Source organism: Gordonia jacobaea, assembly GCF_001186365.1.
In the GTDB taxonomy this organism is placed as follows: Bacteria; Actinomycetota; Actinomycetes; order Mycobacteriales; family Mycobacteriaceae; genus Gordonia; species Gordonia jacobaea.
Map to the genome: position 1 here is coordinate 57672 of NZ_LDTZ01000015.1, position 57671 is coordinate 115342.

Consider the following 57671-nt stretch of genomic DNA (forward strand, 5'->3'; position numbering starts at 1 on the left):
GACTCCATCCCGGCGCGCAGCAGCGTGCTTCCGACGCCGCGCCCATGCACGGTGGCACCGACAAATGCCAGGTACCAGTGCGGTTCGCGCGGCCGATACCCGGCGAACATCTCCTCGAGCAGCTGGCCGCGACGGTAGCGCCCGCCCAGAGCCGAGAGGAAGCGCGGAACCGCCAACAGTTGGCGGCCGCTCGAGGGCCGAAACCCCGGCGGGTCCCACACCGCGGCGCCGACTGCGCGGTCGCCGTCGAAGCACACGTCGCGACGTCCGCGCGAGCCGTGACCCGCGGTCAACAACGCGCGATACAGGGCCGCGTACCTGGTGGTGTCGGGTTGCAACCACCGCATCACCGGATCGTCGGCGAACGCCTCTCCGAGTATCTCGCTGACGAGCTTGTTGTCCGATGAGCCCTCGATGGCGTAGGCGGTCACCGCGTCAGGCTACGCCGAGATACGCCTCACGCACCGCATCGTCGACGAGTAGCTCTTTGCCCGGCCCTTCTTTCAGAATCGTGCCGGTCTCCAGGATGTAGCCCCGGTCAGATCGGCTCAATGCCTGCTGAGCGTTCTGCTCGACGAGCAAGATCGTGGTTCCCTCAGCGTTGATCTGCGCGATGATCGAGAAGATCTGCTGAATCACCATGGGCGCCAAACCCATTGACGGTTCGTCGAGTAGCAGCAGATTGGGGCGCGCCATCAGTCCACGACCGATCGCGAGCATCTGCTGCTCGCCACCGGACATGGTGCCGCCGTATTGCTTACGTCGTTCCGCCAACCTCGGGAACAGGTCGAAGACCTGGTCGAGAGCCTGACTGTAGGCAGCCTTGGAGTCGAATTTCCTTCCATAGCAACCCATGTCGAGATTCTCGAGCACGGTCATTCCAGGGAAGATGTGCCTGCCCTCGGGAACCTGGATGATTCCCCGTGCCACTCGCTCGTGCGGGGCCAGTTTGGTGATCGACTCACCGTGAAACTTGATGTCTCCCTGACTCAGTTTGAGCAGACCGGATATCCCGCGCATCGTGGTGGATTTTCCTGCGCCGTTGGCTCCGAGGAGAGTGACCAGCTCGCCCTCGTCGACACGAAGCGAGATGCCGTGCAGCGCTTGGATTCGGCCGTAGTGAATGACGACGTCGGTCATCTCCAGCACCGGCGCCTTGGAGGTCGTCGAAGCCGAATCCTTGCTGAGGTCAGGCGATTTGGTCATCTGGAACTCCCAGGTATGCAGCGACGACGGCGGGATTCTCGCGAACCTCACGCGGTGATCCGTCGGCGATTTTGCGGCCGAATTCGAGGACGACGATGCGATCGGTCACTCCCATGACCAAGCGCATGTCGTGCTCGATGAGCAGCACGGTATAGCCGTCCTCACGGATCTTCTGAATCAACTCCATCAGCGCCGACTTCTCGCTCGGATTGAAGCCCGCCGCAGGCTCGTCGAGGCACAGCAGCTTGGGTTCGGTCGCCAATGCGCGAGCGATCTCGAGCCGACGTTGGTCTCCGTACGGGAGATTCGACGCCTTCTCGGCCGCGCGCGCACCGATTCCGACGAACTCGAGCAGCGCCATCCCGCGGTCGACGGCGTCGTGTTCCTCGCGGTACAGCCGGGGTGTGCGCATGATCGCGCTGAAGACAGACGATTTGTGTCGGGCGTCGGTGCCGACGGCGACGTTCTCCAGAGCGGTCATCTCACCCCAGAGCCGCACGTTCTGGAAGGTACGCGCGATCCCCTTCCGAGTGATCTTGTGCTGCGACATCTTCCCCAACGGCGCGCCGTCGAATGTCACCGTTCCACGAGTCGGGCGATAGACCCCGGTGATCGCGTTGAAGCACGTCGTCTTGCCTGCGCCGTTGGGTCCGATCAGGCCGAGGATCTCGCCGCGCTTGATGTCGAACGTGACGTCGTCAAGTGCTGCCAGTCCACCGAACTCGACTGTCAATCCGTTGACCTTCAACAGCGGCTCACCCTCCGCTGTTGCGATGTCTCGTTGCGGCGCAACGGCTTCGGCGACAGCTTCGGGATCGGCGAGTTGCGGGTCGACCGCGGCGGGATCGACGACGGCCGTCGACTCGGGGTCGGCGAGCACCTCCTCGATCTGTTCGGCGTTGTCAGGACCGGAATTCGCTTTGCTGACATCGACACGCGGCGTCGTGTCGTCGGTGTGATCGCCTTCGGGTTCGTCAGGTGTCCTGTGCGTCATGCGTGCGCCTCCTCACTTCCCGACGGTAGCGGGTTGGGGTTACGACGGACTGCGGCATAGACCTTGCGACCGAAAGTCAACAATCGAGCTCGCGCCGGGAAGAGACCTTGTGGCCGGAAGATCATCAGCACCACGAGGGCGATGCCGAAGAACAGGTATTTGAACTCGCTGAGCGACTGCCCGCCCACCTCGATGCCCTGCACCCGAGCGGGCAGGTAGACGATGATGAACGCACCGGCGATCACGCCGAGCTTGTTGCCCTGTCCGCCGAGCACGACGGCACACAGGAAGAGCATCGAGTTGATGACGGTGAAGGCTTTGGGATCGACGTACTGCACCTGTCCCGCGTAAACCGCGCCCGACAGCCCGCCGATACCCGCGCCGATCACGAACGCCCACAGCTTGTACTTGAACGTGGGCACGCCCATGATCTCGGCGGCGTCCTCGTCTTCGCGAATCGCGACCCACGAGCGTCCGACGCGGCTGCGTTCCAGATTGCCGACGATGATCAGCACGAGGATGACCGCGACGATTCCCAGCCAGTACCACCAGACACCGTAGTTCGTGGTCGGGCTGTTGTTGCCGACGGAGAACACGCCGTCGGGATGCTCGTCGGACCGCCCGAGCTCGGGGAACAGAACACCCTGCAGACCCGACGCACCGTTGGTGATGTCTGACAGGTTGTCTGCAAGCAAGCGGACGATCTCACCGAATCCCAAGGTGACAATCGCCAGGTAGTCACCTCGCACGCGCAAGGTCGGGGTACCGAGGACCAGTCCTGTGAGACCGGTGATGATGATCGCGAGGGGGACGCACGCGAGCCACGCCCATGGCCCCGAGAAGAATCCGTGATCCTCGCTGTCCCACAACGGACTTGCCGGACTCGTCAGCAACGCGACGACGTAGGCGCCCACCGCGTAGAAGCCGACGTATCCGAGGTCGAGGAGACCCGTCTGGCCGACCACGACGTTGAGTCCGATGGCGATCAATGCCGTCATGGCGAACGTCGCCATGACCACACCGAAGTTGGTCGCCGTCGTCGTGATCAGTGGCGGTTTGATGACCGGAAGAAGCGCGAGAAGGATGATGAGCGGTACGCCGAGCAGCCACTGCTGCACGCGAGGCAGGCTGTCCCACCAAGTACGTATCCGGTCGCCGAGGCCGCGCGGCGGAGGCGTGGTCAATTGTGTCGACGCCGCATTCTCTGACGCCACATTGTCTGATGTCGTCATACTCGCGCCTTCCCCAGCTTTTCACCGAGTATTCCGGTTGGACGGAACATCAACACCAGGATCAGGAGAACGAAGGCCACCACGTCCTTCCACTGATTTCCGAAGAGCACCGAACCGTAGTTCTCCATCACACCGAGCAACAAGCCTCCCAAGAGGGCGCCCCGCACGTTGCCGATTCCACCGAGCACCGCGGCGCAGAACGCCTTGATGCCGAGGATGAAGCCGCCGTTGTAGACGATGTTGGTCGGAACTCGCAGCGTGTAGAGCAGCGCCGCAGCGCCCGCCAACAGGCCACCGATGAGGAAGGTCACCAGGATGATGCGGTCACGGGAGACGCCCATCAGCAGCGCGGCATCGGGATCCTGTGCGACCGAACGGATTCCACGTCCCAGCCGGGTCTTGTTGATCAGGAAATCGACGCCGAGTGCCAGCACCAGGGCCGAGCCGATGATCACCATCGTCATGTTGAACACCGGTGCGCCGAAGATCGTGAACTGCTCGACCGGCTGAACCAGTCGGATCGTCGGCTGTGCCGTTGAGCCGCCCAGCGGCGGGTCGACCGGGAACTTCGGTAGCACGTAATGCACGAATTCCTGCAGTACGAACGACATTCCGATCGCGGTGATGAGGAACGCCAGCGGCTTCGCGCCGCGTCGACGCAGAGGCCGATAAGCAACGAACTCCAGTCCGACCGCCGCGCCGCCCGCCACGATCATGCCGCACATCCCCGCGAGGACGAGGTAGACGATCGTCATGACCGTCCCCTCGGAGTACGTGTTACCCGACGGCGTGAAGCCCAACAACAGCAGTCCGATGTAGGTACCGAACATGCCGAGCATGAAGACCTCGGAATGCGCAAAGTTGATCAGTCGGAGCACGCCGTAGACGAGTGTGTATCCAACTGCGACAAGCGCGTACACCGATCCGTAGGTCAGCCCCTCGATGGTCAGACCCCAGAACCCGTCGAACAGCGAGTGGTAGTCGAACCCGATCGTGGATGCCACTGCGGTCGACGTCTGTGCCACCAGAAGTGTGGCGGTCATACGATCCCCTCAATCGTCGAAAAGTCGCAGACACGAACCGCGCCCGGCCGCCGTGATCGACGGCCGGGCGCGGTGGTGTCGTACTTACTTGACCTCGTATACCCAGATCAGTGATGTGGTGAGTTCACCCTTCGGTGTCCACGAGTACTTACGGGCCAGTCCGGTGCCGTTGTACTTGCTGATGTACTCGAGCAGCTTGGGACGGGTGTTGTTGCCCTCCTCGATGCCCTTCATCATGATCGTCGCGATGTCGTATGCCTCAACGGAGTACACGCCGGGCGGCTGGTTGAACGCTGCCTTGTAGTCCGAAGCGAACTTGTCGGGAGCGGGGCCACACGGGCATGAGAGCAGTGCGCCCTTGGCAGCATCGCCGGCCTGCGCGGTGAACTGCGGATCGTTCGCGCCGTCACCCGAGACGAAGAGGATATTCGGATCAGCGGACTTGAGCTGCTGCGCGAGCGGCGCCGCCTCTGCGTAGTAGCCCGCGTAGAAGACCGCATCCGGCTGTGCCGCAGTGACTTTCGAGATGATCGCGGAGAAGTCGCGCTCCCCCTTCTTGACGTCGCCCGAGCAGCCGGCGTCAGCAGCAGAGCCGAGCGCACTGGTGACGGCCTTTTCCAGACCGGCACCATAATCGGTGTCGTCCTTGATGACGCAGACCTTCTTCTTGCCCTTGGTCCCGGTCAGGTACTTCGCGACGGCGGGGCCCTGAATATCGTCGTTGGCAAGGCCGCGGTAGAAGGTCTTCCAGCCGTTGTCGGTGAGCGTCGGGTTGGTGGCCGAAGCGGTCACCGAGACGAGTCCGGCCTGGTTGAAGATGCCGCCGGTTGCCTTGGTCTCACCGGAGAACGCCGGACCGATCAATCCGATGATCGAGTCGTCATTGGTGATGGTCGGCGCAACCTGTGTTGCCTTCTGTGGGTCACCTTCGGTGTCGAAACGCTTGAGGGTGATCTTGCAGTCGGGGTTGGCCTTGTTGTGCTGGTCCACGGCGAGCTGCGCACCGTCGACGATGTTGATACCAAGAGCCGCGTCGGCGCCGGTCAATGCTCCCGCCATCGCGATGGTCGCCGGGTCGCACTTCTGTCCGCTCGGCGAGGACGGATCGAGAGCTTCCGCATCCGATGCCTTCGGCTGTTCCTTGCCCGCCGTATCGATCTGGGCGAGAGCCGAAATGGTGAGCCCCGACCCCGCTGATGCCGACCCACTCGATGACGAATCCGAGTCGGTCGACTTACTGCTACATGCCGAAACGGCGAGCACAGCGGCCAGCGTCGCCCCTAGCGCTGCGGTCGTCACGCGACGATGCATCTTTACTACCTCTCGTCCAGCCACCCGACCCCCTGTGGCCGGGAGGTCTACTGAGGAGACCTTGAGAAAACATAGACCGAGATACGAGTTTGCGTGGGGCAATGAAAGAGAAATCCGCTAGTCACCGTCGACGCGTTTTCACAGATTTAACGCGGCCGACTCAGGGGTCAGTCTGTGGGTCCCAACGTTTCGACGACGACCTGCGCGACGGCCTTCATCGTGGTACGACGATCCATCGCTGCGCGCTGAATCCACTTGAACGCCTCCGGTTCTGACAACGACTGCTTCTCCATGAGCAATCCCTTGGCGCGCTCGACCAGCTTGCGAGTTTCGAGTCGGTCCTGCATTGTCGCAACTTCTTTTTCAAGCATCTTCAGTTCGTGATAGCGACTGACCGCAACCTCGATGGCGGGAACGAGATCGGCTTTGGAGAATGGCTTCACCAAGTACGCCATAGCACCGGCATCTCGGGCTCTCTCGATGAAGTCGCGCTGGCTGAACGCCGTCAACATCACCACTGGCGCCAACCGCTTTTGTGCGATCTCGGTGGCGGCGTCGATCCCGTCGCGGACCGGCATCTTGATGTCCATGATGACGAGATCGGGCGAAAGCTTCTCGGTGAGATCGACAGCCGCCTGCCCGTTGGGTGCCTCGCCCACCACGTCGTAGCCCTCCTCGCGGAGCATCTCGATGAGATCCATCCGGATCAGCGAGTCGTCCTCGGCGACGAGCACCTTGTGTGCAGTCTGCTTGTCCTCGGCCTGGGCCGGAACATTCTCCACCACAGTCACCAATCCCTCCTCCACATCGAGTTGACCAGAGCGGTCGTAACCGGCCGAATCCACTCGCTTGCGACCAGCATCAATGCTCCGAAGCGTACCGGCTCACGCCGCTTCCGGCCGATCATCTACAGTTGTCTGTTGCAGCCGCTCGCGGCGGCAGATGCCCTCGTAGCCCAATTGGCAGAGGCAACGGATTCAAAACCCGTCCAGTGTGAGTTCGAGTCTCACCGAGGGCACCACGAAACCCCTGTTCAGCAGGGGTTTATTCGTTTCTATCGCTGGTCTCATTGCTGCTCAGCAGCATCCGGCACCTTGGTCGCTGTCTGGTCCAGATCCTCCAGCACCTGATTGAGGCGCGACGCTGCCACGATCGCCTCGCCGCGCGGAGTATCCGGCTCCACGTTCAGCTTGGCGAGTAGTGAGATGACGGGGATACGGGCGGGGTCTACTGCCGACTCCGCTTCGCCACTGAGCGCTGCTCGAGTCATCTTGGCCCGCTCCCGGATTCGGTCCAGTGCCTCGCGGATATCGGTGGCGTCGGTACCTGTGAAGACCTGTGGTGGCTCGGACCCGGAGACAACGATGGCCGCGATCAACAGCGAGTGTGCGCAATGATGAATCGCCACGATCGGTTGTCGGACTGCCGCAGTGGATGACCGTGGCTCCAGAAGTGCGACAGCTCGTGTTGACGAACAGGCGGATTCGACGTCGACCTTGGCTTGCTCGAGGCGTCGAGCGGCCTCGGTGATCTGATGACGCTCGCCCGCAGTGGTGAGTCCGGTGGCAACGCAGGCGAGGGCGTCGTCCAGGGCGTCGAAGTACTTGGCGATGGAATCGATGAGCATGGGTCGCGAATTGGTCGAGAGAATCAAGTAGGCGCAGACCACCCCGATCAGCGATCCCGCCACGGTCTCCTCGACGCGCACGACGAGCAGCCGCATGTCGAAGACGCCGAGCAGATCGAACAACGCAGCGATCATCACGGTGATGAACGCCACCAGGTAGGTGTACTGAATCGGGCCGAAGTAGCTTGCGAGGAAGACGCAGAGCACGCCGAGGATCAGTTCGGGGATCACGTGATGGTTCGCGACCACCACCACGAGCGCCCCGATCACGACTCCCAGCAGGGTGCCGACGATCCGGTCCATCGCGCGGGTCAGCACGGCCGCTCGCGTGCTGGCCTTGATGAAGACGATGAACGCGGTCAGAACGGCCCAGTACCAGCGGGAAGCGGAAATGGCCTCGCCTACGACGGAAGCCAGGGCAGTCGCGAACATCACCTGAACAGCCAGCCGCGACGTGGGCTCCCAGTTGCGCCAGTGCTGCAGTTTCCAGGGCGGTGCCGAGATGCCTAGGGTTGCCGGCCCGAGACGTGGACGGTGGTGCTCGCGATGACCGTCGGTGGCGTCGTCAGGGGGCATCGCCTCGGAGTCGCGCGCCGACGCGGTCAGTTCATTGAGCGCATGCCACGTGCGTACACAGCGCGAGATCTCCAGCGTGGCCAGTCCGCCCTCCTCGCTGAGGTCCACGAGGGACTCGGTTCGTTTCGCCCGACGTGCCGCGGCGCGGCTCGCTTCGACGTCGACGTCCTTGGCCAGAACGGTGTGCAGATCGGTGATCGCGTTGACGAGCAATGTGTTTCGTGGCAGTGCGCCGTCGTTTGTCTGCGACGCGTCGCCGAACCTGTCGGCAACGAGCTGACTGCACACCTGCTCCACCGAGATCTGCGCATCCACGACAAGGTCGGCGAGAGTTTGTGATTCGCAATGTAGGTAGCGATGCGTGTCGAACCGTGACTGCCAGTCATCGATCGCGAGGGAGATTCCACCGAGCCGGGCGAGGTCGCGCTCGATATGCGGGCGGCCGGACAGGCTGGTGACGCGCTGCGCGGCGAGCAGGGCGGTGTCGGCCGCGATGCGAAACTCCCTGAGCAGCAACGTGATCTGACGCTGCGGCCGCTCACGAAGCAACGCCGCACGCAGAAGCACTCCGACGCCCATGGTGACGGCGATCACCAGCCACAGCACGGGCAGCTGGGTGTGGTCCAGGCGTAACAGCAGAGTGAGGAAGTACGGAAAGAAAGCTGCGAATCCCAGCGCTCCACCCCGCGGCCCGAATCGTCGAACCCACACCGACAGGCCTGCCACCGCGACGAACACCGCGACCGCCGCGAGGCGGTACGGCTCGAGCAGCGCGGCGAGCGTCGCAAAGAGCAAAGCGAGGATGAGTTGAAGACCGGCGGTGACGAGTCGCGCCTGGGGAGTGGCGTCCTTGGTGGAGTTCGTGCACACCAAAGCGGTGATGATGGGGATCACGAGCATCGACTGGTCCGCGTGTCCCGTGGCTACCAGAACCCATGTCGCCCCGGTAGACAGCGCAACCGCGGAGGTGACCAGAGTCGCGTCGTGCAGCCGTTGCCTTCCCGGATCGGCCGCGTCGGCCAGTCGCAGCAGATGCCGTGGGCTCCAGATCTGTACCGGTTGCGGTAGCCGGTGAAGGAACGTCGACACGCCACTCAGTGTCGCGCACGCGCCCGAAATAGGCCTCGATCCGCCCAATAACGGGCGCTAACTTGCGAGCCATCATCCCGGCGAACGAGATCAGCTTTGAGATGGCATGTGCGAACATACGACCTCGCATGGCGACTGCGTGTCCGCGGCAGCGAGGCATCTGCCTGCCATGGCCCGGTACCTAGCTGGGGAAACTCAAGTACGCGACGACGCCCCGCGGCAAAAGCGACTTTCCCGGCGTTCGTGCCGTAGCCTCGCAATGTGACCCACAACACGGCGATTCTGTAGATGTCCGATTCTTCCGCGGGTTCCCGCGGGATCAGTCGGCGTCAGTTGTTGGGGGCGTCTGGTCTCGCCACAGTGGTTCTCGCGTTGTCGCGCACACCGGCGGCACGCGCCGCACCATCCCCGCCCGACGGCTATTTGGACATGCCGCCCATCGCGAGACAGATACTCGGGGGGCTGCGCATGGCGTCGCGCGACGCGCTCCGTGGCGTATCGGTCATGGTGATGCCGGGTGACGACCGGTACTCGAAGCAGCAGGGTGTCACCGGGCGCGGCCCCGGTGCGATGTCTGACGGTGCGGCCGACGAATTCGTCGGCCTGGTGGACCGTTTCCTACCGCAGGGCGACCAGCTTCTCCGGCCACTGGCAGTGGCACTGTCGGTGACGCTCACCGACCTGGCCGTGACGCCGCTGCAGCTTCCCGACGACAAGGTGGCCTCGGCAGTCGACCGCGCGCTCGGCGTCAGCGACAACGACCGCACCTTCCCGCTGTCCCTGATCGCCGGGTTGGTCATGGATGTCGCAGCGCTACTCGTTGGCGCACCGCTTGCGGGTCCGTTTGCCTCACCCTTCGCCAACGCCAACTTTCAGACGAAAGCCCGTGCATTCGAGTTGGTCGAACAACCTGCTGCCGATCTACTCGCCGTCTTCGACAATGCGCTGCCGCAACCGCTGCGCGGGTCCGGCGCGGGCCTGTTGCGCTTCGTCGGGGGCATCCTGCTCGACGGTTCGGCGTTCACCGTGTGGAGCGAGCATCGGCTCTACGACTACACCGCACGGCGTCTGTCTCGGCGTCCTGTCAGTTGGAACATCACCGGATACCGGCCCAACGGGCTGGTAGACGGCCACGACGATTTCATCGGCTATTACAAGGGATTCGAGGAGTTCTGAGTGCGTGACGTCATTGTGATCGGCGCTGGTGGGGGTGGCCCGGTGGTCGCCGCCGAACTCGCCGGACAGGGCCTCGACGTGTTGCTGCTCGAAGGTGGTCCGCGCCACGCGAACCCCGCCAAACAGTGGTCGCATCTCGAGTTCGACGCCAACGACCCCACAGCCGGTTTCCTCCGCTTCGGACCGGGCGACCGGTCCACACCGTACTGGCACCGCGAATGGGCACAGAACAGCTTCGTCTGGGAATTGGGTGGGGTGGGCGGCACCACTCAACACTTCTTCGGCAACAGTCCGCGACCGTATCCCGGCGTGTTCGCCGGCTACCGCGGTGCCGACGCCGCCCTGTACGACACCGCGCATCGCTTCCCCTTCACCTACCGTGAACTCGTTCCGTATCTCGAGTGGGTGGAAGCGAGCCTGCCGGTCAAGCCTGCCCCGATGGGGACCAAAGAGGCGGTCTTCTTCCGCGGCTGCGAAGGCTTGGGGTTGCCGCTGCAACGATCACGGGACACGACCCGCGCAGCCTTTCGACCGCAGCCGAACTGTATTTTGCATCCAGGCGGAAATGCCGGCCGCACAACAGATTCCAACCTTCTCGCCTACCCGCAGGCGACGGGTTGCACCTTCTGCGGCCACTGTTTTCAGGGTTGCTACCAACCAGCGCGCGCACCACGGAACCTCTTCGCCCGCCGATCGACCGACAACAGTTACGTTCCGCTCGGCCTTGCCGCTGATGCGGTTCGTCGCGGCGGCAAGGCCATGGAACTGCGCGCGGAGTCGTTCGTCGAGCAGATTCACACAGAGGAGCGCCGCGGACGCGTCCGCGCCACCGGAGTGACGTGGCGAGACAACGTCACCGGGGCGCGACACCGCGAAGACGCCGAGGTCGTGGTGATGGCCGGTGGTGCTACCGAGAGCCCGCGGCTCTGGTTCAACAGTGGATTGCCGAACCCGAACGGCTGGGTCGGTCGCGGACACACCGACCACTGGTTCGACTGGGTGGTAGGTCTTTTCGATGAGGACACCGGCAACACGCGGGGTGCCAATTCTTGTGCACGGGTCGAGTTCCCCGGATATGGATGCTTGGAGAACTCCGGAGTCACCCCGGCGATCCAGGCGTTCACGATGACGTTGTCCAACAGCGGTATTCGCGGCCAGTACACCAACGGCCGCGGGATGCGGGGCGCATGGGACGGCCCCACCGGACGACTGGCCGGGGACGAACTCCGCGACTTCATGGCCCACGGGATCGACCGGATGCTGAACGTCTTGTGCATCACCGACGACCACGTCGAGCCCGAATGTCGAATAGTGCCTTCACTTTTCCCGGCCGACTCCCACGGCGCTGTCGCGAAAGTCGACATCGACATTCGCAAGCGGTCGGCCCCAACCCGACGCAACCGCGAGTACATCACGACGAAGGCGGCGCAACTCCTCCGGAAAGCCGGCGCGCGAAAGGTATATCGGCTGGACTGGGCTCCCCTGCTCCTCCACGTGCACTCATCGATGCGCATGGGCGAGTCGGCCCGCAATTCCGTGACGCGCCCCAGCGGTGAGGCACGATTCGTCGACCGAATATTCATCGCGGACAACTCGGTTCTCGCCAACTCACTCGGCGGACCCAACCCCACCCTGACCACCCAGGCGCTCGCCACCCGCACCGCGGAGAAGATCATGGCTACCTACTTCGGAGGCGACCCCTGGGTGGCCACCGGCGAACCGGTCGCGACCACCGATGATCGAATCACCAAGCGGATGATCGAACTCGGGCTCTGACCCCTGCAGCTCCGTCTCGATCGGAGCGGGCGTCGCGGCACCGTCGACCAATTCCGCGAAGGCAAGCCAAAGCAAACAGCGTGCACTATTGTCCACCTTGTCGTGATTGTCCGGAATCCGGAATTCATTCGAAGGAAGTAGCCAGCTGTGCGCTCATGGAAAGAACTGGCCGTCATCGGCGGCACCCTGCTCTTGTCCTCCGGACTGATCGTCGGATGCGGTTCCGACGATTCCGGGTCGGGCGACGCCTCCGCCTCGGCCTCCGACACCGCGCTGGTCCTCTATTCGGGCCGTTCCGAGGAGTTGGTCGGTCCTCTGATCGAACGCGTCGGTGGAACAGTCCCCGTCAAGGCGACCTACGACAGGAAGGCCGCGCAGATCCTCGAGGAGGGCGACCGCAGCCCGGCCGACCTCTTCTTCGCACAGGATGCCGGCGAGCTCGGCGCACTGGCCGAGGCCGGCTTGCTCGCCCCGCTCCCCGAGGACATCAAGAATGCGGTACTCGAGCCGTACCGTTCCGAAACAGGTGGATGGGTTCCGACCAGCGCGCGTTCCCGTGTGCTGATCTACAACCCCAACAACATCGGCGAATCGGAACTCCCTGAGGGTATCGACGGTCTGCTCGCGCAACGGTTTCGCGGTCAGGTCGGTTACGCGCCCACCAACGCATCCTTCAAATCCTTTGTGACCGCGCTGCGCCTGGTTCGGGGGGAAGACGGTGCGCGTGACTGGCTGACCAAGTTTCTCGCAAACGACCCGAAGAAATTCGACGGCAACGGAGCCATCGTCGAGGCGGTCAATTCCGGCAGCCTTGCTACCGGCCTGACCAACCACTACTACTGGGTCCAAGAGATCAACGAGAAGGGCGCGGCTGCAGTCCCTTCCAAGTTGCACTTCTTCAGCAACGGCGACCCCGGAGCACTCGTCAACGTCGCCGGCATCGGCGTGCTGAAGTCGTCGAAGAAGCAGGAACAAGCCTTCGAGTTCGCCCGACAGCTACTGACACCAGAGACTCAGGAGTTCTTCGCCACCGAGGTCGGCGAGTACCCGGTGATCGAGGGTGTCCAACTCAACGTCGCGGGAATCCCGCCCCTGTCCGAACTGCAGCCGCCAAAGATCAACCTCGACGACCTCTCCGACGTCCAAGGCACCGAGAAGCTGTTGACCGAGGTCGGCGCCATCTGATTCAGGTCACTAATTCACTGACTCGCCCGGACCGATCGTTGCGGTCCGGGCGAATCGTGTTGGCTGCGTTCAGCTGTGCTGTAGCGGCGCTGACGCTCTCGCCTGCGGTGTATCTGGTGGTCCGAGCGTCCGAAGCCGGTCGCGACACCATCGACTCCTATCTGCTGCGGCCTCGAACGGCTGAATTGCTTTGGAACACGGTGAGTCTGGCGACAGCGGTTACCGCGTTGTCCGTGATCGTCGGCGTGGGATTGGCCTGGTGCCTCACCAGCGGCGTGGCAAGATCCCGCCCGCTGATGGTCGCACTACTCACCGCTCCCCTGGCAATCCCATCGTATGTATCCGGATTCGTCTGGGTGCGAACACTTCCCGACTTCTACGGCTTCCCTGCCGCCGTCCTCGTCTTGACCCTCGCGTGCTATCCGCTGGTGATGCTTCCTACCGTGGCTGCTCTCTCCGGAATAGGCAGATCCGCCGAGGACGCCGCGCGCACCCTCGGGTGCGGCGCCGCACGCGCCTTCCTCCGCGTGACACTGCCCCGTATCCGCCTCCCCGTAGCCGCAGGCGCACTACTCGTCGCGCTCTACGCGATCAGCGACTTCGGCGGCCCGGCGATCGTGCGCTTCGAGCCCTTCACCGTCGGGATCTATAACGCCTACAACGGTAGTTTCAATCGCACGGTGGCGGCGGTCTATGGCTGCGTGCTGGCGATCATGGCGCTCGCACTCGCGGCCGGAGAACGATTCATCCGCCGCGACGCGGAACCGAGTGCCAACGCGGAACGTACGAGGGGAATCCGCGACCACGCCGGGGCGTGGGCATTCGCGATCGGCATGATCGGCGTCGGCCTCGCGTTCCCGATTGCCGGACTGATCGGTCAGATTCTTCGCTCGCAACGAGCCGACACCGCTCTCGACGACGTCCTGCCTGCCATCGGGGCAACCCTGTCGCTGGCCGTCCAAGCCACCTTGGTGATCACGCTGTTGGCGATTCCGGTCGCCTTCTACACGGCGCGTCCACGCACCCGTCTGTCCGGATTCGTAGACACCGCAACCAATCTCGGTTACGCCCTGCCAGGGGTGACGGTAGCGCTCTCGATGGTGTTCATCGGCTTGCGGGTTGTCCCCGACTGGTATCAGACAACCGCTCTGTTGCTCATCGCCTATGCGGTGCTGTTTCTGCCGGTCAGCATCGGCCCGTTGCGCAGTGCCATCGACGCCATGCCCGACGCGGTATCCGAGGTCTCCCGGACGCTGGGCGCGGGAAGTATGGCAACACTACTGCGCGTGGTGCTGCCGATGATCGCGCCCGGAATGCTCGCCGGTGCGGCACTCACGTGCGTGTCGGTCGCCAAGGAGCTTCCCGCAACGCTCATGCTCGCCCCCGTGGGGACCAGGACTCTGGCCGTGGACATGTGGAGTCTGAACAATGACCTCGCCTACGGCCGTGCTGCCGTTCTGGGTCTGATACTGATCGCGGTGACCTCGATACCCACAGTCGTCTTGTCAACCTTGTTCAGTCGCAGAGGACCTTCGACGTGAAGCACGCAGACGTGAACCACTCACCTGACGATCGGCCTAGTGTGCGCGTGGACTCGATCCGTGTCGCCTACGGTGACCACGTTGCGCTTGACGAGGTGAGTTTTGTTGTGCCGCACGGAAGCATCACTGCAGTCGTCGGGCCGTCGGGATGCGGTAAGAGCACATTGCTTCGCGCGATCTGCGGTTTGGAGCCGATCCGATCAGGCCGCATCGAGATCGACGGCCAGGAGGTGTCGAGCGCATCCCGACACGCGCCTCCTGAACGACGCCGGATGGGACTCGTTCCCCAGGAAGGGGCGCTCTTCGAGCATCTCAGCGTCGCGGGCAACATCGGTTTCGGACTTGGCCCGTGGTGGCGCCGCGTCCCCGGCAGGCGCGATCGGATCAACGAGTTGCTGAGCGTCACCGGCCTCACCGATCTCGCAGACCGAAGCCCCACCACGCTGTCGGGAGGTCAGCGCCAGCGCGTCGCTCTGGCCCGAGCCCTGGCACCCCGGCCGGTGGTCATCGGCCTCGACGAACCATTCTCGGCACTCGATGCCGACCTGCGAGCCAGACTCCAATCCCACGTTCGCCGCGCTCTTCTGTCGGAGAATGCGACCGGACTGCTCGTCACCCACGACCGCGAGGAAGCCCTCGCCATGGCCGACCACATCGTCGTACTCATCGACGGCCGCGTTCGACAGGACGCGGCCCCGCAGACGGTCTACGTCGAACCCGCCGATCTCGACGTGGCGCGTCTCTTCGGCGACCTCGCCGACCTAGCCGCCACTGCAAGCGGCTCGGTCGCCGCAACGCGGGTCGGGCCGATGGAGCTACGGCGCGAACACCATGGCGACGGTCGAGTCCTCATCCGACCGGATGACCTCCATGTCGTCGACGACGACGACGCGCCTGCCGCTGTAGTTGATGACGTACGGTTCCGCGGACGCGACATCGTGATCTCGGCAACGACACCCCACGGCGACCCGATTCTGGTCAGCGGTTCTGCGACGATCGAGTTTCCGATGCGAGGCCAGAGAATCCGGTATCGGCAACAGGCACCCTTACACTTTCTGCCCTCGCGGTGAATGTCTGTGCGACAGCAGGTTTCACTATGGGGCAAGAGATCGACACGGTTCGTGGATCAGGCGGTCTGCTTGGCCGACAATCTTGCTGCCCACTGCCCGGGAGCATGACCGAACTTCCGGCGGAAGGCGCGCGTGAAGGTTGAGACGTCCGAGAAGCCGCTGTGGCGTGCTGCCGCCTGCACTGACGAGCCGTGCGTGATCATCTCGGCGGCGAGAGCAAGGCGACGATCGCGTATCTCAGCGGCAGGTGTGTGCCCACCCTCGGACAGAATCTGCTGCAGCGAACGCAGAGACACATGACATTCTCGCGCCAACGTCGACGCATCGAAGTCCGGGTCAGTGAACCGCTCCTGGATTTGCTCGAGGATCCGAGCGCGGACCTGGGTACGCGATGATGCGCCGAGCCGCTCCGACGCGGCGCGGATCTGGCGTTGGTAGGCGGTCTCGGGCTCCCGCGATCGGGCTGCCAATTGTTCGGTGGCGTCAGCGAAGGACAACAGAGTGTGGCCGGTATCGGTCAGGGGACGAGTCGACCACGACACCGGTAGCGCCCGATCATCACGGGTGATGAACCATTCGGGGTCGGCGACGGCCCGATCGGAACTCGGCTGATCGAGAATCGGGCAGGAATCCGCCGGGTAGCGCGAACCATCCGGGTGCCAGGAATGCAGTGTGTCGTGACTCGGCGCACCGATGACATCGGCACTCGAGGCATAGCCGAGGAGTCCGAGGGCAGCCTGATTGGCCAGGACGACCCGTCCGCCACTGTCGATAACCCAAAGTGGCGTGGGGGTGACCTCGATGACCGCCGACAACAGACCGGGATCGGCACTCGTCAGATCTCGTGTTGCGCTCATGTCCCGACTCCCTGAGTGGATGGTGGTTGTCGCGAAACTACGAAGCGGTCATTTCCATTTCGTTGGACGCCGGTAACCCGGATGTAAATCGCACGGTTTGCGCGAATCGCCCGAATCGCTGCGTGGATCGTCATTGTCGGTATGCGACCACCGAGGCAGCCTGAGTTCACAACCAATCGATCCACCAACTGCAGGAGAAGACATGGCGCACAACGCAATTTCCGCCCCGGCGATCGAAGTCGACGACGCTCGTCGGTCGGCCGGACTGTCATGGCAGAAGCTCGCGGACCACATCGATCGACCGCTGGTGTGGACGGTAGCCGCACTGCTCGGGAGCCACCCTGTCCCCCGCGAACAGGCCGAGGCAGTCCGCGATCTGCTGTCTCTGAGTGAGGAGACGACGACGGCGCTGCAACGTCAGCCCTACCGGGTTGCCGACTCCGATCTCGCGTCCGACCCGACGATCTACCGCTTCCTCGAACTCATCAACGTCTATGGCCCAGCATTCAAAGCGCTGATCCACGAGGAGTTCGGTGACGGAATCATGAGCGCGATCAACTGCAACATCTCGTTCGACCGACGTTCGGACCCGGGCGGCGACCGCGTCGTCGTGACGATCGACGGCAAGTTCCTGCCCTACCAGTGGTGACGGCCCGACGAGAAGGAGACCGCAGACATGTCTTATGTGAAACCAGCAGAACTCGCCACCCGGATGGTCGACGCCGGTGAGTCAAAGGTGTACCTTTCCACGCGTGACACCCTGATCCGGGCCTATATGGCGGGAGCAATTCTCGCGCTCGCTGCGGCCTTCGCGGTCACTGTGAGCACGCAAACCGGCCAACCGCTGCTAGGGGCCCTGCTCTTCCCTGTCGGATTCTGCATGCTTTATCTACTCGGATTCGACCTATTGACGGCGGTGTTCACTCTCGTTCCGCTCGCCTGGTTGGACAAGCGACCCGGGGTGACGTTCGGCAGGATGATGCGAAACTGGGGACTCGTCTTCATCGGCAACTTTGCCGGGGCACTCACGACCGCACTATTCGTGGCCATCTACCTGACCTACGCCTTCTCTGCCGACGCGGGAGCTATCGGTGAGGCTCTGCAGAAAATCGGCGAGAATCGGACAGTTGGTTACTCTGCCTATGGCGCCGCGGGCATGCTGGCGCTGTTCATCCGGGGCGTGATGTGCAACTGGATGGTATCCACCGCCGCAGTCGGTGCCATGCTCTCGGATAGCCTGCCCGGCAAGGTGATTGCCATGTGGATGCCGATCTTGGTCTTCTTCTACCTCGGTTTCGAGCACTCCGTGGTCAACATGTTCCTGTTCCCCATCGGGCTGATGCTTGGCGGAGACTTCACCGTCGTCGACTATCTGCTGTGGAACGAAATCCCAACAGTCCTCGGCAACCTCGTCGGAGGACTGGCCCTCGTAGGCATCGTCATCTACGTCACCCACGGACGGACCCGACCATCGCGATCCCGGGCGACCAAGAAGAGCAGCACCACGACGGAGGACATTGCCGTCGTTGAGCGCACCGACACAAAGCAGGCCGCGCAGTAACCGGACCGTCTGTAACACGGCGCGGGGCGTCGTCGTCTCACACGTAGACGACGACGCCCCGCCACTGCCTTGACCTGCGTCGATCCCGGATCTGAGCCTCTCCGGCAAACACGACATGTCGCCCAAGCCGCGCGTCTGATAGTCTCGCCGTGTCCATTCCGATATCAAAGCGTTACCAACTTAGAGCGGACGTATAGCAGTGCCTCACCACCGATTGACCGACCGTGACTCGATCCCGAACGCGACGCGTGCGGTCTTTGACTCGCCACCTCGCGCCAGCCGTGGTCAGCACCGCGCAGCTTCCAACAACGCGCACACCCTCAAGCTGAAGACCGCGACCGTCGCCGCGATCACCGGAGTGATCGGCCTCGGTTCCGTTGGCGCAGCGCAGGCCGCCGCAAAGCCGGCTCCGAAGCCCGCAGCACCGACCGTGGCGTTGCCGGAGAACATCAAGCTGCCAGAGAACATCAAGCTTCCGGAAAACATCAAGCTGCCCGAGAACATCAAGCTGCCACCGCAGCTAGAGGAACTCACCCGCAACGCGTTGCCCCCGAATGCGTCGGTACCGGGCAAGAAGCGTGCCGTTGCACCTACCACCGGCACCGTGACCTCCGGGTACGGCGCCCGCTGGGGATCGCATCACAACGGCGTCGACATTGCCAACCGCGTCGGCACTCCGATCCACGCCGTCACCGACGGCACCGTCCTCGAATCGGGCCCGGCGTCGGGCTTCGGGATGTGGGTTCGTGTTCGCCAGGACGACGGCACAACCGGTGTCTACGGACACGTCAACGAGAGCTTCGTCAGGGCGGGCCAGAAGGTTCACGTCGGCCAGACGATCGCCACCGTCGGCAATCGTGGACAGTCCACTGGCCCCCACCTGCATTACGAGGTCTGGGACAAGAACCAGCAGAAGATCAACCCGCAGGCGTGGTTGGCATCGCGCGGGGTCAACCCCTGACCTCCAACCCCTGACCTCTCGGGGCAGTATTCTCGACGATGTGCGCTGATCGGCGCACATCGTCGCAGGCCCCTGGAGATCGCCATGGGATTCATCTTCTTCACACTGCTCGTCGTTGCCGGCGTCATCGGCCTCATCTACAAGCTCAAGCACGACAAGCCGCAGGATCACGACGGCATGATCAGCTACGACAGCACGGGCTCGAACCCTTCGGATTCGAGCAACGACTGATCGCTCTCCGGTCACACACTGCACCTGCGATGAGACTCGAGCCGCCGTCACTTTCCCACCGCGGCCGGCTCATCCTTGCCCAATTCTGCGCCGGGAACCGTCGGAAGTCGTTGAGCGACAACTAGTCCGAGCAACGCCAAGAATACGGCCAGCAGGATCGCCATCTTGATCGCCTCCAACTGGGCGTTGACGTAGTCGTCGACAAGTGTCGACACCTCACCGGCGGGGATATCGTGCTCCTGAGCAACCGCCTCGAGCTGGTCTCGTCCGAGGATTTCGACGCCGTTCGCCGTCGCGTCATTGATCTGACTCTTCGTCTGCGCCGAGATCGTCGAGTCTGCCTGAGCTGCCGTATTGAAGCCCGAACTGAGCGCGGCAACAAGTAGCGCACCGAGCAGCGCAACGCCCACGGATGTCCCGATGTTCTGGGCCGTGCCCTGCAAGCCGCCCGCTTCACCACGGTCACGATTGCCCACCGACGACATGATCACGTTGCCGAGTTGTGCTGCTATGAAACCGAATCCGGCGCCGAAGATGGCCATGCCGATGGCGAACACAACACTGTTGAGCTCGGGATCGATGGTGGTCACCAGAAGTACGCAACCGACGATCACAAGCACCAGACCGATTCTGACCATCCGCCGGGGCGACTGCGTCGCAGCCAGTTTCGGGCTGGCGAACGCCGCGATCAGCATGGCCACCGACATGGGCGCGAGCTTCACTCCTGTCTCGAAAGCGTTCATCTGCAGTGCGTACTGCAGGTAGATCGGGATGATGAAGAACATCCCGCCGATAATGGTCTGCTGCGCGAGCAGCATGATCAATCCGTTGCGCAGCTGCAGTTTTCGAAGCAACGCGGGGTGAAGCAGCGGTGTGCCGCCACGGTCGATGACACGACGCTCCCAGGAGACAAGACCGATGAGCACAAAGACGCCGAGCGCAATCATGAACGGCACCACCGAGAAACCGAACGGTGTCACTCTCACGTCGCCGATCGTCAGTGCGCCTCGCGGCCTGATGAAGCCCCAGGTGCCTGCCTGCAGCAGCGCGATCACGATGAGCCCGAGTCCCGCTACCGACAACGCGGTTCCGACCCAGTCCATCCCCCCGGGCTCAGCCTTCTCGTCGTCGGCGATGGCACGCACCGCAAGCACGACGAGGATGCACACGACGGTCTCCGCGGCGAACACCACCCGCCAGGTGAGTGCTTCAGTCACCCATCCGCCGATCAACGGACCGGCCGCCGCGCCGGCTGCGGCAATACCGCCGAGGGCGCTGTAGGCGGTTGCGCGGTCGCGACCCGAATAGTTCGACGCCGTCAACGAAATGATCGCAGGCATCACCATGACGGCTCCGGCGCCCTCAACGAAGGACCATCCGAACAAGAGCATGCCGATGTTCTGGCTGAATGCCGTGATGAGCGAACCGATTCCGTACACGATGAGCCCGATGGCGAAAACCTTCCGCCTGCCGAACATATCGCCGAGGCGACCGCCGAAGAGCATGAACGATCCCATGACCAGTGTGTAGAGGGTGATCGCGAGTTGGACCTGGGTCAACGTCGTGCCGAGGTCGGCAACGACCTGCGACACCGACACGTTCATGACCGTGGTGTCGAGCACCATGATGAACTGTGCAGCGCTGAGGATGAGGAGGACCCTCCACCGTCGCATGGCAGCACGATACGCGGAACGCCCTGGCCGCACGCGGTTTCTGCCCGACAGCGGAGGCAATCTCTACTGATTGGTCGACAGCCACGATCTCAGACCGCGCCGAGTGCGGACACCGACTTCCTCGCTGAGAATGGCCACCTCGCACACCGTTACATTGGGCCTGTACAACCTCAGCAAGGCTAACCATTTGGGCCATTTGGGAGACGCCCACCAATGGCGGTAAAACAGTCGCGAGCAACGTCACGTCCGAGTTGAGCCCACACGAGGGAGCCACGATGAACCGTCGCCGACTGACTGTGAACTGCTCGATGCTGTTCACCGACCTACCGTTGCTGCGCAGACCCCAGGCGGCGCGCGATGCGGGTTTCGACGCCGTCGAATTCTGGTGGCCGTTCGACGACGCTGTCCCTGCCGATCGAGCCGTCGACGAGTTCGTGACGGCGATCGACGACGCCGGGGTACGCCTCACCCACCTCAACCTCGCAGCGGGTGATCTCGCGGCGGGCGAGCGCGGACTGCTGTCGCATCCGCAGCGGGCGCGCGAGTTCGTCGACAGCATCGACGTCGCGGTCGGAATGGGTGCACGACTGCGTACTGTGGGTTTCAACGCGCTCTACGGCAACCGAGTATCCGGACTCGATGCCGCCGAACAAGACTCACTGGCAGTCGACAACCTTGCCGTCGCGGCTCGTGCCGCTGCGACGATCGGCGCGCAGATCCTCCTCGAACCACTCAGTGCGATCCCGGACTATCCGCTCCGCCTCGCCGATGATGCGCTCGCAGTGGCCGACGCCGTTCGACGCGAGCACCGGATTGACAACGTCGCGCTCCTCGCTGATCTCTACCACCTGTCGACGAACGGCGACGACCTCGACCACGTGCTCTCGCACCACACCGGGCGGATCGGTCATGTGCAGATCGCCGACGCCCCTGGCCGTGGCGAACCAGGCACGGGCACAATGGACTTCGCGCGATACCTGGGTGCGCTCGACGAAGCCGGATACCAGGGATGGATCAGTCTCGAGTATCGCCCGACGCTGCCCGACCCGTTCTCGTGGATCGCGGAGTTCGCAGACGGCGCACACTGAGACACGGCACTCGGATCACCGCACCACGGAGGAGCACCTCATCATGACAACCCTCGCGTTCATCGGACTCGGCGTGATGGGCAGTCCGATGTCCGTCAACGCGGTTCGCGCAGGACACCGCGTCGTCGGCTACAACCGCACACCGTCCAAAGCCGCGGCACTCGTCGAGGCCGGTGGAACCGCAGTGCACTCCGTCCCCAAGGCGGTCGCCGATGCCGACATCGTCGCCACGGTGCTCCCCGACTCCCCCGATGTCGAGCAGACGATGAATGGACCAGATGGAGTGTTCGCGCACGCCAAGCCGGGCACCGTCATCGTCGACTTCTCGACCGTCAGACCCGACGTCGCGGTCCGGTTGGCCGACCAGGCGGCTGAGCGCGGCCATTTGTTTCTCGACGCTCCGGTGTCGGGCGGCGAGGAGGGCGCAGTCAATGCGACCCTGTCGATCATGGTCGGCGGCTCAGACCAGGCGGTCGAGGCAGCGGCGCCCCTCCTGCATGCTGTCGGTTCGACCGTCGTACACGTGGGACCAAGCGGCAGTGGACAATTGGTCAAAGCGGCCAATCAATTGATCGTGGCCGCCAATATCGCCGCACTCGCCGAGGCACTCGTCTACCTCGAGGCCAGCGGGGTGCAGACCACCGCAGCGGTCGAAGTCCTCGGCGGAGGACTCGCGGGATCGACAGTGCTCGACCACAAGGCACGTCGGATGATCGATCGAGACTTCGCACCGGGAGCGCGAATCGACCTGCACCACAAGGACCTCGGGATCGTCACCGCCTCGGCACGCGAGGCAGGATTGGCTCTCCCGATCGGCTCCCTCGTCGCGACACTCATGGCGTCGGCGCGGGCCAACGGCGACGGCGGCCTCGATCACGCGGCACTGTTTCGGACGGTCGAGCGGCTGTCCGGCAGGCTCGACTCGATGTGATGTCCCAGCCCGGCCTACTGCAGGGTTCCGCGTGCGAGTCCGAGCTCGTTCTCCATCGCGCGCCGAACCAGACGCCCTCTGTCGGGAGCACCCGCGTAGTGCACCAGCGCGTGCGAGTTGACGCCGTCGATCATCCCGAGGAACTGCCACGCGACGTCGGCCGCGTCGTCGGTGACGAACTCGCCCGCGTCGACACCCTCGCTGATGAGCTCGGACACCAGTGACTGCCAACGGCCCATGACGTCCCGAACTGCGGCAGCGAGAGGGTGATTCACCCTGCCAAGACTGAAGGCGTCGGCCCATACGATCGTGACATCGTCGCGGCCCGGCTCCGTCAGCGTCGCGATCAAGGTCCGCAGCTTCGACGTTGAGTTCGGTTCGGTGGCAATGAGTTCGGTGATGTCGTCGACCTCCGCGCTGGTGATCGCCGAGAACGTGGACGCGACGAGCTCGTCCATACTCGGCTCGTAGTGTGCGACGAGCGCGGGCGCCACACCTGCCCGTGCGCCGACAGACCTCAGGGTCAGCCCTGGAAGCCCATCGGCACGAGCGACCTGACATGCGGCGGTGCGGATCTCATCCGCCCGTTCCTCGGGCGACTTGCGGGGTGCGCGCGTCCGGCTCTTCGAGACCATCACCCAGCGATCATCGTGCCTGGCCACCACCTAGTCAACCGCTATTGATCACAGAATCAATAATTCGTTCGTTCCACTTGACGGCCCGACCCGCACCCCTTACCGTTCTAGTTATTGATTGCTCGATCAATAACGAAAGGCTCCGAATATGTCCTGGACAATGCCCGCCGAGACCGCCCCCCACGAGCGTGTGTGGATGGCGTTTCCACGGACCAACACCACCCTCGCCGAAAGCGCGGCCGACGCCGAGACCGCGTACGCCGCGTGGAGCGAGGTTGCCAATACGGTCGCGCAGTTCGAGCAGGTCGTCATGGTCGTCGACCCGACAGAGACGACACGTGCGCGTGCCATGCTCTCGGAGGAGATCGAGATCGTCGAAGCGCCGCTCGACGACGCGTGGATGCGCGACATCGGGCCGACCTTCGTCATCGACGACGCAGGCCAACTCGGCGCTGTCACATGGACGTTCAACGGTTGGGGCGCACAGGAGTGGGCCGAGTGGACCAACGATCGTCAGATCGGGCGCGTGGTCGCAGGCCGGGCAGGTGTCCCAGTTGTCAGCTCGATGCTCGTCCAGGAGGGCGGCGCCATCCACGTCGACGGCGAGGGCACCGTTCTCGTCACCGAGACGGTCCAACTCGACCCCTATCGAAACCCCTACGCCACGCGCGAGACGATCGAAGCCGAGCTCGAACGCACGATCGGCGCAAGGAAGGTCATCTGGCTCCCCCGCGGCCTGACCCGCGACTACGAGCGGTTCGGCACGCGCGGTCATGTCGACATGGTCGCGACCATTCCCTCCCCCGGGACGCTGCTGCTGCACCACCAGCCGAATCCCGACCATCCCGACCACGCAGTCACCAAAGGCTTGCGCGAGTTCTTCGAAGGCACCACCGACGCAGCCGGACGATCGTGGAACATCGTCGATCTGCCCGCTCCCAACACGATTCGGGACTCCGAGGGCTTCGTCGACTACAGCTACATCAACCACCTCGTCGTCAATGGTGGTGTCGTCGCCTGTGGTTACGGTGAACCGGAGGCCGACGCGCGCGCGGCCGAGATCCTGGCGTCGGTCTACCCCGGCCGGCGCGTGGTGACCATCGACGCACGCGAGATCCTGGCACGCGGCGGTGGAATCCACTGCATCACACAGCAACAACCAGCCGTCGGCGCCACGTCATGACGTCCCCGACACAAACCCCACCACTGGTGGAGGCATCGATAGCCGAACTGAGTGCCGCGCTGGAATCAGGCGCGGTCACCAGCGTCGAACTCGTCTGTGGGTACCTGAACCGCATTGGCCGATACGATAGACACAGGTTGACGCTCAACGCGATTCCCGTTCTCAACCCGACGATGTTCGACGAAGCGCGCGCATCGGACGAACGTCGTGCCCGTGGCGAGGCGTACGGTCCGTTCGACGGCATCCCGTACACCGCGAAGGACAGCTACCGGGTGCAGGGCCTCACCGTGGCGTCGGGTTCGCCTGCGTTCGCGCATCTCGTCGCGGGCTCAGACGCGTTCGCCGTCGAACGTCTGCGGGCTGCCGGCGCAATCTGCCTCGGCCTCACCAACATGCCTCCGATGGCCAATGGCGGTATGCAGCGGGGCGTGTACGGACGGGCCGAGAGTCCTTACAACAGCGACTATCTCGCGGCCGCGTACCTGTCCGGCTCGTCGAACGGTTCTGGCGTGTCGACAGCTGCGAGCCTTGCGGCGTTCGGCCTCGGCGAAGAGACATGGTCGAGTGGCCGCTCCCCCGCGTCGAACAACGCGCTCGTCGCGTACACGCCGTCGCGCGGCGTGATCTCGGTGCGTGGCAACTGGCCGTTGACGCCGACAATGGATGTCGTTGTGCCACAAACTCGTACGGTCGACGACATGCTCGCCCTGCTCGATGTGCTCGTCACGGATGACAACGACACACGAGGAGACTTCTGGCGCACGCAGCCATGGGTGGAATTGCCCGCGGCATCGTCGGTGCGGCCAGAGTCGTACCTGGACCTCCGCGATGACAATGCCCTGCGGGGCAAGCGTTTCGGCATACCCCGCATCATCCTGGGCGACGACCCCGACGCGGGCTGGCCGATCACACCACGACCCTCGGTCATCGAGCTGTGGAACCGCGCACGAGCAGACCTGGAGGCAGCGGGCGCCGAGATAATCGACGTCGACTTCCCCGCCCTGACCAACTACGAACTCGACCGACCCGACGCCCGCGACGGCTATGCCCGCGGAATCCTCCCGGAAGGATTCTTCGACGCGGAGATGTGGGACCTCACCGTCTGGTCGTGGAACGATTTCTTGGAGGCCAACGGCGACCCCGCACTGAACCGCCTCGCCGACGTCGACGGGCCGTTGATCTTCCCACTGCCCGACGGCGCGATTCCCGATGAACTGCACGGGTATTACGCGCGGTACAACCTGGACATCAGCGAGTACCCCGAGCGCGCCGCACGCGGAATCCCAACGCTCGATGAGATTCCCGATCTGGCCGAGGGCATCCGCGGGCTCGAGGAGATGCGCCGCGTCGACCTCGAGGAGTGGCTCGACGAACTCGGCCTCGACGCACTGGTGTTTCCCTCTGCGCTCGACGTCGGACCCGCGGACGCCGACACCAATCCGGAATCACACGAACGTGCCATGGCAAACGGGGTGTGGGTGTCGACCGGCAACACCATGATCCGTCACTACGGCATTCCGACTGTCAACGTCACGATGGGCACGATGAGTGACATCGGAATGCCCGTGAACCTGACATTCGCCGGACGCGCCTACGACGACAACGCCCTACTCGCCTACGGCTGGGCCTACGAGCACGCGTCTCGACGCCGCACCGCCCCTACCTCGACGCCGGAGCTCCCTTCACTGATGCGCCCCCTGATGCGCCCGGGCGCCGAGGCCGGCGGCGACGTCCCAGCGCTAGAACTGACAGCATCCGCTCGACGCGATGCGCAGTTTGCGGTCATCGAGATCTCGGGGTCATCCGACGCCGACCTGCTACAGGTGTTCGTCGACGGAGATGCTGTTCCGATCGACCGCGAGGGATCGAGCTTCACAGCATCGGTCGAGATTCCCGCAGCCGAGCTCAAGCGACAACACTCCGCGTGGCGCATCCCGTACGGCGCACTCGTGACAGCAATCGCGACGTCATCGAACGGCGCAGCCAACGCCGAATATGTGATCGTGGACGGCATCTGACCACGCTCCCTCTACTGGGACCTGCCCCGAGCGACCACGTCTGCCCCGCCACCGATGCGTGGTGGCGGGGTGTAGACGGGTTGCGGCACAACCAGATTCGACGGTTCGCCCGGGATGGCGCGGTGGTCAGGCGGCGTCGGCCAGCGGTGGGCCGAGGCTGTCTGGCGGGTCGACGCCGTGGGGTGCGATGAGGCCGCCTGGTGGAGCTGGGCCCGTTGGCGCGTCCGGGTCTGTGGGTGGCTCGGGGTCGGGTGGATCAGCGAGGTTCCATCGGATGTCGACCCGCGAGCTGAGACGAACGGTGTCGCCGGAGGGCATTGCGCCCACCAACGCGAGCTCGACCCGCCCGCGGGGCGGGTCCGGCATCGATGTCGGCGACACCATCCAGGCGCCGACTGCGTCCGCGACGATCTCGGCGTCCGCTGTACCGGAGGCTCGCGCGACGATCCCGGTATCGGCTGTGTCCGAGGCGATCCCGGTCCCGGTACCGGCCGCGCGTGCAGCCGCTGCTGCTTCGTTGTTGGTGTGTTCGGCGGCAAGGTAGTCGCGGAAATCAGCTTTAACGTCCGCGATGCGGTTGATGCGTTCCGGATTCTCCGGCATACCGGGCTTGGCGTTGAGCCGCCACGCAACCCGCCCGGTGTCGGGGCCGTCGGTGATCATGCGGGTGGTGAACTGGCCAGGTTTCGGGCCGACTCTCCGGTTGTGCACATCGCATGCCGGGACGAGTTGGTCGATATCGGTCAAGCCGCCGTCGGCCCAGTCTTTCGCGGCGTGATGCATCTGCACCCTGCTCGCGGGCTGATTACAGCCCGGGGCCGAACACATCTTCCCGCCGGGTGAGGCGAACGAGGCCAACCGTTGCCCCAGCGACGCGATCCGCTTCGACCGACCGAAATACAGGGGCACGCTGGTGTGCTCACCGAACACCGCCAAATACTGGCTCGCCCCGGCCGAGGCGGCCATCTCGATCACATCACCGATCGGGAGCAGTGTTCCGGACGTGGTTTGCGCGATCCCCGCCTGCGCTTCCAACTCGTGCAGGCTGGTGGTGACGATGACCTGGATCGGTAACCCCCGGTGGGTGTTGCCCAACATCCCTGATTCAAGTACTTGCTGCAGGAGTGCGGAGAAGGCGTCGTGGTTGCGTTGCGCTGGTGAGCGTTCATCACGCAGCGCGGCCGCCGCGACCTGTTCAGCATTCGCGGTCGTGATCGGCCCGACCGGCGACTCCGGGTCGTCCGGATTGTTCATGCCCGGTTTGGCCCACGCGTCCAACACCGTGTCCAGCCGTGCGCGGGCGATCGGATCGAGGTCGGCGGTCAATCGCGACATCAACTGCGCGTTCTGCCGGTTCACCCACAGGCGACGTCGACGTTTGCGATCTTTCGAGGTGGTCAGCGTGCCATCCGGATCCAGGTGCGCCAACAATCGTGACCCGAGGTTGGTGATTTCGGCGGGCGTGAATTGGACCGCATACCCGGCCATCTGTGCTTCGGCGGCAGCTTTGGTCTCGGCCGACACTTCACCGGGGATCTCCTCCAGCACCTCCAACACCGCACGGACATGTGCGCCCGCGACACGACCCTCGACGACATAGCCGGCCAGGGTGGGACACGACGGCGGTAGTCGGTTACCGCAGATCGTGGTGAACGAGCCGGTCGCCGCGATCACCCGATGCCGGGCCGCGGGGTCACCGATGTGCAGGCCGTGGCCCATGAAGTTCCGGATGTCGCGGAAACCCAGGGCGCGGGGTAGGTCGCGGTCGGAGGCTTCCACAATCAAACGATCCGTCACCGCACCCGCAGTGCGCAGTGCTAGGCGTTCCGCTTCGACGGTGGCTTCGACCAGCGCCGCATCCGACACCAACGACACATCGACGGCAGCCAACTCGTCCAGCACCGCGGCAAGGCGTGACAGCTTCTCCGCCACGACAGCATCCGCCGAACCCACCGCAGCAGTAGCCAAAGCCGAAGGCGCACCACCGGCCCCAACGTCATTGCTGTTGCTGTTCACGTGCCGCCACCCCCGCCCCACGTCATGTCGAATATGTGTTCTACATTACCCGACAATACCGACAGCGTCGAGGAAAACTCGAAAGAGCTTTCGATCGCAGATTCAGGCGCTCAACAGATCGCGGGTGATCTGAAGCTGGCCCAGGTGCTGGGCCAAGTCGTGTACGACATGCAGCACCACCCACTGAGGCGTGACGGTGTTGAGGTCGACCTTCGCGCGTGTTCCGCGTGCATCGCGGCCCGCAATTCCGTCGCGCACCATGCGCGTCGACCACACATCCATATCGGCGCGGACCTGCGCGATGCGTATGACGAGATCGTCGCGCGTTCCCGTCGCGTCGAACTCCCGCGACCGATCACGGGGCAGATCCATTCCGCACCCGAATGTTCCCAGCCACCAGCGGGCCATCTCGATGCAGTGGTGGACGATCGCATATGGCGCGTTGGAACCTGCGACCGGCAAGCTTCTGTTGAGGTCTGCATCGGCCACGCCGTCGAGCGCAGTCAGAACGCCGTCCCAGCATCGATCAGCGGTGTCACGAGCGGCCTCAAACCAGAGATCCATCGCTATAGCGTGTCACGTTCGGATCGTCGTGATCTTGCAGGAACCGCCATCTCGGCGCAGTAACGAAGTTCGGGCCTCGTCGACGAATCCTCGTCAAGAGCGTCACATATCGACATAGTGGAGTGTGGAGTCGCCAACCGAGCGACTCCCAACGAGGAAAGGGTTTACCCATGGCACTCGACGACGACGACATCACCACCTCCAGCCCAGGGGGTGAAGGTCCTGCCGATGGCGGCTCAAATCCCGGCGGACACGACGGCGGCGCAGACGGCACCGCCTCACCCGGCGAAGGACCAGCCGACGGCGGCTCCAACCCCGGCGGACACGACGGCGGCGCAGACGGCACCGCCTCACCCGGCGAAGGACCAGCCGACGGCGGCTCCAACCCCGATGGACACGACGGCGGCGCAGACGGCACCGCCTGAGTGACGACAATGCTGAGCCGCTGCATCGCCATCGACCCCGACGCGTTCGCGCGTGATCACTGGGGTCGGCGTCCTCTGCTCAGCAGATCGGACGCGCTCCCCCGCGACTTCGACGATCTTCTCTCGCCGCGCCGCGTCGACGAGTTGATCGCCGAGCGCGGGGTGCGTGCACCGTTCATCCGGATGGCCAAGGAAGGCGGTCTGGTAGGCAAAGAGAACTACCTCGGGCCGGCCGGTTTCGGTGCGGAGATGCCCGATCAGGTCGATTCGGCAAAAGTGCTGGCGCAGTTCGCCTCTGGTGCCACGATCGTTCTGCAGGGGTTGCACCGACTGTGGCCGCCCATCATCGACTTTGTGCGTGGGATGGTCGACGACCTCGGACACCCGGTACAGGCCAACGCCTACATCACCCCACCCGCAAATCGCGGTTTCGATCCCCACTACGACGTACACGACGTCTTCGTACTCCAGATCTCCGGCCGCAAGCACTGGCGGGTTCACGCCCCGGTACACACCGATCCCCTCGCCGACCAACCCTGGACCGACCACCGTGATGCAATCAAGGCGCGCAGTCACGAAGAGCCGGTGATCGACACCGTCCTCGAACCCGGCGACGCCCTGTACCTTCCGCGCGGATGGCTCCACTCGGCAGAAGCTCTCGGCCACACGTCGATTCATCTCACGGTCGGGGTATCGGCTGTCACTGCCTTCGATCTGGTCCGGGCGGTCGTCGACCAACTCGGCACAGTCGAATCGCTACGCGCCGCGCTGCCGATGGGTACCGACTTCACCGACCCCGACGAGTCAGCGGCGCTGGCAGCCAAGACAATTGCTGCCGTCATCGACGTATTGCAGGCCAACACAACAGATCTGGCCGAAAGCACCGCCGCGCGGTTGTCGACGATCCACGCCGAGCGAACCCGACCCGTGGCAGTTCGACCGCTCGCCACACTCGACGCAGTCAACTCACTCACCGAACACACGACGGTGAGGCGACGCCACGGCCTCGTCGTCGAAGTCCGTCGTGCGTTGCAACGTACCGAGATTCGCCTTCCCGATCGGACCATCAGCTTCCCCGACTACTGCACAGAGGCACTCGAGGCCGCAGTATCCGGAGCCACCGTCACCGCGGGTGAACTACCGGGACTCGACGCCGCCGACAGCCTCGTGCTGATTCGCAGACTGCTTCGTGAGGGCGTCGTCGTTCTCGAGAGTGGATCGGTTCCAACCGGATGACCCGTCGTCCTCCGTGTAGCGTGCAATCCGCGGAGCGCGGTGATCCGATCTACGGCACAGCCTCGGCGGGAACATTGTGGGTCCTGCTCGAACTCGGTGGTGCGTGGGGACATTCGGCGTTCTTGCAATCGCCGTCCATCATCGACCCCGACCTCGGTCTGAGCATCGTGCGTCGGGTCGAGAAGCAGCGCATGCGGATTGTCGCGATTCGACGACCGGGACGCCGACCGCAAACACCACGGTGGCGTTGGTTCATCGTGGACTCCACGCCGGGAGCGGAAAGCGTGCACGCTGGCGAAGTCGACGGTCCTGCAGGCTATCTCGACCTCGCGCTCGACGGGTCCGACGGCGCTCCATCGACCGAACCTCTCGTCGCAGTGTGCGCGCACGGTAAGCATGACCAGTGCTGTGCAGTTCGGGGTCGGGCCGCGACAGCATCGATCGCGTCGGCGTATCCGGAGTGGACGTGGGAGTGTTCACACCTCGGTGGTGACCGTTTCGCCGCGACAGGGCTGATCCTTCCGCACGGTCTCTGTTACGGAAGACTCGACACCGCCGTCGACCCAGCGTCCATCGTTGAGCTCTACACCCAAGGGCGCCTTGTGGATTCGCTACTGCGTGGACGTACGTCACTCCCCCACGCCGTGCAGGCCGCACAGCACTTCGCCCGCGTCGAGACCGGAGATGACCGCATCGACTCGTTCGCGCCGATCGACGTCACACACGTCGATGGGCGGATCCACGTCCGTCTGACGGGCCACGTCGGCCCCGTCGACGTGGTGCTCGGTGAGGAGTTCTCCGAGCCGCTGTTCTCGATGTGTGAAGCGAATGTCGCTGGACGCGTACGGCAGTTCACGCTGGACTCCATCGCCTTCGGACAGGTCGCCGCGACCTGACCGTGACCCTGTATCGATCGGTGGTCGGCGACGTATCGAGCACGCGTCACCCACGTCGACGAGCGCCGTCGGCGTCGGTGAGCGCGCATGCTCGACTCATGGGAATCAACAAGAACGACACCGTCGAATGGAATACGTCCCAGGGACCGACGCATGGGCACGCGAAGGAAAAGCGCACATCGCCATTCACCTTCGACGGTCAGAAGTTCAATGCTAGCGACGACGACCCGTACTGGATTGTCGAATCGTCGAAGACAGGATCGCAGGCGGCGCACAAGGAGTCGTCGCTCACCAAGAAGTGAGTGATCCGTACCCACATTCTCGACAGGTCACATATTTTCGAAGGCCCGACCGAGTTCGGCACCGACGTCGATGATGCGAGCAGCTTTGACCTCGGGCTTGTCGATCTCTTCCGCCACGTGCTGGGCGACGAAGCGCTTGATTTCGGTGTCGACCTGACCGACGGCACGGATGAATTCGCCACGCAGGTTGTGCGACGCGACGCCGACTATCACGTCTTTCGGCCGTGGCGGAGTGACGTCGATCCGCAACTCCAACGGCTCGGCGGCACGAACGGTCAGCGGTAGCGTGATCAGCCCGTCGACGTCGTACTTGATGCGGTCGACTCGCAGATCCACGACGAGACCGATGGTCAGCATGATCTCAACGGTGAACGTGATCAGTTCCCCGACGTTGCGCGCGATGCGCGGCTCGCCGATCTCGACGTGCGCGGTCACGCGAGCGAGCCCACCGGGGCCGGACGGGATGGGACCGACGTCGAACGATCCACCCGTGATAGAGGAGAACGCTGACCCCACCCGCTCCTCGGTCACGGCGACCTCGAAGAACCGGCGGCCGAACTCTTCATACGTCAGCTGCGTCATCCCCTTCATCGTGCCATTTCATCGATCGTCATAGAACACGTTCGCCTCGATCCGGCGCGGCGAGTCGTACCCTCGGGACATGTCTTTTCAGGGCTTCCCCGAGGCCGCCCTCGATTTCTACGACGACCTCGAGGTCGACAACAGCAAGGCTTTCTGGGAACAACACAAGCAGACATATCAGAGCGCTGTGGCCGCACCGATGCGTGAGCTGACCGACGCACTTGCCGATGAGTTCGGTGAAGCGAAGCTGTTCCGCCCGTACCGCGACGTCCGGTTCTCGAAAGACAAGTCGCCCTACAAGACCCATCAGGGCGCCTACGTTGCAGTGGCACCGGCGACCGGCTACTACGTCCAGATCAGTGCACCGGGTGTCATGGTGGGTGCCGGCTTCTACGACGCTTCGCCCGAGCGATTGTCCGCGATGCGCACAGCCATCGACGACGATCGACGTGGCCGCGAACTCGAACAGATCGTGCGTCGACTCGAGGACGCAGGATTCGACATCGGCGGAGAACGTCTGAAGACGGCTCCTCGCGGATGGGATGCCGGCCACCCACGAATCGAGCTACTGCGGCACAAGACGTTGACGGTCTCGCGCGATTACGGATTCGACGCCGTGATCCATGGTCCCGACCTGGTCGAGCGCGTGCGCGCTGACTGGCGCACCGCCCGACCACTCGTGGACTGGCTCATCCAACACGCTCTCGCGTGACGCCTCGCTTGACGTCCAGAAACGCCTGCGGGACATGCTGCGCTAGTCGACTGCGCCGTCGACGTAGACCCACGAGCCGTCGAGTCTGGTGAACGTCGACAGCTCGTGCATCTGCCCTCGACGCCCCTCGGCGCGATAGAACGCCGTGAACTCGACCGTGCCCGTGGTGTCGAACGGGCCGCCGCCGCTCACCGATTCGACGTCGAGACGCAGCCACCGCATGCTGTCATCGAGACCGAGGTCGGCCGGTCGGGTATCGGGATGCCAACTGCGCAGCAGGTGATTTCGGTCGCCGACGGCGAACGCGGTGAAGCGCGACCGCATCAACGCTTCGGCGGTTGGGGCACGGCGCTCTCCACGCAGGATCGACCCACAGCATTCGGCCAACGTCAGGCCGGTCCCGCACGGGCAGCGCGCGTCGTCGTCGAGTGTCGTGCTCATGGCGGCCCAGCATATGCCGCCGCGACCGATGGTCCCAGCCGACTGCCAGCGTCCGCCCATCACGGTGGCAGCGTCGGCGACTGTGATGGTGGCATGACAACGATTACTCATACCCCAGCAGTCACCCGTACCCGTCGCGCCGACACGGTTGTACTGATCATGGACGGTAGCGTTCGAGCTCACTGCGTCGCACGACAGATCCTGGATCGCGGGAAGAACCTCGCCATCGCGGGAACCCGTGGTCACGACCTCGTTCCCTATGTCGACGCTGCCGTGCGAGACCGTGTGGTGACGGTCATCGCCGATCCCTCCGATCCGACGCAGATCGACGCGGTCATCGAACGCGCGAGTGACACCCTCGGACCCGTGATCATGGTCGTCGATCCCGGCGGGTTGCTCTCCGACGTTCACGCCGCCGACCGTCACGCCGCCTGACACGCCGCACTGCCGGCGTCTGCGGCGAGGGCGGTCTGCGGTGGAGAGGTCTGCGGTAGAGCTGCGTCAAGATCTGACGAGTCGGCGTCAAATTCGCGTCAGAGGCGCTCGCATAACGACTTTCCGGCTATACAACGTCCCTCGTGGCATTACCCGGAACACGTACGCGAGTGTTGGCGCGCGACGAGGCATCGTCGTCGAACTCGACCTCCGCTGACCCGTCGAGAACTTCACGAAGCCGCGACAAACGTCGCCTGACCGCGACGACGGGTCTGGCAGCGCTCTCGCTCGATGCGATGGCGTCGGTCGCCTATGGGCCGGAGGCGATCGTCCTGGTGCTCGCCGCGGCGGGCGGCAACGCGTTGGGACTGACCCTTCCCGTCAGTGCCGCGATCGTCGTACTCCTCGCGGTGTTGGTGCTCTCCTACCGGCAGCTGATCGCTGCATTCCCCGACGGCGGCGGTGCTTACGCCGTCGCCAAAGCCCATCTCGGCCGCCGCGCATCACTTGTCGCCGCGGCTTCGCTCGTCATCGACTACGTCCTCAATGTCGCTGTGTCCGTGACCGCCGGAACCGCCGCACTCACCTCCGCCTTTCCCGCAGCGGGGCGGTATACCGTCTGGATCGCGCTCTCGGTGCTGGCCTTGATCACAGCCGTCAACCTGCGCGGAATCGTCAGCAGCGCCAGAGCTTTCGTCACTCCAACCGTTGTGTTCGTGGTGAGCATCGCGTCGGTGATCGTCGTCGGCCTCGTCAACGGCGGAAGCCACAGTGTCCCGCAGGTCGACTCACAAACGGTCGGGACCATCGGAATCTTGCTGGTACTCAAAGCATTCTCCAGCGGCTGCGCCGCGTTGACGGGCGTCGAGGCCATTGCCAATGCGACGCCACAGTTCAGGGAGAATCGAATCCGCCGCGCGCAGCGTGCTGAGGTGGCGCTCGGCGTGCTCCTCGGCGCGATGATGCTCGGCATCGCCGCACTCGTGGAGCGTCTGCACATCCAACCGCAGGCAGGCGTCACGGTGCTGTCGCAACTCACGGAAGGCGTATTCGGGCGTGGTGCAATGTATTACGTGGTGCAGGTAGCCACGATCGTGCTGCTCGCCCTTGCTGCCAATACGTCGTTCGGCGGGTTGCCGCAACTGATGAAAGTTGTTGCGAGCGACGATCATTTGCCGCATCGACTCACTCGCCGAACACGCAACGGTGTGTACCGCAACGGAGTTCTCATTCTTGCGGGCGCATCCGCTCTGCTGATTGTCGTCTCGGGCGGAGACGTCAATGCCCTCGTCCCGTTGTTCGCCATCTGCGTGTTCATCGGCTTCACCCTCGCGCAGGTCGGCCTGGTGCGTCACTGGTCGGTCACGCGGTCACACGGTTGGCGACGCCGCGCCGCGCTCAACGGCTTCGGCGCGGTACTCACCGCTGTGGCGGCGGTGGTCCTCACCGTGATGAAGGCCGGCGAGGGGTCCCTGTGGGTCGTCCTCGTGTTGGCGATACTCGTCGCGGCGATGGAGTTGCTGGCCCGAAGTTACCGACGCACAAGGGAACTCGACATTCGGACGGCCGCCGATACGTCGCACCCAGGAGAACACCCGCGACACTCCTTCGCCGGACAGGGCCTCGCCGTCGTACCCGTCTCGTCACCGTTGTGTTGTGCCACCAACGACGCCCTGCATGCGGCCCGCGCGTTCGGCCGCGAGGTCGTCGCACTGCATGTCGTCATCGACGGTGACTCAGTACGAGAAGGCGACACGGCACGAGAAGGCGACACGGCACAAGAAGGCGATACCGGCGCGGCCATCGCTCGCGAGCATGACGATTTCGCGTCGGAGTGGCGGCGGTACCACCCGCTCGACCGCCTGGTCGAAGTCCGCGCACCCGACGAGGACTCCGTCGTCGATGTCCTCGCCGACCATATCGCCACCCTGGCAAGCAACGACGACGTGCTCGTGATCATCCCCGACTCCGCGTCGGACACACGCGCAAAGCTACTGTCCTCGGGACGGGCCGACGACCTCGAGCGAGCACTCAAGCGCACAACACACGCTTTGGTCACGAGGACGCGGACCAACGTCGACGCCCGCCGCTCGACGTCCATCGCGAATGTGCGCAGGTAGCAGCGGGGGCAAGGCACTGGGTAAGCCTCGGGGCACCTATTCTCCGGTGGACTAACCTGATCGAATGCCTTCGTTGTCGACGACCCGCCGGATCACCGCGGGGATACTCATAGCGCTGGCCGGAATCTGCTACTCGTCGTGGGTCCTCGAGTTCTTCTGGTCGAGCCCGCTCGATCCGCTGAACAGCTTCCTCAGCGAACTCGACGCTGCCCACCGACCCCACCGAGCGGTGTACGAGGTCGGCGACATCCTCACCTCGATCTTCGCGGTGTGCTCGGCGCTGATTCTCTTTCTTCCGCGCCCGATCGTGAGTGGGGTGTACGCACGGATCGCTGTGATCTCGTTCGGCGTGTTCGGTGCAGCGACGTTGGCCGATGCGCTCGCACCCATCGACTGCATCCCCGGCGTCGACAAGGATTGCCCGTACGAACCGAGTGGGCTTCTCCCCCAGTTGCATCACATACATGCGTTGACCAGCACGGTCGCCGTGTTCGCCATCTTCATCACGATGATCGCGGGTGTGGTGGCCGCCTATCGACAACGCCCGCCGCTATGGCCGCTGCTCCGGACAGCCGGGCTCGGGGTACTCGTCATCGTCGCGGTGACCACCGCGTGGATGCTGATCGCCGACAACCTGCACGGCGACTACTACCTCGGGCTGGCGCAGCGCATCCAGGTCGGAGGCATGTCGGTGTGGTTGATCCTGTGGGGCATAGCGGTGTGCACGCAGCGCACACGCGCTCCGGCTCGCGCTGCGACCAGCACACCTGGTCAGGTCAGTTCGACCTCGTAAACGACGAAGTCGTTCGACGCGATGGTGTCGTACAGAGAACGGGCCGTCGTGTTGTCGCGTGCGGTCTGCCAGTAGACCTTCGGTAGTCCTTGGTTGCGAGTCCACTCGAGTACGTGATCGATCAGTGCCCGCCCTGCGCCACTCCGGCGAACATCCGGAGCGACGAAGAGGTCTTCGAGATAGGTGTAGGAAGCATCGCTCCACGTCGACGCATGCGTCAGCCAGTGCACGATGCCGATCGCTCGTCCGGTCTCGTCGCGCGCGATCGCACCGAACATCGGGTAGTCGGGGTCGAGGATCCGTGCGAAGGTCAGATCATTCTGTTCGTCGCTCAGTTCGTGCTCGTAGAACGTCAGGTACCCCGCCCACAGCGGAGCCCAGTCCTGCCGATCGGCCTCCGTCAATGGCGCGATTGTGGTGGTCATCAGTCGTCTCTCTCGTGAGTGTTCATCGGTGTCGCAAGTCAGCGATCAGGAAGGCAGCGGCCCGGGCTCTCGCATCGGCGGCGCGCCATTCTCATGTGGCACGTCAGCCGTCATGCAGTCGGGCGGAACACCACTCCACGCTTCAGCGCCGAACCCGAAACCGGTTGTGCAAAGGTATCTCCCACGTGCACCACGTAGCCGCTCTGGCTGGCGTCGACGTCATCGACGGAGAACCTCAGCACACACTGCCGACCCTCGTCCGTACTGTGGCGTTCGAGCGGCGTCGTCGCAAGTTTCGTGCCCGTTTCGCTGTAGATGGTCACGACCGACTTGTCGGAAATGGTGCCGCCGTTGGCTTCGGTCTCCCACGACCCGCAGCTCACCGGAACCCCTCCGATCGCAGTGAAATGCGGCGTGTAGTTGATCCCGAGCACGACGGCGAGCCCGGCGAGGGCCGCGAACACAACCATCGCGATCGACGTGCCGACAATGACCGGCACGCGAGTCTTGTGCTGCCACTCGCGTCGCGGCAACGCGGCACCCGAGTCCAGCCAGAACTCGGTGGTCCCTTGCTGCGAGTCACTCGGATACTGCGGCTGCTGGAAGGTCTGCGGGTAGCCCTGGTTCTGCGAGTACTGCTGCTCTTTGGGGTACTCCTGCGACTGTGTGTGTTGCGGCGAATGGGGGTGTTGCTGGCCCGACCACGATCCCGGATGCACTACGTGTCACTCCTTCGGAGGAAAGTATTTGATCAGGGCTTCTTGCACGACGGAGGTCGCAAGGGTTCCGTCTCGCTTCCAGAAGCGGCCCGAGCCCATCCCGCGCGAGCCGGTGGCGACCGGCGATCGCGTGGCGTAGAGCATCCACTCGTCGAAGCGGAAGTCACGGTGAAACCACATCGAGTGATTGACGGTCGCCGCGAACAGTCGGTCGATGCCCCAGGACAGGCCGTGCGTCGTGATGATCGAGTCGAGCACCGTGGTGTCGGACGCGTAGCACATCGCTGCGACGTGGAGCAGCGGATCGTCGGGCATGACGCCGTCGGCCTTCATCCATACTCTGTTGTCGCGCAACGTCTCTCCGGCTTCGCGCATCTTCCATGAGGGATCATTGGCGAAGCGGATGTCGATGGGATGCAACGCGTTGACGAAGGTGGCGATGCGGTCCTCGAAGCCCTTGAAGTGCTCGCCGAGCGGGGGCAATTCTTCCGGGTAGGGAACCTGAGGGATCTCGACCGCGTGCTCGAGACCCGCGGCGTTGTCCTGGAATGCGACGAGCATGGTGAAGATGACCTCGTCGTCTTGGATCGCGGTCACCTGCCGATTGGCGAATGACTTGCCGTCGCGGTAGCGGTCGATGTGGTACTCGAGGGGCTTCTTGACGTCGCCGCCGCGGATGAAGTGTGCGTGCAACGCGTGGACGGGAGGGTTCCCGCGCGTCAGGGTGCGTCCCGCCGCGACGACGCCCTGCCCGAGCATCTGGCCGCCGAAGGTGCGCGCGGTCTTCTGCTCGGGGTGCTGCCCGATGAACAGGTCGTCCTCGCGTCGTTCGACGTCGAGCAGGTCGAGGAGTTTGCCGAGATCCTCGGACACGTCGGTTGTCATGCAGATCACCCTATGCGGTCAGCCGCAGAGGAGGTGCGGCTGGTGGCTGCGTCGGCTCGTGGCGACGGGCGCAGCCACGAGCCGCGCAGAAACCTCAGTGGTCCTGCTCGCCGATGCGGTGCACGTGAATCATGTTGGTCGAGCCGACGGTGCCGGGGGGCGCGCCGGCGACGATCACGACAACGTCGCCATCGCGAAGCCTGCCGATGCGCAGGAGTTGCAAGTCGACCTGATCGATCATGTTGTCGGTGGTGTCGACGCGGTCGACGATGAACGTCTCGGTGCCCCAGCTCAGGGCGAGCTGGCTGCGCACGGCCTGGGTGGGCGTGAATGCCAGCAGCGGGAGTCGTGAGTGCAGGCGCGCGAGGCGTCGAACCGTGTCACCGGACTGGGTGAACGCGACGAGGGCTTTGACTTCGAGTCGTTCTCCGATGTCGCGTGCGGCGTAGGAGATGATGCCGCGCTTGGTGCGCGGGACGTGCGACAGCGGCGGGACGTCGCGCGAGCTTCCCTCGACGGCCTTGCAGATCCGGTTCATGGTGCGCACCGCTTCGATGGGCCATTTGCCGACCGATGTCTCGCCGGAGAGCATCACCGCATCGGCGCCGTCGAGCACGGCGTTGGCGACGTCGGATGCCTCCGCGCGGGTTGGGCGCGAGTTCTCGATCATGGAGTCGAGCATCTGGGTTGCCACAATCACCGGCTTGGCGTTCTCGCGAGCCATCTGGATGGCACGCTTCTGCACGAGCGGCACTTCCTCCAGCGGCAGTTCGACGCCGAGGTCGCCGCGGGCGACCATGATGGCGTCGAACGCGAGCACGATGGCCTCGAGGTTGTCGATGGCCTCGGGCTTCTCCAGCTTGGCGATGACGGGCACGCGGCGTCCGACACGGTCCATGACCTCGTGGACGAGTTCGATGTCGGCAGGGCTGCGCACGAAGGACAGAGCCACGAGGTCGACGCCGAGGCCGAGGGCGAACTCGAGGTCGGCGATGTCTTTCTCGCTCATCGCGGGCACCGAGACGTTCATGCCCGGCAGTGAGAGGCCCTTGTTGTTGGAGACCGGGCCACCCTCGGTGACGGTGCAGACCACGTCGTTGCCTTCGACGTCGGTGACCACGAGGCCCACCTTGCCGTCGTCGACGAGCAGCCGGTCGCCGGGGACGGCGTCGTCGGCGAGTCGCTTGTAGGTGGTCGACACGCGGTCGTGCGTTCCGACGATGTCGTCGGTGGTGATGCGCACGGTGTCGCCGGTGTTCCACATGACTTCGCCGTTGAGCGCGCCGTCGTCTTCGAATTTGCCCAGTCGGATCTTGGGACCCTGGAGATCGGCGAGGATGCCGACGGCCTTCTCGGCGTTGTCGCCGGCCTTTCGCACTCTTTCGTAGACCACTTTGTGGTCGTCGTGCGTGCCGTGGCTGAAATTGAGTCGCGCGACGTCCATTCCGGCGTCGACGAGTTCCTTCAGCCTCTCTTCGCTATTGGTAGCTGGACCCAGGGTGCAGACGATCTTGGTTCGGCGTTCCACTGTGCTCACCTTAGTCCGCTCGTTTCGGCATAGCCATCGTTACACCTGAGTTGTCACCGGACGTCAACGCAGCGTTGCTCGTCGCGGGTCAGCGTACGGACAGCGGGAGTTGGGCTGGTTTTACCGGTGACGGCAAATCCGAGGCACCCATGAGGAATTCGTCGACGGCGCGTGCAGTCGAACGTCCCTCGGCGATCGCCCACACCACCAACGACGCTCCGCGGTGGGCGTCGCCGCACACGAACACGCCGGGCGCGTCGGTCTGCCAGTCGCTTCCGCACGAGATGTTGCCGCGGCGGTTGGGCTCGATCCCCAGATCGGTGAGAAGTGCCGTGTCGCGTACGCCTTCGAATCCGATGGCGAAAAGTGCCAACTCGCAAGGGATCTCGAACTCGTCGCTGACCGGGGTGATCACCCGTCGACCGTCGGGCTCACGTACGACCTTCACTTCGGCGAGCACCATCGCCGTCACGTTGCCGTCGGCGTCGCCGACGAATCGTTGCACCGCAACCTGGTACTTGCGTTCGCCGCCCTCCGCGTGCGCACTCGACGTCCGCATGACAAGCGGCCAGGTCGGCCACGGCGAACGGTTGTCGTCACGGTCGCTGGGTAGTTCGGCGTTGTAGTCGAGCTGGACCACCGACGCCGCGCCCTGGCGATGCGCGGTTCCGAGGCAGTCGGCTCCGGTGTCGCCGCCGCCGATGATGACGACGTGTTTCCCCGCGGCGCTGATCGGCGACGGCCCGTCGCCCTCGCACTCCTTGTTGGCGGGCACGAGGTGTTCCATCGCGAGGTGCACGCCGTTGAGCTCACGTCCCGGGACCGGATTGTCACGCGCCTTCATCGCGCCGATCGCGAGCACGACGGCGTCGTGCCTGCTGCGCAGTTCGTCGACCGTGAGATCGATTCCGACATCGCAGTTGACGACGAATTGTGTTCCCTCAGCGCGCATCTGAGCGATTCGCCGCTCGATGTCGGACTTCTGAAGCTTGTACTCGGGAATGCCGTAGCGCAGGAGTCCGCCGACGCGGTCGTCCTTCTCGTAGACCGTGACGTCGTGGCCGGCGCGGGTCAATTGTTGCGCTGCCGCCAATCCGCCGGGACCGGAGCCGACGACGGCAACCGACTTGCCCGACTTCGCATCCGGCGCCTCGGGGCCGATGATGCCCTCTGCCCACGACTCGTAGGCGATCGTCTTCTCGATGCGTTTGATCGTCACGCTGCCGCCGGTCGTCGGCTCGGAGATCGACAACACGCACGCCGCCTCGCACGGTGCGGGACAGACCATTCCGGTGAACTCGGGGAAGTTGTTGGTCGCGTGCAGGCGCGCGCTTGCGGCATCCCACCGACCACGACGCACGAGGTCGTTCCACTCAGGGATCAGATTCCCCAACGGACATCCCGCAGTTCCGGAGTGGCAGAACGGGATTCCGCAATCCATACACCGACGGGCCTGCTCGGATACCTCGTTGAGCGAGGCGACGGGGTCGAATCCGTGCGCGTACACGTCTTCCCAGTCCTGCACGCGCTCGGCGACCGGACGATACTTCGATTCTTTCTTCCCGACTTCCAGGAATCCGCGTGGGTCAGCCACGTGCCGCCTCCATGATCGCTGAATCAACATCTCGCCCTTCGGCTTCGGCCATCCTGGCCGCGTCGAGGACGCGCTTGTAATCGGTGGGCATCACCTTGGTGAAGGCCAGGCATCGCCTCGGCCAGTCGGCGAGCATCGACGCACCGATCGCCGATCCGGTGAGCTCGGTGTGCTTCGTGATGTGCTCATGCAGCCAGCGCAGGTCGTCGGGGTCGGGTCGCAGTAGCTCCACCATCGCACCGTTGACCTTGGTCTCGTCGAGGTCGTAGACGAACGCGATACCGCCGGACATTCCCGCGGCCATGTTGCGCCCGGTGGGTCCGAGGATCACCACGCGACCGCCCGTCATGTACTCGCAGGCGTGATCGCCGACGCCCTCGACCACCGCGGTCGCACCCGAGTTACGCACGGAGAAGCGCTCGCCGACCTTGCCGCGCAGGTAAACCTCGCCCGACGTCGCGCCGTAGAGGATGGTGTTACCCGCGATGACCTGGTCTTCTGCGATGAACCAGGCATCCTCGTGTGGAGCCACCACGATCTTGCCGCCACACAATCCCTTGCCGACGTAGTCGTTGGTGTCACCGGTGAGCTTGATGGTCACACCTGGCGGAAGGAACGCGCCGAGCGACTGCCCTGCCGAGCCGGTGAGCTCGACGGTGATGGTGTCCTCGGCAAGCCCTTCGGCGCCGTATCGTCGGGTCACCTCCGAACCGAGCAGCGTGCCGACGGTGCGGTTGACGTTGCGCACCGGGAGCTCGAGTGTCACCGGATGCGCGTCTTCGAGTGCACCTTCGGCGAGTTGGATGAGCGTCTGGTCGAGCGCTTTGTCGAGGCCGTGGTCCTGACCGCGCACACGGCGGGTCGGGCCCTTGTCCTCGATCCGACGGAAGATCGGGCTGAGATCGAGTCCCTTGCTCTTCCAATGGGCGACGGCGGTGTCGGTGTGGAGCCGCTGCGACTGTCCGATCGCGTCGTCGAGCGTCCGATATCCCAACTGCGCCAGGTACTTTCGCACGTCCTCCGCGATGAATCGGAAGAAGTTCACGATGTGCTCGGCCTGGCCGGTGAACCGTGAACGCAACACCGGGTTCTGCGTCGCGACGCCGACCGGGCAGGTGTCGAGGTGACAGACACGCATCATGATGCACCCGGACACGATGAGCGGTGCGGTCGAGAAGCCGTACTCCTCGGCACCGAGCAACGCGGCCATGATGACATCGCGACCCGTGCGCAGCGCGCCGTCGCACTGCACGGTGATGCGATCGCGCAAACCGTTCAGCATCAACGTCTGCTGGGCGTCGGCGAGGCCGATCTCCCAGGGTGTGCCCGCATGCTTGAGCGAGGTGAGCGGTGACGCTCCCGTTCCGCCGTCGTATCCGGAGATCAGCACGACGTCGGCGTGGGCCTTGGAGACACCTGTCGCGACGGTGCCGACACCGACAGCACTCACCAGCTTCACGTGGATGCGCGCATCGGAGTTGGCGTTCTTCAGATCGTGGATCAGTTGCGCGAGGTCTTCGATGGAGTAGATGTCGTGGTGCGGTGGCGGCGAGATGAGCGCGACGCCCGGCGTCGAATGTCGTGTCTTCGCGATCCACGGGTACACCTTGTACGCGGGGAGCTGGCCGCCCTCACCGGGCTTGGCACCCTGCGCCATCTTGATCTGGATGTCGGTGGCGTTGGTGAGGTAGTCGCTCGTCACGCCGAACCGACCCGACGCGACCTGCTTGACCGCGCTGCGTCGTTCCGGATCGTAGAGGCGGTCGGTGTCCTCGCCACCCTCACCCGAGTTGGAGCGGCCACCGATGCGGTTCATCGCGATCGCGATGGTCTCGTGGGCCTCGGCGGAGATCGAGCCGTAGCTCATCGCGCCCGTGTTGAAGCGCGTCATGATCGACTCGATCGGCTCGACCTCGTCGAGCGGCACGGGATCGCGACCGGTGAAGTCCAATTCGAACAATCCGCGAAGTGTGCCGCCCTTTCGCGACTGATCGTCGACCTTGTCCGAATACGCCTGGAACACATCGTCGCGTCCGGTCTTGGTGGCGTGCTGGAGCAAGAACACCGTCTCCGGGGTGAACATGTGCAGCTCACCCTCACGGCGGTATTGGTATTCGCCGCCCACTTCGAGTCGTCGGTACACCTGTTCGGTTGGGTTACGCGGGAACGCCCGGTGGTGTCGGATGCGCACTTCCTCGGCGAGTTCGTCGAGTCCGACGCCTTCGATCCGCGACACCGTCCTGGTGAAGTACTCCTTGACGACGGCCGACGAGAGGCCAACCGCCTCGAACGCCTGCGACGCCGTGTACGAGCTGATGGTCGAGATGCCCATCTTGCTCATCACCTTCAGGACGCCCTTGCCGAGCGCCTCGATGTAGTTGCGCTTCGCCTTCGACGGCCTGACGCCCGTCAGCTCGCCCTCGGCGATCAGATCCTCGATCGATTCGAGTGCAAGGTACGGGTTGACCGCCGCAGCGCCGAAGCCGATGAGCAGTGCGATGTGGTGGACTTCGCGCGCGTCACCCGACTCGACGATGAGCGCGATCTTCGTGCGCTCCTTGGTGCGGACGAGATGGTGGTGCACCGCCGACGCCGCGAGCAGTGAAGGGATCGGCGCGTGCTCACGATCGGAGTGCCTGTCCGACACGACGAGCGTGCTGTGCCCCTCCGCGATCGCCTGGCTGGCGCGGCGTCGAAGATCTTCGAGCGCATCGGCAAGGCCCTCCCCGCCGCGGGCCACCTCATAGAGTCCGTGGAGGACCTTCGCGGAGAGTCCCGGGTTGTCGCCGTCATCGTTGATGTGGACGAGCTTGGCGAGGTCGTCGTTGTCGATGACCGGCCAGTGCAGCATGATCTGTCGACACGACGCCGCGGTCGGGGCGAGCAGGTTCTGCTCGGGTCCCATCACACGCGCCATCGAGGTGACGATTTCCTCGCGGATCGCATCGAGTGGCGGGTTGGTGACCTGCGCGAACAGCTCGACGAAGTAGTCGTAGAGCAACCGCGAACGCTGCGACATCACGGCGACGGGCGTGTCGGTGCCCATCGAACCGAGCGGTTCGTAACCCGACGCCGCCATCGGGGTCAGCAAGACGCGCAGGTCTTCTTCGGTGTAGCCGAAGGACACCTGACGTCGGACGACCGTGTCGTGGTTGGGCTTGTAGACGGGGCGCGGCGGGAGCGTGGCGATGTCGAGGAGTCCCGCGTGCAGCCATTCGTCGTAAGGCTCCGAACGCATGAGATCGCCCTTGATCTCCTCGTCGGGGATGATCCGTCCCTGTGCGGTGTCGACGAGGAACATCCGACCCGGTTCGAGGCGCCCCTTGGAGACCACGTCGTCGACCGGAACGTCGAGGACGCCGGATTCCGAAGCGAGGATGACCCGTCCGTCGCGCGTCTGCCACCAACGTCCCGGGCGCAGTCCGTTGCGGTCTAGGACGGCGCCGACGACGGTTCCGTCGGTGAACGTCACACATGCCGGACCGTCCCACGCCTCCATCAGCGACGCGTTGAACTGCAGAAACGCGCGGCGCTTGGGGTCCATCGACGGGACGTTCTCCCACGCCTCCGGCACCATCAGCATCACCGCGTGCGGCACGCTGCGGCCACCGAGGTGAAGGAGTTCGAGGACCTCGTCGAGCGACGCCGAATCAGAAGCCTCGGGCGTGCAGATCGGGAACGCGCGCTTGAGGTCGCCGGGAATGAGGTCTGTCTCGAGCAGAGCCTCGCGGGCCCGCATGCGGTTGCGGTTGCCGCGCACGGTGTTGATCTCACCGTTGTGCGCGACGAACCGGAACGGGTGCGCGAGCGGCCACGATGGAAAAGTGTTGGTAGAGAAGCGCGAGTGGACGATGGCGATGGCACTCAGGCAACGGTCGTCACGCAGGTCGGGGTAGTAGAGCGGCAACTGCATCGTCGTGAGCATGCCCTTGTAGACCATGGTGCGACTCGACAGCGACGCGACGTACAACCCGGTGCCCGCGGCCTCGAATTCGGGCGTGATGCGCTCGGCCTGCTTGCGGAACGGGTAGATGTAGCGGTCGAGGTCGACGCCGCCGAGCCGTGGTTGTCCCGGTTCCGGTTCGACCGTGACGAACAACTGCGCCATGAAGGGCATGCAGCCGACTGCGGTCTCGCCGATGTCGGCGCCGTCGACGTCGACGGGGAGGTCACGCCACCCGAGGATCGTGATGCCCTCTGCCTCGGCGAGCGACCCGACGCGGTCCATCGCATCTCGGCGGGCCGCCTGGTCCATCGGCAGGAAGCAGGTGCCGGCAGCATAGGTGTTCGCACCGTTCTCCGACGGCGCGGGAAGTGCGAAATCGACTGTGCCACGGAACAATTCGTCGGGCAGCTGGATCAGGATGCCCGCTCCGTCGCCGCTGTTCGGCTCGGCGCCTGCAGCACCGCGGTGTTCGAGGTTCTCGAGTGCGAGCAGACCGTCGGCGACAATCGAATGCGACCGACGACCGTGGATGTCGGCAACCATCGCGACGCCGCACGAATCCACTTCTGTCTCTGGGTCGTACAGGCCCTGTTTGGCCGGGAGCGCAGAAAACAACATCACGAGCCTCCACTCGATTCGCGTGAATCAAATGTTGAAGTCCTCAGGGACAGCGCTGGCCCGTGGAGCAGGAGTCAGGACACGACGCCGTTGGGGACGCGTGTTCCCGGGTGAGATCCCACTCTATCCGACCACCGCCCGCCGCGTGGTTTTCGACGCCGCGGCGGGGGTTGGGGGTGCGGGAGGTCGGGGCGTCCGGCGGAGGGGCAGCGTCGAGCCGCGTGCGCGGCGGGGCGTGGGGCTGGGCGCGGCGTCGAGCCGTCGGGTGGCGGCGCAGAAACTAGGGGAAAGAATCCTTCCCCTACTCCCAGACCTCTCCCCCGAAAACTTCGCGGGGACACGCAAGAAGGCCGCGGAAAGAACCCTTCCCCTACTTCCCGCAGCCCACACGAGGCCGACGACCCGGTCCCCGGGGCAGGCGCCCGAGTGAGTCGAGCTACTGCGAGTCCTTTGGCTTCCACGGCTTGGCGTCGGCCGACTCGCCGGTGCCCGGGATGATCTTGGCGTCGATCTCTTCGTACTCGTCGACGACGGCGTCGGGACCGCCCGCGTTCGTCATCTGGCCGTCGGCGAGAACCTCTTCGGCTTCGTCCACGCCTTCTGCCGTCGCGGCGCCGTCGTCATCGGCAGCGTCCTCGGCATCTTCGGCGATGCCCTCGGCGACCTCTTCGGCGTCGATGTCGGCGGTGTCGCCCGGAGTCGTGTCGGACTCGGAATCGGACTCCCCGAGAATCTCCGACTCGGTGGTCACGCCCTCTGGTCGAGCCGGATCGTGTTCGGGGTTCCACGGTGTGGCGTCAGCAGATTCGGCAGTGCCCGGGATGATCTTGGACACGATCTCCTCGTTCTCGTCGAGAACCGGGTCGGGTCCACCCGCGTCGATCTCCTGCCCGTCGGCGAGTTCGGCTTCATCTTCGTCGACGCCCGATGGGCTGGTGTCGCCCTCGTCGTCGGCCTTGTCCTCGATGTCTTCGGACAGCCCCTCCGCAATCTCGTCGGCTGCCACGCTGCTGTCTTCTGCGCTGCTCATCGGAACCCCTTCGTCGGTCGGATCATCCGCCGCGTCGGACCCGGCAGATTCGGAACCATCGGACTCTGTGTCACCGGAATCGGTTACACCAGCCTCGGCTCCACCGGCCTCCGTTGCATCGGACTCGGCTACATCTGGCTCGGTGGTGGCGGACTCGTCTCCATCTTCCACGGCTTCGTCGCCGGCGGGGGCGTCCTCATCAGGATCCGTATCCGAGTCGGGTTCAACGTCCGAGTCAGCGGCCTCGCCCGAGTGGGCCTCGGTCCCAGTCTCGGTCTCGTCGGCGTCGGGCGCGACGTCAGCCTCGTCGACGTCGGTGTCCGACGCCTCGTCGTCCGATGCCTCTTCGTCCGGCGCCCCTTCGTCCGGCGCCTCTTCGTCCGCGCCGACAGCAGCGGCACCGCCGACGGCAACCGCCGCACCAGCAGCGGCCGCGACCGGGATCGTCTTCGACGACGAGTCATCGGACTCCTCGTCACGATCCGCTTCGGCGGCCGCGGCCTTTTCCCGCTCCGTCTTGTCTTCCTCCACCTTTTCGTCCTCGACCGCGTCGCCGTCGGCTTCCTCATCGTCGAAGAAGTGCTCGCCGTCGTCGTCCTCGTCGTCGATGTCGTCGTCGAAGTAGGCGCCGGTGTGGCCGAGCTCCTCGAGTTCGGCGGCCCGTTCGGGCCAGTAGACCTCGAGGCCCTGCTCCCGGCCGCGGGGCGCGACGATGAAGTAGATCGCGCCGCAGACGATGCCGAGGGCCGCGGTGAACACGTTGATGCGGACGCCTGCGATGTGGGTGAAGGCGGGATCGGAACGCATGAGTTCGACGGCAAACCGCCCGATGCAGTACCCGACGACGTAGAGCGCGAAGAGACGGCCATGGCCGATGCGGAAGTAGCGGTCGACGAGCACCAGGATCACGACGATCAGGAGATTCCACAAGAGCTCGTACAGGAACGTCGGGTGGACGACCGCGACGACCTGGCCGTTCGACACTCCCGTGATCAGGCCGGGGTCGGCCTGTCCCGATGCGTCGACGCGCTCGTAGATCTCCAGGCCCCACGGGACGTCGGTCGGTCGGCCGTAGAGTTCCTGGTTGAAGTAGTTGCCGAGGCGACCGATGGCCTGGGCGAGCAGGATCGCAGGCGCGATGGCGTCGGCGAACGGCGGCAGTTTGATGCCCATGCGCCTGGTGCCGATCCACGCACCGAGGCCGCCGAACAACACGGCACCCCAGATGCCGAGACCGCCGTCCCAGACCTTGAATGCGTCGATCGGGGTCTTGCCGCCGTCACCGAAGTAGATCTGCCAGTCGGTGAGCACGTGGTAGATGCGACCACCGATCAGGCCGAACGGAACCGCCCAGATCGCAACGTCGAGAACCTCGCCCGAACGCCCACCACGGGCAATCCACCGACGGTTTCCCCACCACACGGCGACGATGATGCCGACGATGATGCACAACGCGTAGGCCCGGAGCGGAAACGAGCCGATGTACCACACGCCCTGCGGCGGGCTGGGGATGTAGGCGAGCATCGTCGTCGTCGGCGCTGTCACGCTGCCACCCTAACGGACGCTGCGGACCCCACGGCCGAAGCCACCGAGGCGGTCAGAGGTCTGCTCGCGGTTCGTGCACGCCCGCAGCCAGTTCCGTGACGAGGTCGGCCAGGTGGTCTTGGCCTGCCTTGGCCGCTGTGACCAGTGCCGAGCCAACGATCACTCCATCGGCGTAGCTCGCGATTTGCGACGCCTGCTCACGATTTCGAACACCGAGTCCGACGCCGAGCGGGATGTCGGAGTACTCGCGGACGCGTGCACACAGCTCTGGCGCGGCGTCGGACACCGCGTCGCGCGCTCCCGTGACACCCATCGTCGACGCGACGTAGACGAACCCGCGCGATGCGTCGACGGTCAGCGCGATGCGTTCGGTCGTCGACGACGGTGCGACGAGGTAGATGCGGTCGAGGTCGAACTCGTCGGACGCCGCGTGCCAGGCAGCACCCTCTTCTGGGATCAGGTTGGGCGTGATCATGCCCGCACCGCCCGCAGCCGCCAGGTCACGCGCGAACTTGTCGACGCCGTACTGCAGCACGGGATTCCAGTAGCTCATGACGACGGCATTCCCGCCCGCGGCGGTGATCGCTTCGACGGCACGGAATACGTCGCGGACTCGCACCCCGTTGGTCAGCGCGAGGTCGGCGGCCTCCTGGATCGTCGGTCCGTCCATGACCGGATCCGAGTACGGCACGCCGACTTCGATGATGTCGCAGCCCGCACGGACCATCGTCTCGAACGACTCGATGGACTTCTCGACGGTCGGGTAGCCGACAGGGAGATACCCGATGAGCGCGGCACGTCCCTCGGCGCGACACTTCTCGAAGACCGGGCTCAACTTCGACGGTCCCGCGTGCACGGGTGCCTTCGGCTGTGTCATTGCACGTCCCCCGTGGTGCTTGTTGCGGCCGCCGTACCGGTCGTCACGCCGACCTCGTTCTCCGATGGTGGCGGGTCGAAGAGGTGGAACCAGCGCGCAGCGGTGTCGACGTCCTTGTCGCCGCGACCGGAGAGGCTGACCAGAACGATCGCGCCCTCCCCCAGTTCCTTACCGAGCTCCAGAGCTCCGGCGAGTGCGTGAGCCGATTCGATGGCGGGGATGATGCCCTCGCGACGGCTGAGCAGAGCGAGCGCCTCCATCGCCTCGGTGTCGGTGATGGGACGGTACTCGGCGCGGCCGGTGTCTTTGAGCTGTGCGTGCTCGGGCCCGACCCCCGGGTAGTCCAGTCCCGCTGAGATCGAGTGCGACTCGATGGTCTGGCCGTCCTCGTCCTGCAGCAGGTACGAGTAGGCACCCTGGAATGCGCCGGGTGTGCCTCCGGTGAACGTCGCGGCATGTCGACCGGTCTCGACGCCGTCGCCCGCGGCCTCGAAGCCGACGAGGCGCACCTCGGAGTCGTCGAGGAAGGGATGGAAGATTCCGATGGCGTTGGACCCGCCACCGACACAGGCGGTGACGGCGTCGGGTAGGCGCCCCGCCTGGTCGAGGATCTGCGCGCGTGCTTCGAGTCCGACGATGCGCTGCAGGTCGCGCACCATCATCGGGAACGGATGCGGACCGGCCGCGGTACCGAAGCAGTAGTACGTGTTGTGCGCGTTGGTCACCCAGTCGCGCAGCGCCTCGTTGATCGCGTCCTTCAGGGTCGCAGAACCGTTGTCGACCGCGACGACCTCCGCGCCGAGCAGTCGCATCCGTGCGACGTTGAGTGCCTGCCGGTCGGTGTCGACGCGGCCCATGTAGACGATGCACTCCATACCGAACAGTGCGCAGCCGGTCGCGGTGGCCACACCATGCTGACCGGCACCGGTCTCGGCGATGATGCGGGTTTTACCCATGCGCTTGGCGAGCAACAACTGCCCGAGCACGTTGTTGATCTTGTGCGAACCGGTGTGGTTGAGGTCTTCGCGCTTCAGGAAAATCCGTGCGCCACCGGCGAATTCGCTCAGGCGCGTGGCTTCGTAGAGCGGCGAGGGACGTCCGACGTAGTCGCGCTGCAGCCGATCGAGCTCACCGAGAAACTCGTCATCTGTGCGCATCTTCTCGTAGGCAGCGGTCACGTCGTCGATGACCGCCATGAGCGCCTCGGGAACGTGACGCCCGCCGTACACGCCGAAGTGTCCGCCCGCGTCGGGTTCCGACGACGTACGGGTGCTGACTCCGACACTCGCAGTGGGGAACTCGGCGCGAAGTTGATCGTCGGATCGGGATTCGGTGGTCACGGAACTCTCACAGACATCTCGTCGTCCGTGACACGGCAAGTCGACGCTAAATCGAAAGCGAGTGTCAGCGAACGGGTTTCGGACAGGAAGGATGGGTACCGGCGGTCACGAGTTCGGAGACCGCAGTACGCGGGTCGCCGCTGGTGACCAGGCCTTCACCGACGAGGACCGCGTCGGCACCCGCACCAGCGAATGCCAGTAGATCTGCGGTACCGCGCACACCCGATTCGGCGACCCGGATGGTCTCGGTTGGCAGACCCGGAGCGATACGCGCGAACGTATTGCGGTCGACCTCAAGGGTTTTCAGGTTGCGGTTGTTGACACCGATGACCGACGCACCCGCTTCCAGAGCGCGGCTGGCCTCGTCTTCGGTGTGCACCTCGACGAGCGCGGTCATGCCGAGACTCTCGGTGCGGTCGAGCAGCGAGGCGAGCACATTCTGTTCGAGTGCCGCGACGATCAGCAGGATGACGTCGGCGCCGTGGGCGCGAGCCTCGTGGATCTGGTACGGGCCGACGATGAAGTCCTTGCGCAACACGGGGATGTCGACGCGGGCGCGCACGGCGTCCAGATCGGCGAGCGACCCACGGAACCGACGCTCCTCGGTGAGGACGCTGATGATGCGCGCACCACCCGCTTCGTACGCGGCGGCGAGGTCGGCTGGATCAGGGATGTCGGCGAGCTCACCCTTAGAAGGACTCGCTCGCTTCACCTCTGCGATGACACCGATTCCGGTCTTGCGCAACGCAGCCATCGCATCGCGAGGAGCCGGCGCGGCAACGGACGCCTTTTTGACGGCCGCGTAGTCGACGATCGCCTCGCGCGCGGCGACATCGGCTTTCACTCCCTCGAGAATTGAATCGAGGACGGTGGGCGTGCTCACGACAGCTGGCTCCCTTTCTGTTCGTGCTCTCAGGGTAGACGGCCGCCTTCGAAGCGCCGGGAGCGGGTTGTGTTTTTCGTCATCGTTGATCAGTCGGATCGATCCCGGTGTCGAGAGCGTCCCAGAGCATGCGCTCGTTGGGCGCGTCGTGCTCAGCATCTCGCTCGCTCGTCGACTCGGCAGACTCCGCCGAATCGTCTGCCGCAGCGCTCTTCTCCGCCGCCGGTGACCCCGCCGACGAGACGGCGCCGGCGGTCCGGGAGTCGCCATCGGTCTGGCCGCTCTTGCCGGTCTGGACACTCTTGTCCGTCTGACCACTCTTGTCGGCCTGTGCCGATTCGGATGCCTGGCGCCGCTTGTGTTCAGCGAAGATCTCACGCTCGATGTCTTCGCGTCGCGCGGCGGGCGTCTTGTACTTCGACGACATGCCCGCGCCGGATGCGACACGCATGAGCAGCACCCCGGCGGCGACGGCGCACAGCGACCCGATGAGGACAACGGCGGCCACCCAGTTGTTGGTGGTCACCAACTGCACGACGTATCGATCGCTGAGACCCGCGGCGGTGGCGGCGTACAAGTCGTTGGTTCCGCCCATGATGAGGGAGATCGCCGGGAAGGCGGCGAGCACACCCGCTGCGGCAACCAGGAGCGCCAGGATGCGCAAACCCCACCCACGAAGCGACATCGCCGCCAGAATCGCCGCGAGCAACACCAGCGCGAGTGGCGTGAGCCACGGGCTCCAGTCGCTGCCCTTGACGTCGAAGGTCCGTGCCGGGGACAGCCCGTCGGCAGCGAGCACCGTTGCCCAGGTCAGGCGCGACGCAATCCAGAATGCGAGCGCCGCAGCGGCGAGCAGTATCGATCCGAGAAGCTTTGTTCGACGCTGCGCTCGCGCCACCTGCTTCTCATCGTCGGCGGCACTACCCGCCTCAGCGCCCTCGACATCAGGGCTTTCAGCGCCGGGATTTCGTTCAGGGTCGGGAACGGTCATCGGTCACTCTCCACGCCGTCACTCTCCACGCCGTCACTCTCCACGCCGACGCGACGCATCGTCGTGGCAGCCGCTATCGCGTTGAGTACAGCGGTGGCCTTGTTGCGTGCCTCGTTGTACTCGTAGTCGGATTCGCTGTCGGCCACCACGCCGCCGCCCGACTGCACGTAGGCGATGCCCGTGCGCATCAGTGCGGTGCGGATCGCGATGGCGGTGTCGGCGTTGCCTGCGAAATCGAGGTAGCCGACGATCCCGCCGTACAGGCCGCGTCGTGTCTTCTCGTTGGCTTCGATCAGTTCCATCGCGCGCACCTTGGGCGCACCGGTCAGCGTTCCCGCAGGAAAGCATGCGGTGACAGCGTCGAGCGCGTGCTTGTCGTCGCGCAGCGTGCCCGACACCGTCGACACGAGGTGCATCACGTGGCTGTACCGCTCGATGTGGCGATAGTCGCTGACCTTGACGGTGCCCGGGGCGCACACACGCCCGAGGTCGTTGCGACCGAGGTCGACGAGCATCAGGTGCTCGGCGTTCTCCTTCTCGTCCTCGGTGAGTTCCTTGCCGAGGAGTTGGTCTTCTTCTTCGGTGGCTCCGCGCCAGCGGGTCCCGGCGATCGGGTGCGTCGTGGCCACCCGGTCGGTCACGGTCACGAGCGCCTCGGGACTCGATCCGACGATCGTGAACGGGGTGCGAGGCGCGCCGCTGTCGTCGGTACCCACACCCGGCATGCGCAGCAGGTACATGTACGGACTCGGGTTGGAGGCCCGCAGAATGCGATAGACGTCGAGCGGATCGGCGTCGGTGTCGATCTCGAAGCGCATCGACGGCACCACCTGGAATGCCTCACCCGCCTCGATTTCGCGGACCAGGCCGGTGACGATCTCGCCGTACTCCTCGCGGGTGCGCTGCACGCGGAAGTCGGGTGCGGGCCTGTCGAAGCGCGACACGGTCGACGGTGCAGGTGCAGCCAACGCCTGCGTCATCGCGTCGAGTCGGGCGACGGCGTCGACGTATGCCTCCTCGGCGCGTTCGGCACTGCCGTCCCAATTCACCGCGTTCGCGATGAGGGTGATGCTCCCCTCGTGATGGTCTACGGCGGCAAGGTCTGTCGCCAACAACATCATCAGATCGGGAAGGCCGAGGTCGTCGACTGTCGTCTCGGGTAGACGCTCGAGCCTGCGCACCATGTCGTACGCCATGAATCCGACGAACCCGCCGGTCAGCGGCGGCATGCCGGGCAAGGGATCGGTGGCGAGCAGCCGCAGCGACTCGGCGAGCACTGTCAGCGGATCGCCGTCGACGGGAGCGCCTGCGGGAACAGTCCCCCACCAGGCGGCCTTGCCGTCGACAACGGTCAGCGCCGACGGTGCGCCGACGCCGATGAACGACCACCGTGACCACGACCGGCCGTTCTCCGCGGATTCGAGAAGGAACGTGCCCTCCCGCTCACCCGCCAATTTCCGATACGCCGACAACGGCGTCTCCGAATCGGCGAGCACCTTGCGCGTGACCGGCACGACGCGATGGTCGGAGGCGAGGTCGAGGAACTCCTCGAGCGTCGTCGTATCGGCATTCGTGGTCGACGTAGAACTGCTCCGTGAGCCGTCGGTCGCCGCTGCGAGTGTGTGTTCGCCGCTCATCCGAGCGGCTCGCCGCCGACGCCCCACTGTGAACGGGGCACCTCGGTGATCGTGACCCATACCGAATCCGGGTTCTTGCCGGTGGCCTTCGCGTACGCCTCGGTCACCGCCGCGATGGTCTCGCGTTTGACCCGGTCGGAGAGACCTGGGGTCTGCGAGATCTGGATCAGTGGCATGACTGCGTCACCGCCTTCCGTCGGCTGGTCCGCGTCGAGTCCTCGGCCGCAGCGTCGTGCGGCATTCGAGCTCGTGAAGTGCGGAGCTGTGGGGAGAGTGTCTCCCCGACGATTGTCCCAGGCATCAACTCGACGCCGCGCCCGCCCCGTCGGCGTGCTGATCGTCGCCCTGCTCGTCGTCGACGTCGAAGGGCAGCGACGGGGTGTCGAAACAGCTGTGGTTGCCGGTGTGGCAGGCGGCACCGACCTGGTCGACGATCAGCAGGATCGTGTCGCCGTCGCAGTCGAGACGAGCGTCGTGCACGTATTGGGTGTGCCCGCTGGTGTCGCCCTTGACCCAGTACTCCTGACGTGAGCGTGAGTAGTAGGTGGCGCGACGTGTCGCGAGTGTGCGCTCGAGTGCCGTGTCGTCCATCCACGCGACCATCAGGACCTGCCCGGTGGAGCGTTCTTGGGCGACCGCGGCGAAAAGCCCATCCGCGTTGCGCTTGAGCTGTGCGGTCAGTTCCGGCGCGAGTGCCATGCGATCAGACCTGCCCTTCTGTGTCGCGTTCGGTACGTACGACGATGCCTTCGGCTGCCATCGCACCCTTGACCTCTGGGATCGTGAGCTCGCCGAAGTGGAATACCGATGCGGCGAGCACTGCGTCGGCTCCCGCCAGCACCGCGGGCGCGAAGTCTGCGGCCTTGCCTGCTCCACCACTGGCGATCACCGGGACGTCGACCACCGCGCGGACCGCGGCGAGCATCCGCAGATCGAAACCCTGCTTGGTGCCATCGGCGTCCATCGAGTTCAACAGGATCTCGCCGACGCCGAGCTGCTGACCGCGCTGCGCCCATTCGACGGCGTCGATTCCGGTGCCCTTGCGTCCGCCGTGGGTGGTGACCTCCCACCCGGACGGCGTCGGCTCGGCGTCCTCTGGAACCGTTCGGGCATCGACCGAGAGCACGATGCACTGCGATCCGTACCGTCGGCTCATCTCGGCGAGCACCTCCGGCCGGGAGATTGCCGCGGTGTTGACGCTCACCTTGTCGGCGCCTGCGCGCAGCATCGCGTCCACGTCGTCGACTGTGCGGATGCCACCTCCGACGGTCAGCGGGATGAAGATGGCGTCGGCGGTGCGGTGCACCACGTCGATCATCGTGGCGCGTCCAGAACTCGACGCGGTGACGTCGAGGAAGGTCAACTCGTCTGCGCCCTCGGCGTCGTACCGGGCGGCCAATTCGACGGGGTCGCCTGCGTCGCGGAGGTTCTGGAAATTGACGCCCTTGACGACCCGACCGTCGTCCACATCGAGGCACGGGATCACGCGTGTTGCGAGGGTCATCGAGAAGTCCTGTCGTCTGTGCCGGGGCTGTCGGTGCTGGAGATGTCGCTGCCGGACCACCCGCCGACGTCGTCGATCACGGCCATCAACTCGTGGTGCACGTCGGGCATCGCGGTCACCAGCGACGGCGACGACGCGGTCCACGGGTTCCCCGCGAGGTCGGTCGCCACCCCACCGGCGGCACGCACCAGGGCGGCTCCGGCGGCGTTGTCCCAGGCGTGTGCACCGAAAGCTATTGCGGCACCGAAGATTCCGGCAGCTACGTACGCCATGTCGACGCCCGTGCTGCCCGTCATGCGCAGTCGGGCCGCTCGCACGCTCAGCGCTTCGAGCAGTTGAGCTCGTCGCACCCCGGGGTAGCGACCGCCGTGACTGACGTTGAACGGCCCGAACGCGACTGCTGTCTGGGCGAGCGTTGTCGGAGGGTGTGCGGCCATCGGAACGCCGTTGCGGTACAGCGGACCTCCCACGTAGCCGGCGTAGCGCGTTGCGGTCAGCGGCAGCCACGTGAGACCGAGTACCGCCTCACCGTCGACGAGCAGTCCGAGCAGGATGCCGGTGAGCGGCATGCCCGTCGAAAAGTTGTACGTCCCGTCGACCGGATCGAGAACCCATACAGCACCGTCGGTCACCGGTGGTCCACCGAATTCTTCGCCGTGCACG

Annotated in this window: 52 protein-coding genes and 1 tRNA gene (2 of these 53 cut by a window edge); 22 read left to right on the top strand and 31 right to left on the bottom strand. The window is 64.8% G+C overall.

All coding sequences use genetic code 11. The features are described 5' to 3' along the window. The 7 genes from ABW18_RS06220 to ABW18_RS06250 all read right to left on the bottom strand — a co-directional run. Positions 1–431, bottom strand: the 5' portion of a protein-coding gene (locus ABW18_RS06220) for a GNAT family N-acetyltransferase (RefSeq protein ID WP_049698156.1). 145 nt of this gene lie to the left of the window's left edge; only the first 431 of its 576 coding nucleotides appear in the window; it begins with the start codon at positions 429–431; its stop codon lies beyond the left edge, outside the window. Between the two features lie 4 nt (positions 432–435). Then, positions 436–1206, bottom strand: coding sequence for an ABC transporter ATP-binding protein (locus tag ABW18_RS06225; protein WP_049698157.1), 771 nt, complete (start codon positions 1204–1206; stop codon positions 436–438). Further along, the gene (locus tag ABW18_RS06230; protein ID WP_049698158.1) at positions 1190–2200 is read right to left on the bottom strand and encodes an ABC transporter ATP-binding protein; all 1011 of its coding nucleotides are present in this window, start codon (positions 2198–2200) and stop codon (positions 1190–1192) included. Before ABW18_RS06230 ends, ABW18_RS06225 begins: the two co-directional genes overlap by 17 nt. Beyond that, positions 2197–3432: a branched-chain amino acid ABC transporter permease gene (locus ABW18_RS06235; RefSeq protein ID WP_049698159.1), complete on the bottom strand. Its 1236-nt coding sequence runs from the start codon at positions 3430–3432 to the stop codon at positions 2197–2199. The genes ABW18_RS06230 and ABW18_RS06235 overlap by 4 nt, the downstream gene beginning before the upstream one ends. Beyond that, the gene (locus tag ABW18_RS06240) at positions 3429–4475 is read right to left on the bottom strand and encodes a branched-chain amino acid ABC transporter permease (RefSeq protein WP_049698160.1); all 1047 of its coding nucleotides are present in this window, start codon (positions 4473–4475) and stop codon (positions 3429–3431) included. Before ABW18_RS06240 ends, ABW18_RS06235 begins: the two co-directional genes overlap by 4 nt. An 84-nt stretch (positions 4476–4559) precedes the next feature. Continuing rightward, positions 4560–5786, bottom strand: coding sequence for a branched-chain amino acid ABC transporter substrate-binding protein (locus ABW18_RS06245; protein ID WP_049698161.1), 1227 nt, complete (start codon positions 5784–5786; stop codon positions 4560–4562). A gap of 167 nt (positions 5787–5953) precedes the next feature. Next, positions 5954–6577, bottom strand: coding sequence for an ANTAR domain-containing response regulator (locus tag ABW18_RS06250; protein WP_200903220.1), 624 nt, complete (start codon positions 6575–6577; stop codon positions 5954–5956). A gap of 153 nt (positions 6578–6730) precedes the next feature. On the opposite strand from ABW18_RS06250, the gene ABW18_RS06255 reads away from it, so the two are divergent. Further along, positions 6731–6807: transfer RNA gene (locus ABW18_RS06255), tRNA-Leu, on the top strand. A 45-nt stretch (positions 6808–6852) separates the two neighbouring features. Here the strand turns inward: ABW18_RS06255 and ABW18_RS06260 are convergent. Then, entirely contained in the window at positions 6853–9078 is a 2226-nt protein-coding gene (locus tag ABW18_RS06260) for an FUSC family protein (RefSeq protein ID WP_049698162.1), read from the bottom strand. Positions 9079–9366: 288 nt separating this feature from the next. Here ABW18_RS06260 and ABW18_RS06265 point away from each other — a divergent pair, with 288 nt between their 5' ends. The 5 genes from ABW18_RS06265 to ABW18_RS06285 all read left to right on the top strand — a co-directional run bounded on the left by ABW18_RS06265 (position 9367) and on the right by ABW18_RS06285 (position 15826). Further along, on the top strand, positions 9367–10254 hold the full coding sequence (locus ABW18_RS06265; protein WP_049698163.1) for a hypothetical protein: 888 nt from the start codon (positions 9367–9369) through the stop codon (positions 10252–10254). Beyond that, positions 10255–12030 carry a GMC family oxidoreductase N-terminal domain-containing protein gene (locus ABW18_RS06270; RefSeq protein ID WP_049698164.1) on the top strand — a complete coding sequence of 592 codons (1776 nt, stop codon included), beginning with the start codon at positions 10255–10257 and terminating at the stop codon, positions 12028–12030. A 147-nt stretch (positions 12031–12177) separates the two neighbouring features. Further along, positions 12178–13215 (top strand): iron ABC transporter substrate-binding protein, encoded by a 1038-nt coding sequence (locus tag ABW18_RS06275; RefSeq protein WP_049698165.1) that lies wholly within the window; start codon positions 12178–12180, stop codon positions 13213–13215. Between the two features lie 200 nt (positions 13216–13415). Then, a complete protein-coding gene (locus ABW18_RS06280) occupies positions 13416–14756 on the top strand; it encodes an ABC transporter permease (RefSeq protein ID WP_235434299.1) in 1341 nt (446 codons plus the stop codon). A 47-nt stretch (positions 14757–14803) separates the two neighbouring features. Then, positions 14804–15826: an ABC transporter ATP-binding protein gene (locus ABW18_RS06285; RefSeq protein WP_049698167.1), complete on the top strand. Its 1023-nt coding sequence runs from the start codon at positions 14804–14806 to the stop codon at positions 15824–15826. A gap of 56 nt (positions 15827–15882) precedes the next feature. On the opposite strand, the gene ABW18_RS06290 is transcribed toward ABW18_RS06285, so the two are convergent. Further along, positions 15883–16683: a helix-turn-helix domain-containing protein gene (locus ABW18_RS06290; RefSeq protein WP_049698168.1), complete on the bottom strand. Its 801-nt coding sequence runs from the start codon at positions 16681–16683 to the stop codon at positions 15883–15885. Positions 16684–16885: 202 nt separating this feature from the next. Between ABW18_RS06290 and cynS the strand changes: the two genes are divergently transcribed. The 4 genes from cynS (at position 16886) to ABW18_RS22880 (ending at position 19436) form a co-directional block, all read left to right on the top strand. After that, complete coding sequence (gene cynS / locus ABW18_RS06295; protein WP_049698169.1) at positions 16886–17332, top strand: cyanase; 447 nt, start codon at positions 16886–16888, stop codon at positions 17330–17332. 27 nt (positions 17333–17359) lie between these two features. Then, the gene (locus ABW18_RS06300) at positions 17360–18244 is read left to right on the top strand and encodes a formate/nitrite transporter family protein (protein WP_049698170.1); all 885 of its coding nucleotides are present in this window, start codon (positions 17360–17362) and stop codon (positions 18242–18244) included. Positions 18245–18443: 199 nt separating this feature from the next. After that, positions 18444–19205 (top strand): M23 family metallopeptidase, encoded by a 762-nt coding sequence (locus tag ABW18_RS06305; RefSeq protein WP_083444321.1) that lies wholly within the window; start codon positions 18444–18446, stop codon positions 19203–19205. A gap of 84 nt (positions 19206–19289) precedes the next feature. Further along, complete coding sequence (locus tag ABW18_RS22880) at positions 19290–19436, top strand: hypothetical protein (protein ID WP_156525513.1); 147 nt, start codon at positions 19290–19292, stop codon at positions 19434–19436. A gap of 47 nt (positions 19437–19483) precedes the next feature. Here ABW18_RS22880 and ABW18_RS06310 read toward each other — a convergent pair whose 3' ends face one another. Continuing rightward, a complete protein-coding gene (locus tag ABW18_RS06310; protein WP_049698172.1) occupies positions 19484–21109 on the bottom strand; it encodes an MFS transporter in 1626 nt (541 codons plus the stop codon). A gap of 275 nt (positions 21110–21384) precedes the next feature. On the opposite strand from ABW18_RS06310, the gene ABW18_RS06315 reads away from it, so the two are divergent. Then, positions 21385–22197 carry a hydroxypyruvate isomerase family protein gene (locus tag ABW18_RS06315; RefSeq protein WP_049698173.1) on the top strand — a complete coding sequence of 271 codons (813 nt, stop codon included), beginning with the start codon at positions 21385–21387 and terminating at the stop codon, positions 22195–22197. Positions 22198–22240: 43 nt separating this feature from the next. Then, positions 22241–23128 (top strand): 2-hydroxy-3-oxopropionate reductase, encoded by an 888-nt coding sequence (locus tag ABW18_RS06320; RefSeq protein ID WP_049698174.1) that lies wholly within the window; start codon positions 22241–22243, stop codon positions 23126–23128. A gap of 14 nt (positions 23129–23142) precedes the next feature. Here ABW18_RS06320 and ABW18_RS06325 read toward each other — a convergent pair whose 3' ends face one another. Next, positions 23143–23763 carry a TetR/AcrR family transcriptional regulator gene (locus tag ABW18_RS06325; protein ID WP_049698175.1) on the bottom strand — a complete coding sequence of 207 codons (621 nt, stop codon included), beginning with the start codon at positions 23761–23763 and terminating at the stop codon, positions 23143–23145. Between the two features lie 148 nt (positions 23764–23911). On the opposite strand from ABW18_RS06325, the gene ABW18_RS06330 reads away from it, so the two are divergent. Both ABW18_RS06330 and ABW18_RS06335 read left to right on the top strand, forming a co-directional pair. Further along, positions 23912–24946, top strand: a complete 1035-nt coding sequence (locus ABW18_RS06330; RefSeq protein WP_049698176.1) for an agmatine deiminase family protein — start codon at positions 23912–23914, stop codon at positions 24944–24946. Further along, entirely contained in the window at positions 24943–26964 is a 2022-nt protein-coding gene (locus ABW18_RS06335) for an amidase (RefSeq protein WP_049698177.1), read from the top strand. Before ABW18_RS06330 ends, ABW18_RS06335 begins: the two co-directional genes overlap by 4 nt. A 126-nt stretch (positions 26965–27090) precedes the next feature. Here ABW18_RS06335 and ABW18_RS06340 read toward each other — a convergent pair whose 3' ends face one another. Next, a complete protein-coding gene (locus tag ABW18_RS06340) occupies positions 27091–28980 on the bottom strand; it encodes an HNH endonuclease signature motif containing protein (protein ID WP_053117387.1) in 1890 nt (629 codons plus the stop codon). A gap of 102 nt (positions 28981–29082) precedes the next feature. Next, on the bottom strand, positions 29083–29544 hold the full coding sequence (locus ABW18_RS06345) for a mycothiol transferase (RefSeq protein ID WP_049698178.1): 462 nt from the start codon (positions 29542–29544) through the stop codon (positions 29083–29085). A gap of 170 nt (positions 29545–29714) precedes the next feature. Between ABW18_RS06345 and ABW18_RS06350 the strand changes: the two genes are divergently transcribed. The 4 genes from ABW18_RS06350 (at position 29715) to ABW18_RS06365 (ending at position 32403) form a co-directional block, all read left to right on the top strand. Beyond that, positions 29715–29969, top strand: a complete 255-nt coding sequence (locus tag ABW18_RS06350; protein ID WP_005208825.1) for a hypothetical protein — start codon at positions 29715–29717, stop codon at positions 29967–29969. 9 nt (positions 29970–29978) lie between these two features. Further along, complete coding sequence (locus ABW18_RS06355) at positions 29979–31205, top strand: cupin domain-containing protein (RefSeq protein WP_049698557.1); 1227 nt, start codon at positions 29979–29981, stop codon at positions 31203–31205. Continuing rightward, entirely contained in the window at positions 31202–32101 is a 900-nt protein-coding gene (locus tag ABW18_RS06360; protein ID WP_049698179.1) for a sucrase ferredoxin, read from the top strand. Before ABW18_RS06355 ends, ABW18_RS06360 begins: the two co-directional genes overlap by 4 nt. Before the next feature lie 98 nt (positions 32102–32199). Next, a complete protein-coding gene (locus ABW18_RS06365) occupies positions 32200–32403 on the top strand; it encodes a hypervirulence associated TUDOR domain-containing protein (protein ID WP_005208831.1) in 204 nt (67 codons plus the stop codon). 27 nt (positions 32404–32430) lie between these two features. On the opposite strand, the gene ABW18_RS06370 is transcribed toward ABW18_RS06365, so the two are convergent. Then, positions 32431–32985 (bottom strand): hypothetical protein, encoded by a 555-nt coding sequence (locus ABW18_RS06370; RefSeq protein ID WP_039856949.1) that lies wholly within the window; start codon positions 32983–32985, stop codon positions 32431–32433. Positions 32986–33064: 79 nt separating this feature from the next. On the opposite strand from ABW18_RS06370, the gene ABW18_RS06375 reads away from it, so the two are divergent. Continuing rightward, on the top strand, positions 33065–33697 hold the full coding sequence (locus ABW18_RS06375) for a DUF2461 domain-containing protein (RefSeq protein WP_049698180.1): 633 nt from the start codon (positions 33065–33067) through the stop codon (positions 33695–33697). A gap of 42 nt (positions 33698–33739) precedes the next feature. Here the strand turns inward: ABW18_RS06375 and ABW18_RS06380 are convergent, their stop codons facing one another. Beyond that, positions 33740–34138, bottom strand: a complete 399-nt coding sequence (locus ABW18_RS06380) for a YchJ family protein (RefSeq protein WP_049698558.1) — start codon at positions 34136–34138, stop codon at positions 33740–33742. A gap of 93 nt (positions 34139–34231) precedes the next feature. Between ABW18_RS06380 and ABW18_RS06385 the strand changes: the two genes are divergently transcribed. The 3 genes from ABW18_RS06385 (at position 34232) to ABW18_RS06395 (ending at position 37486) form a co-directional block, all read left to right on the top strand. Further along, the gene (locus ABW18_RS06385) at positions 34232–34573 is read left to right on the top strand and encodes a hypothetical protein (protein ID WP_049698181.1); all 342 of its coding nucleotides are present in this window, start codon (positions 34232–34234) and stop codon (positions 34571–34573) included. A gap of 296 nt (positions 34574–34869) precedes the next feature. Further along, a complete protein-coding gene (locus ABW18_RS06390) occupies positions 34870–36693 on the top strand; it encodes an APC family permease (RefSeq protein WP_082938100.1) in 1824 nt (607 codons plus the stop codon). A 64-nt stretch (positions 36694–36757) separates the two neighbouring features. Beyond that, a complete protein-coding gene (locus ABW18_RS06395; protein WP_049698182.1) occupies positions 36758–37486 on the top strand; it encodes a DUF998 domain-containing protein in 729 nt (242 codons plus the stop codon). Here the strand turns inward: ABW18_RS06395 and ABW18_RS06400 are convergent. From ABW18_RS06400 to ABW18_RS06475, 16 genes are all read right to left on the bottom strand, one after another. Further along, the gene (locus ABW18_RS06400; RefSeq protein WP_053117390.1) at positions 37465–37911 is read right to left on the bottom strand and encodes a GNAT family N-acetyltransferase; all 447 of its coding nucleotides are present in this window, start codon (positions 37909–37911) and stop codon (positions 37465–37467) included. The genes ABW18_RS06395 and ABW18_RS06400 overlap by 22 nt on opposite strands. Positions 37912–38021: 110 nt before the next feature. Continuing rightward, entirely contained in the window at positions 38022–38630 is a 609-nt protein-coding gene (locus tag ABW18_RS06405; RefSeq protein WP_049698184.1) for a hypothetical protein, read from the bottom strand. Positions 38631–38636: 6 nt separating this feature from the next. Further along, on the bottom strand, positions 38637–39515 hold the full coding sequence (locus tag ABW18_RS06410) for an acyl-CoA thioesterase (protein WP_049698185.1): 879 nt from the start codon (positions 39513–39515) through the stop codon (positions 38637–38639). A gap of 94 nt (positions 39516–39609) precedes the next feature. Next, positions 39610–41043: a pyruvate kinase gene (gene pyk, locus ABW18_RS06415; RefSeq protein ID WP_039856938.1), complete on the bottom strand. Its 1434-nt coding sequence runs from the start codon at positions 41041–41043 to the stop codon at positions 39610–39612. A gap of 88 nt (positions 41044–41131) precedes the next feature. Continuing rightward, positions 41132–42637: a glutamate synthase subunit beta gene (locus ABW18_RS06420; protein ID WP_049698186.1), complete on the bottom strand. Its 1506-nt coding sequence runs from the start codon at positions 42635–42637 to the stop codon at positions 41132–41134. Continuing rightward, positions 42630–47201 (bottom strand): glutamate synthase large subunit, encoded by a 4572-nt coding sequence (gltB, locus tag ABW18_RS06425; RefSeq protein WP_049698187.1) that lies wholly within the window; start codon positions 47199–47201, stop codon positions 42630–42632. The genes ABW18_RS06420 and gltB overlap by 8 nt, the downstream gene beginning before the upstream one ends. A 436-nt stretch (positions 47202–47637) precedes the next feature. Continuing rightward, the gene (lgt, locus tag ABW18_RS06430) at positions 47638–49755 is read right to left on the bottom strand and encodes a prolipoprotein diacylglyceryl transferase (protein ID WP_049698188.1); all 2118 of its coding nucleotides are present in this window, start codon (positions 49753–49755) and stop codon (positions 47638–47640) included. 73 nt (positions 49756–49828) lie between these two features. Further along, positions 49829–50653 carry a tryptophan synthase subunit alpha gene (trpA, locus tag ABW18_RS06435; RefSeq protein WP_049698189.1) on the bottom strand — a complete coding sequence of 275 codons (825 nt, stop codon included), beginning with the start codon at positions 50651–50653 and terminating at the stop codon, positions 49829–49831. Next, on the bottom strand, positions 50650–51993 hold the full coding sequence (trpB, locus tag ABW18_RS06440; protein WP_049698190.1) for a tryptophan synthase subunit beta: 1344 nt from the start codon (positions 51991–51993) through the stop codon (positions 50650–50652). Before trpB ends, trpA begins: the two co-directional genes overlap by 4 nt. Before the next feature lie 64 nt (positions 51994–52057). Next, entirely contained in the window at positions 52058–52876 is an 819-nt protein-coding gene (trpC, locus tag ABW18_RS06445; protein ID WP_049698191.1) for an indole-3-glycerol phosphate synthase TrpC, read from the bottom strand. 79 nt (positions 52877–52955) lie between these two features. Further along, positions 52956–53867 (bottom strand): TIGR02234 family membrane protein, encoded by a 912-nt coding sequence (locus tag ABW18_RS06450; protein WP_053117393.1) that lies wholly within the window; start codon positions 53865–53867, stop codon positions 52956–52958. After that, the gene (locus tag ABW18_RS06455; protein ID WP_049698192.1) at positions 53864–55504 is read right to left on the bottom strand and encodes an anthranilate synthase component I; all 1641 of its coding nucleotides are present in this window, start codon (positions 55502–55504) and stop codon (positions 53864–53866) included. Before ABW18_RS06455 ends, ABW18_RS06450 begins: the two co-directional genes overlap by 4 nt. Then, a complete protein-coding gene (locus tag ABW18_RS06460; protein WP_005179191.1) occupies positions 55501–55680 on the bottom strand; it encodes a tautomerase family protein in 180 nt (59 codons plus the stop codon). Before ABW18_RS06460 ends, ABW18_RS06455 begins: the two co-directional genes overlap by 4 nt. Positions 55681–55804: 124 nt before the next feature. Next, complete coding sequence (gene hisI, locus ABW18_RS06465; protein ID WP_049698193.1) at positions 55805–56203, bottom strand: phosphoribosyl-AMP cyclohydrolase; 399 nt, start codon at positions 56201–56203, stop codon at positions 55805–55807. A 4-nt stretch (positions 56204–56207) separates the two neighbouring features. Further along, positions 56208–57008 (bottom strand): imidazole glycerol phosphate synthase subunit HisF, encoded by an 801-nt coding sequence (gene hisF, locus ABW18_RS06470; protein ID WP_049698194.1) that lies wholly within the window; start codon positions 57006–57008, stop codon positions 56208–56210. Further along, positions 57005–57671: the 3' portion of an inositol monophosphatase family protein gene (locus ABW18_RS06475; protein ID WP_049698195.1), read on the bottom strand. Its footprint extends 200 nt past the window's final position; only the last 667 of its 867 coding nucleotides appear in the window; its start codon lies beyond the right edge, outside the window — the gene reads right to left on this strand; the stop codon is at positions 57005–57007. The genes hisF and ABW18_RS06475 overlap by 4 nt, the downstream gene beginning before the upstream one ends.

Bases quoted from the DNA above. Each gene is read 5' to 3' on its own strand.
- ABW18_RS06455 (WP_049698192.1), bottom strand. From the start codon at position 55,504: ATGAGCGGCGAACACACACTCGCAGCGGCGACCGACGGCTCACGGAGC.
- ABW18_RS06450 (WP_053117393.1), bottom strand. From the start codon at position 53,867: ATGACCGTTCCCGACCCTGAACGAAATCCCGGCGCTGAAAGCCCTGAT.
- ABW18_RS06230 (WP_049698158.1), bottom strand. From the start codon at position 2,200: ATGACGCACAGGACACCTGACGAACCCGAAGGCGATCACACCGACGAC.
- ABW18_RS06360 (WP_049698179.1), top strand. From the start codon at position 31,202: ATGACCCGTCGTCCTCCGTGTAGCGTGCAATCCGCGGAGCGCGGTGAT.
- ABW18_RS06355 (WP_049698557.1), top strand. From the start codon at position 29,979: ATGCTGAGCCGCTGCATCGCCATCGACCCCGACGCGTTCGCGCGTGAT.
- ABW18_RS06240 (WP_049698160.1), bottom strand. From the start codon at position 4,475: ATGACCGCCACACTTCTGGTGGCACAGACGTCGACCGCAGTGGCATCC.
- ABW18_RS06365 (WP_005208831.1), top strand. From the start codon at position 32,200: ATGGGAATCAACAAGAACGACACCGTCGAATGGAATACGTCCCAGGGA.
- ABW18_RS06395 (WP_049698182.1), top strand. From the start codon at position 36,758: ATGCCTTCGTTGTCGACGACCCGCCGGATCACCGCGGGGATACTCATA.
- ABW18_RS06225 (WP_049698157.1), bottom strand. From the start codon at position 1,206: ATGACCAAATCGCCTGACCTCAGCAAGGATTCGGCTTCGACGACCTCC.
- gltB (WP_049698187.1), bottom strand. From the start codon at position 47,201: ATGTTGTTTTCTGCGCTCCCGGCCAAACAGGGCCTGTACGACCCAGAG.
- lgt (WP_049698188.1), bottom strand. From the start codon at position 49,755: ATGCTCGCCTACATCCCCAGCCCGCCGCAGGGCGTGTGGTACATCGGC.
- ABW18_RS06315 (WP_049698173.1), top strand. From the start codon at position 21,385: ATGAACCGTCGCCGACTGACTGTGAACTGCTCGATGCTGTTCACCGAC.
- hisI (WP_049698193.1), bottom strand. From the start codon at position 56,203: ATGGCACTCGCGCCGGAACTGACCGCACAGCTCAAGCGCAACGCGGAT.
- ABW18_RS06350 (WP_005208825.1), top strand. From the start codon at position 29,715: ATGGCACTCGACGACGACGACATCACCACCTCCAGCCCAGGGGGTGAA.
- cynS (WP_049698169.1), top strand. From the start codon at position 16,886: ATGGCGCACAACGCAATTTCCGCCCCGGCGATCGAAGTCGACGACGCT.
- ABW18_RS06335 (WP_049698177.1), top strand. From the start codon at position 24,943: ATGACGTCCCCGACACAAACCCCACCACTGGTGGAGGCATCGATAGCC.
- ABW18_RS06400 (WP_053117390.1), bottom strand. From the start codon at position 37,911: ATGACCACCACAATCGCGCCATTGACGGAGGCCGATCGGCAGGACTGG.
- ABW18_RS06345 (WP_049698178.1), bottom strand. From the start codon at position 29,544: ATGGATCTCTGGTTTGAGGCCGCTCGTGACACCGCTGATCGATGCTGG.
- ABW18_RS06380 (WP_049698558.1), bottom strand. From the start codon at position 34,138: ATGAGCACGACACTCGACGACGACGCGCGCTGCCCGTGCGGGACCGGC.
- ABW18_RS06390 (WP_082938100.1), top strand. From the start codon at position 34,870: ATGGCGTCGGTCGCCTATGGGCCGGAGGCGATCGTCCTGGTGCTCGCC.
- hisF (WP_049698194.1), bottom strand. From the start codon at position 57,008: ATGACCCTCGCAACACGCGTGATCCCGTGCCTCGATGTGGACGACGGT.
- ABW18_RS06310 (WP_049698172.1), bottom strand. From the start codon at position 21,109: ATGCGACGGTGGAGGGTCCTCCTCATCCTCAGCGCTGCACAGTTCATC.
- ABW18_RS06375 (WP_049698180.1), top strand. From the start codon at position 33,065: ATGTCTTTTCAGGGCTTCCCCGAGGCCGCCCTCGATTTCTACGACGAC.
- ABW18_RS06265 (WP_049698163.1), top strand. From the start codon at position 9,367: ATGTCCGATTCTTCCGCGGGTTCCCGCGGGATCAGTCGGCGTCAGTTG.
- ABW18_RS06235 (WP_049698159.1), bottom strand. From the start codon at position 3,432: ATGACGACATCAGACAATGTGGCGTCAGAGAATGCGGCGTCGACACAA.
- ABW18_RS06460 (WP_005179191.1), bottom strand. From the start codon at position 55,680: ATGCCACTGATCCAGATCTCGCAGACCCCAGGTCTCTCCGACCGGGTC.
- ABW18_RS06290 (WP_049698168.1), bottom strand. From the start codon at position 16,683: ATGAGCGCAACACGAGATCTGACGAGTGCCGATCCCGGTCTGTTGTCG.
- ABW18_RS06300 (WP_049698170.1), top strand. From the start codon at position 17,360: ATGTCTTATGTGAAACCAGCAGAACTCGCCACCCGGATGGTCGACGCC.
- ABW18_RS06325 (WP_049698175.1), bottom strand. From the start codon at position 23,763: ATGGTCTCGAAGAGCCGGACGCGCGCACCCCGCAAGTCGCCCGAGGAA.
- ABW18_RS06330 (WP_049698176.1), top strand. From the start codon at position 23,912: ATGTCCTGGACAATGCCCGCCGAGACCGCCCCCCACGAGCGTGTGTGG.
- ABW18_RS06320 (WP_049698174.1), top strand. From the start codon at position 22,241: ATGACAACCCTCGCGTTCATCGGACTCGGCGTGATGGGCAGTCCGATG.
- ABW18_RS06385 (WP_049698181.1), top strand. From the start codon at position 34,232: ATGACAACGATTACTCATACCCCAGCAGTCACCCGTACCCGTCGCGCC.
- trpA (WP_049698189.1), bottom strand. From the start codon at position 50,653: ATGACACAGCCGAAGGCACCCGTGCACGCGGGACCGTCGAAGTTGAGC.
- ABW18_RS22880 (WP_156525513.1), top strand. From the start codon at position 19,290: ATGGGATTCATCTTCTTCACACTGCTCGTCGTTGCCGGCGTCATCGGC.
- ABW18_RS06245 (WP_049698161.1), bottom strand. From the start codon at position 5,786: ATGCATCGTCGCGTGACGACCGCAGCGCTAGGGGCGACGCTGGCCGCT.
- ABW18_RS06370 (WP_039856949.1), bottom strand. From the start codon at position 32,985: ATGACGCAGCTGACGTATGAAGAGTTCGGCCGCCGGTTCTTCGAGGTC.
- ABW18_RS06410 (WP_049698185.1), bottom strand. From the start codon at position 39,515: ATGACAACCGACGTGTCCGAGGATCTCGGCAAACTCCTCGACCTGCTC.